The following is a 56,651-nucleotide window of genomic DNA, read 5'->3' on the forward strand; positions in this document are numbered from 1 at the left end:
ACCGTCAACCCGCCCACAATGGACCGCAGATGACCGGCGAAGACGTTGTGCACCCGCTCGGCCATGAACTTCTGCTGGTCCAGGAAACGCCGTGCGGCGTTGGCGATCGACACGAAGTCGTCGCCGACCTTGAAGATGACCACGCCGTGCACCTTGAGCGGGATGCCCTGCTGGGTGACGCAGTCCACGTTCAGCTCGGCCTCGTTGAGGTCGAGCGACAGCTTCCGCACCACCTGGACGCCGGGCATCACCAGCGTTCCGCGACCGGTGACGACGCGGAACCCCATCCCCTCCCCGACCCCGTCCGCACGGTGCTTGGAACCCGAGATGACCAGGGCCTCGTTCGGCTCGGCAACCCGCCACATGAGCCGGAACAGCACGATCACCACAATGATTGCGACGAGCACCGCGCCCGCCGCGACGCCGATCACCATCGGCACACGCCCCCTTACGATTGGCCCCGAGCGGGGCCGCGTACGGGAGTGTGCGCCTGCGCAAGTCACGCCGAAAGATCCTGGCGGATCCTTGTCGCATTCTTGATACGAAGCCGCCCTGACCCGTCCCCGTCTCGTCCCCGGCCCCGTCAGCCGTAGGCGGGCGCGACGTACACGGTCCGTGGCGGCAGATACTCCACGACCACCACGACCGTGCCCTTCCCGATGCTCTCCCCCTCGGTCGCCGGATACGCGAGGAAGGCCTCCGCACCCCCGCGGACCTGCACGATCACCTCGCCGACCAGCCCCGGGCCCACGGCCCCGGTCACCCTCCCCTGGAGCCCGACCACCCCGTCCACCCCCGTACTTCAGGAACTCACCGTGCCCGGCGCCGGCGGCGCCCGCCGCCCGTGGGGACAGTGTCCCTCCCGGAGCGGTCCGCCGACACCACCAGCGCGGCCAGCGCGGTCGTCAGCGGCACGGCCACCACCAGCCCGATGCTGCCGACCAGGGTCCGGACGATCTCCTCCGCCACCAACTCGCTGCCCGCCACCGCCAGCACGCCGCGCTGCGCGATGGAGAACAGCAGCAGCAGGGGCAGCGCGGCGCCCGCGTACGCCAGCACAAGGGTGTTGACGACCGAGGCGATGTGGTCGCGCCCGATGCGCATCGCCGCCCGGTACAACTTGTGCCAACTGGCGCCCGGATCGGCGTCCCGGAGCTCCCACACGGCCGAGGTCTGGGTGACCGTCACGTCGTCCAGCACACCGAGCGATCCGATCACGATCCCCGCCAGCAGCAGGCCGTGGATCTCGATGCCCGGGTAGAGGTCGTGGATCAGCCCGGTCTCGTCCGAGGTGTTGCCGCTGAGCACCGCCCAGTCGATGAACACCGAGCCCAGCAGCGCGATCAGCAGCAGCGAGCAGAGCGTGCCGAGGACGGCCACCGAGGTACGGGCGTTGAGGCCGTGGCACATGTAGAGCGCGATCAGCATGATCGCGCTGCCGCCGATGACCGCCACCAGCAGCGGGTCGCTGCCGTGCAGGATCGCCGGGAGGATGAACAGCGTCAGCACCGCGAAGCTGACGATCAGCGCCGCCAGCGCCAGGAACCCGCGCAGCCGCCCGACCACGACCACCGCCGCCGCGAAGAGCCCGGCCAGCAGCCACAGCGGCAGCGCCCGGTCCACATCGGTGACCGAGTACTGCAACTCCTTCGGCGCGCCGGGCGCGTAGGACAGCAGGACCTTCTGCCCCTCGGTGTAGTGCCGGGTCTGGGTCGGCTGCACGATCTCGGTGAAGGTACGGCCGGTGTCCTTGCCCGAGGTGACGCGGATGGTCGCCCGCTCGCAGATCGACGGGGTCTTCGGCGGGGCCGCGCCGGGGCCGCCGGTGTTCGGCTCCGCGTTCACGTCCGCGCACTTGACGTTCTCCACCCGCACCACCCGGCCCGACTGCGTCTGCTGGTCGAACCCGACGCCCGAGCGCTTGTGGGCCGGCACCCCGTTCGGCCAGAGCACCACCAGCCCGACCACCACCGCGGCGACGAACGGGATCAGCACCGCGGCGATCACCTTCCGCAGATGCCGGGAGACCGGCGGCACCGGACCGTGGCCATGGCCGTGACTGTGGCCGTGACTGTGCCCGTGACCGGGGCCGTGGGCGTGGCCGTTGCCGGGGCCGGGGGGCTGCGCATGAGGGGAGTCCACGCGCCGATCATCCCAAGGCCCACTGGTGCGCGCCGGAGAAGACCCGCTAGCGTGGTCGCACCTTTGCACACCGCGGGAGCTCGGAGCACCGGGCTGAGAGGGCGCTGACCGGCCGAGGGCCACCAGCTGCGCCGACCGCTGAACCTGTTACCGGGTAATGCCGGCGTAGGGAGTGGGTCTCATGACCATGCAGGATGCACGCGCGCGCGAAATCGGCTGGCACAAGGGCTACGTGACCGGGTCCCGCCCGGACATCGAGGTACCTGTCCGCCGGGTGCACCTGACCAACGGCCAGGACGTGACGCTGTACGACACGTCCGGCCCGTACACCGACCCGAACGTGACCACCGACGTCCGCCGCGGCCTTTCGCCGCTGCGGGAGAACTGGATCGTCGCCCGCGGCGACACCGAGGAGTACCCCGGCCGCCCCGTCCGCCCCGAGGACGACGGCCTCAAGCACACGTCACCCCGCGGCGGGCTGCGCAACCTGGACGCCGTCTTCCCCGGCCGCCCGCGTCTGCCGCGGCGCGGACGCGGCGGGCAGCCGGTCACCCAGCTCGCGTACGCCCGGCGCGGCGAGATCACCCCGGAGATGGAGTTCGCCGCGATCCGCGAGAACGTCGCCCCCGAGGTCGTCCGCGAGGAGATCGCGGCGGGCCGGGCGGTGCTGCCGGCGAACGTCAACCACCCGGAGATCGAGCCGATGGTCATCGGCAAGCGGTTCCTGGTCAAGGTCAACGCCAACATCGGCAACTCCGCGGTGACCTCCTCCATCGAGGAGGAGGTGGAGAAGATGACCTGGGCGACCCGCTGGGGCGCCGACACGGTCATGGACCTGTCCACCGGCCGCAACATCCACACCACCCGCGAATGGGTGCTCCGCAACTCCCCCGTCCCCATCGGCACCGTTCCCCTCTACCAGGCCCTGGAGAAGGTCGACGGCAAGGCCGAGGAGCTGACCTGGGAGATCTACAAGGACACGGTCGTCGAGCAGGCCGAACAGGGCGTCGACTACATGACCGTCCACGCGGGCGTCCTGCTGCGGTACGTCCCGCTCACCGCCCGCCGCAAGACCGGCATCGTCTCCCGCGGCGGCTCGATCATGGCGGCCTGGTGCCTCGCCCACCACAAGGAGAGCTTCCTCTACGAGCACTTCGAGGAGCTCTGCGAGATCCTCGCCGCCTACGACGTCACCTACTCCCTGGGCGACGGCCTGCGCCCCGGCTCCATCGCGGACGCCAACGACGAGGCGCAGTTCGCGGAGCTGCGCACGCTCGGCGAGCTCAACTCCGTCGCCAAGCGGCACGGCGTGCAGACCATGATCGAGGGGCCGGGGCACGTCCCGATGCACAAGATCAAGGAGAATATCGACCTCCAGCAGGAGATCTGCGAGGAGGCGCCGTTCTACACCCTCGGCCCGCTGACCACCGACATCGCGCCCGCCTACGACCACATCACCTCCGGCATCGGCGCCGCGATGATCGCCTGGTGGGGCACGGCGATGCTCTGCTACGTCACGCCCAAGGAGCACCTGGGCCTGCCCGACCGCGACGACGTCAAGACCGGCGTCATCACGTACAAGATCGCCGCCCACGCGGCCGACCTCGCCAAGGGCCACCCCGGCGCCCAGGACTGGGACGACGCCCTGTCCGACGCCCGCTTCGAGTTCCGCTGGGAGGACCAGTTCAACCTGGCCCTCGACCCGGACACGGCACGGGCCTTCCACGACGAGACCCTGCCGGCGGAGCCGGCGAAGACGGCGCACTTCTGCTCGATGTGCGGCCCGAAATTCTGCTCCATGAAGATCTCCCAGGACATCCGGCGGCAGCACGGCGGCACGGCCGAGGAGATCGAGGCCGGCATGGCGGAGAAGTCGGCAGAGTTCGCCGCGGCGGGCAACCGGGTGTACCTGCCGCTCGCGGAGACGGGCGGCAGTTCGGCCGGCTGACCGGGCCGCCTCAGCGGAGAGGGGCCGACCAGGCCACCAGTCCTGGCCGGCCCGCCTCCTTGAAACCCACCGCGAACGGCTTGTCGCCGTCGTCCGTCACCAGGTGGATGCTGCACTCCGTCACGCTGCCGCCCGGCGGGATCGTCCGGGCGACCCAGTCGGACGGACAACCCGGGATCTTCGTGTCGAGGACGAGGGGGGTCTTCCCCGGGATCTGCCGACCGCTCTCGGTGAGCAGGCGGACGTCGCCGGCCTGGTCGGTGTAGAGGTCTTTCGACCCGGTGTTGGTGTAGGTGACCGACGCGTAGTACGGGATGCCGCGCCGCTCGTTCTCGTTGAGGTCGAGGTCCAGGTGCGCGAGATCGGCCGGTCTGCCCCGGCGTACGGACACCAGCGTGGCGGGCAGTTCGAGGACGCCGTCCTCGTCGGCGTCCCACCGGACGGGGATGATGTCGCCCGGCTCCGCCAGCCCGGCGGACGCCGCCTCGAGGCCGCCCTCGACGGGCCACGTGGCGACCGCGCCACCCTCGTCGAGGTAGCCGTCGGCGTTGTGCGTCAGCGACAGCACGCCGACGCCCTCGGGCAGCGCATAGGTCACGCAGGTGGTGTACGAGTCGCCGGGTGCCAATGTCTTCGGGGCGGTGTCCGCGCAGGGCAGGTCGATCCCGCCCGGCCTGCCGCCGCTGATCCAGACCTTCTCCCCGCGCGCCCAGTCGGTGCCGTTCAGGGCGAAGTGGCTGTACACCATGGAGGCGGCGGGGATCGTCCTCCGGCCGGTGTTGGTGACCTCGAAGGTGAGGTAGTGGGGGACCCGGTCCTCCAGCCCCTCGTCCACGCGCGCGCCCCGCATGTCCTTCTCCGAGCCCCGGACCAGGCTCTTGACCGTGATCCTGACCTCGTACGACCGGTGCTTGGTGTCCGTGTGGACGACGTCCCGCGCGCCGGTCCGCACCGGCAGGTCCGTCCAGGAGGCGGGCCGCCCCTCGGCTCGCTCCACGGCCCCGCCCGCGTCCTGTTCCCCCGTGCACCCGGCGAGGAGGGGTATCGCCGCCGCGCCCATGGCGGCCTTTCTGACGTAGCTGGACAGGCGCATGGATTCCCCTTGCCGCACGATGGTCCGGATCCGCCGGAGGACTGACGCATCGTAGGACGTCACAGCGGAGGCAGGTGCCGGGCCTGGGGCGTGACGCTCCGCACGGAAGCGCACGGTACGGCCCCCGCCCCCGCGGTGACGCGGGGGCGGGGGCCGGGGGCGGTCAGTTGGGGGCGTGGTCGGGGCCGCCGTAGTCCGGACTGGAGTAGTCGGGGCTGGAGAAGTCGGGACTGGTGAACCGGTGCCCGGGTTCCGGGGAGGACTCGGGGCCGGGGCTGGAGAAGTCGGGGCGGGAGTAACCCAGGCGCGGCATGCGGTGGTTGCCGTTGCCGCTCTGGCGGTCCGGCGGGGGCGGGGCGGAGCCCGCGGCCTTGGCCAGGGCGGCGTCGATGAAGGGCTGGAGGCCGCGTTCCAGCAGGGCCCGGCGCCAGACCTCGCGGGCCGCGGCGATCTCGGGCGGTTCGTCGGGTGGGCGGTCGGCCTGGTCGGTGGAACTGTTGCGCAGGGCCGTGAGGAGCAGCCCGATCATGCCGACGACGATGCCGCACGCGGCGACCGCCGCGAAGAGCCAGCCGGCCTGGCGCAGGGGGGCGGCGATGTCCGGCTCGGAGTGGCCGAGCGCCAGGGCGTAGCCCAGGACCAGGAAGATCACGGCGGCGGTGCCGGCGAGGACGGGTGTGAGGACGGCGACGATCGCGAACAGCCCGGCGCCCGAACCGTCGGCGACGCCCGGTGCGGCCGCGGCGTAGCCGATGCCGGAGACGGCGGCGACCTGCTGTTCGCGGCGTTGCTCGGACAGCGCCTCGCGGGCCTTGACGTAACTCTCGTACTCCGGTGCCGCGCAGGCGGATATGGGCGCGGCGGCGCTGAGCGCCATGGTGCGCAACTGCTCGGTGTTGAGCGCGTTCCGGGCGGCCGCGAGGGCGGCCCGGGTGCCTTCCGAGTGCAGTGCCGCGTCGAGGACGCGCTCGAACTCCGGGCGGTCCTCGGTGAGCAGATGTGGAGCGCTGTTCATGTGCATCCCCCGATGCTCCGTCTCCGGTGCCGCCCCGAAGTCCGCGCTGGAGTTCCGGACCGGCTGGGCGGAAGCGGAGGAGAAGCTGCCTACGGATAACCCGATGGTAGAGCGCGGAGGTGACGGGGTGACAGAGTGTTTCCGGAAAATGGGGGTTTCGGGGGCTACAACGGCAGGCGCGCGACCAGGAGTTTGCCCTCCATCGTCACTCCGCCGTCCATGGCCACCGCGAGGTCGTCGGCGTAGACGTGCGGTCCTTCGACGACGGCGGTCCGGTCGGGGGAGTCCGCCGCGTGCTCGCCGCCGGGCTCGCCGAGCAGGTACGGGATGGGGCTGTGGCCGTGCACGACCCGGCGGCCGCCGTAGGTGCCGAGCAGTTCCCGGGCCGCCTGCGCCCCGTCCTCGCCGCGGAAGGCGAAGCGGCGGGTGAACTTGCGGAAGAGCTCCCAGCACTCGTCGGCGTCGCCGCGCTGGAGGATGCCGGTGACCGCGTCGTTCATGGCGTCGATGGTCTCGCCGTACTCCAGATAGGCGGTGGTGTCGGAGTGCAGCAGGAGGTGGTCGTCGGCGAGGGCGGCCGCGTCCAGCCGGGACATCCAGGCGATGTGGTGGTCCTCCAGCCGCTCCATGTCGCTGGTCTGGCCGCCGTTGAGGCGCCAGGCGGCCAGGAAGGTGGCGGTGCCGGCGGCGGAGTTGACCGGGGTGTCGCCGAAGCGGTGGGCGCCGTAGAGCAGCAGCTCGTGGTTGCCCATGAGGGCGCGGGTGTAGCCGCCGGCCGCTGCCGCCTCCGCGGACAGCTGCATGACCAGGTCGATGACGCCGACGCCGTCCGGGCCGCGGTCGGTGAAGTCGCCGAGGAACCACAGGCGGGCGTTGCCTGCCGCCCAGTGGCCTTCGGCGTCGATCAGCCCGATCGCGTAGAGGGCCTCGCAGAGCTCGCCGAGGTAGCCGTGGACGTCTCCGACGACGTAGAGCGGGCCGAGCGGCGGTTCGTCGGACGCGCCGATGACCGGGAGGTCGCGCTGGGTGGGCGTGTACTCCTCGGGGAGCGGCACCTCCTCCACGAGCGTGGGCTCGTAGCCGGACTGCGGGCCGGGAGGCGCCGGTGGCGCGCTCTGGGCCGCGGCCTCCGCGCCGTGCGGACGCCCGCCGGACCCCGTGCCGAGCACGGGTCCCTGACCTGCCCCCTGAGTCATCGAACCCTCCACCGTCGCGCCACCATCCGCCCATCATAGGAATGACGATGTCGCGGCGTGACACACCTGGTGATAGCGATTTCATCTGGTCCGGACAAATCCCCCCGGGGCGGGCTCATCGCGCCCCGGAGGATACGGCTCCGCCCGGACGGGCTCCGGGGTCCGCCACCGCGTTCCCGACCCCTCCGCCTCCCGCACCGCTCATCCCTGGGAGGGCCCGCGCGGCGGGTTCACCGTGGTGCGGGGGGAGCGCCGCTGGGAGGAGGTGCGGACGATGAGGTCGGTCGGCATGACCTGCTGGACGGGCCGGCCGCCGTCCACGCCCTCGATGGCGTCGATGAGCAGTTGGACGACGGCGGTGCCGATGCGCCCGGGTTTGAGGGAGAGCGTGGTGATGGGCGGCTCGGTGGCCGCGTAGACCATGCTCTCGCTGCAGCACACCAGCAGCAGGTCCTCCGGGACGCGCAGTCCGTAGCGGCGGGCGGCGGCCAGCAGGTCGGTGCCGTTGGGGTCGAAGAGGCCGTAGACCGCGTCGGGCCGGTCGGGGCGGGCGAGCAGCCGGTCGGCGGCGACGGCCCCGGCGCAGGGGTCGTGGGCCGGGTAGGACTCGACCACCGGTTCCTGCCCGACGCGCTTGCACCAGCTCAAGTAGGCGCTGGTGGACAGCCGGGTGTAGGTGTCTGTGCTGGTGCCGGTGAGGAGGCCGATCCGGCGGGCGCCGGCGTCCGCGAGGTGCTCCAGGATGCCGAGCACGGCGGCCTCGTGGTCGTTGTCGACCCAGGCCTGGACGGGCAGGCTGCCGGCCGGACGGCCGTCGCTGACCACGGGGATGCCCTGCCGGACCAGTTCGGTGACCATCGGGTCGTGGTCGGAGGGGTCGATCACGACGGTGCCGTCGAGCGCCACGTTGCTCCACACGTCGTGGCGGGAGGAGGCGGGCAGGATGACGAGGGCGTAGCCGCGGGCGAGCGCGGCGGAGGTGGCGGCCCTGGCCATCTCGGCGAAGTAGGCGAACTCGGTGAAGGTGAAAGGTTCTTCCCCGTAGGTCGTCACGGTCAGCCCGATGAGCCCCGACCGGCCGGTCCGCAGCGTGCGGGCGGCGGCCGAGGGGCGGTAGCCCAGCCGGTCGGCGACCTCGCGGACATGTGCGCGGGTGGCGTCGGGCAGCCGGCCCTTGCCGTTGAGCGCGTCGGAGACAGTGGTGATCGAGACACCGGCCGCGGCGGCCACGTCCCTGATGCCCGCCCGCTCCAGCCGGCGTCCGACGGGCCGGTTCGCCTGGTGGTTCCCTGCTGCTGTCATGGCGTGGTGATAGTAGGGCTCGGGTGGTCCGTTCGCGGGGGGCCCGCGTGGCGCATTGACAGAGACGTTTCTGCGTTCCGAGGTCCGGCGCAGGGCCTTGAATGCGCAGGTCGCATCAGGTTTCGACCCGCGGATGCCCGACCGGCCGGCGGGATCGCGGGGGCATTGCCCCCTGGTCCGAAGCGGCATCAACTCACCCCTACGAGGGATGCGCGCCACCGCGCGCGCTACCGGCGCGCATCCGCTTCGCCCAGCACGCCATCGGGGCCGGGCGCCCCTTGTTTCTCGCGTGCATCAGGGCCTCCCCAGAGCGCTGGGCCGCTCGTATGGTGTGGGCATGAACCCCCGACTGCGCCGCGAACTGGACGGTATCCCCACCTACAAGCCGGGTCGACCCCCGGCGGTGGAGGACGGCGTGACGGCTTACAAGCTGTCCTCCAACGAGAACCCCTACCCGCCGCTGCCCGGTGTCCTCGAGGCGGTCACGGCCGCCGCGGGGAGTTTCAACCGCTATCCCGACATGGCCTGCACCGCGCTCCAGACCGAGCTGGCGGCCCGTTTCGGCGTTCCCGTGGAGCACATCGCGACCGGTACCGGATCGGTCGGCGTGGCCCAGCAGTTGCTGCAGATCACCTCCGGCCCCGGCGACGAGGTCGTCTACGCCTGGCGGTCCTTCGAGGCCTATCCGATCATCACGCAGATCAGCGGGGCCTCCGCGGTGCCGGTCCCGCTGGACGCCGAGGAGCGGCACGACCTGGACGCGATGGCGGACGCGATCACCGACCGCACGCGGCTGATCTTCGTCTGCAACCCCAACAACCCCACCGGCACCGTGGTCCACCGTGCCGCGCTGGAGCGCTTCCTGGACCGCGTCCCCTCCGATGTGCTGGTCGTCCTGGACGAGGCGTACAAGGAGTTCATCCGCGACCCTGAGGTGCCCGACGGCGTCGAGGTCTACCGGGACCGCCCCAATGTCGCCGTGCTGCGCACCTTCTCCAAGGCCTACGGCCTGGCCGGCCTGCGGGTCGGCTTCGCGATCGCGCAGGAGCCGGTGGCGGAGGCGCTGCGCAAGACCGCCGTCCCGTTCGGTGTCAGCCAGCTCGCCCAGGACGCGGCGGTGGCCTCGCTGCGGGCCGAGGAGGCGCTGCTGGACCGGGTGGAAGCGCTGGTCGCCGAGCGGGCCCGGGTGTACGAGGGGCTGACCGCCCAGGGCTGGACGGTCCCGGCGACGCAGGCCAACTTCGTCTGGCTGCGGCTGGCGGAGCACACGGCGGACTTCGCGGCCCGGTGCGAGAGCGCGGGGGTCACGGTGCGGCCGTTCGCCGGTGAGGGTGTGCGGATCACGATCGGTGAGACCGGTGCCAACGACGTGCTGCTCCGTACGGCCGAGGCCTTCCGCAAGGAGCTGTAGCGGACCGCTGACGGCCGTCACCGTGCCGGGGTTCGTCCCGCGGCCCTGACCTGGTGCTTCTTCCCTTTTGCCCCCTCACACCCCCCGGTGTGAGGGGGCAAAAGTGTGTAGGTCATACTGAGCTTGTGAATGCGTTCACTTTCACAAGCGCACCAGAACAGGAGGCGTGACGTGGAGCTGGCACTCGACTCCGTGGCCGTCGCGCGATGGCAATTCGGCATCACCACCGTCTACCACTACCTCTTCGTCCCCCTGACGATCTCCCTCGCGGCCCTGACCGCCGGCCTGCAGACGGCATGGGTCCGCACCGGCAAGGAGAAGTACCTGGGAGCGACCAAGTTCTGGGGCAAGCTCTTCCTGATCAACATCGCCATGGGCGTGGCCACCGGCCTCGTCCAGGAGTTCCAGTTCGGCATGAACTGGTCGGACTACTCCCGCTTCGTCGGCGACGTCTTCGGCGCCCCGCTCGCCTTCGAGTCGCTGATCGCCTTCTTCTTCGAGTCCACCTTCATCGGCCTGTGGATCTTCGGCTGGGACAAGCTCCCGCAGAAGCTCCACCTGGCCTGCATCTGGCTGGTCTCGCTCGGCACGATCCTGTCGGCGTACTTCATCCTCGCCGCCAACTCCTGGATGCAGCACCCGGTCGGCTACCGCTACAACAAGGCCACCGGCCGCGCCGAACTCACCGACTTCTGGGCCGTGCTCAGCCAGAACACCACCGTCGTGGTGGTCCTCCACACGCTGACCGCGGCCTTCCTGACCGGTGCCGCGTTCATGATCGGCATATCGGCCTACCACCTGGCCCGCAAGAAGCACGTCGCCGTCATGCGGACCTCGCTGCGCCTCGCCCTGGTCACCGCCGTCGTCGCCGGGCTGCTCACGGCCCTCAGCGGGGACCGGCTGGGCAAGGTGATGTACCAGCAGCAGCCCATGAAGATGGCCGCCGCCGAGGCCCTGTGGGACGGGCAGTTCCCGGCCCCCTTCTCGATCTTCGCCTACGGCGACGTGGAGAAGGGCCACAACACCGTGGCCGTCGAGGTCCCGGGCGTGCTGTCCTTCCTCGCCCATGACGACTTCGACTCGTACGTGCCCGGCATCAACGACGTCAACAAGGCCGAACAGCAGAAGTACGGCCCCGGCGACTACCGCCCCAACATCCCCGTCGCCTACTGGGGCTTCCGCTGGATGATCGGCTTCGGCATGACGTCCTTCGCGGTCGGCCTCGCGGGACTCTGGCTCACCCGCCGCAGGTTCTGGCTCGCCGAGGACCGGCGCACCGCCGACGACGAGCCTCCGCACCTGATGCTCACCAGGAACACCGCCCTCTCCCCGAAGCTGTCGCGCTGGTACTGGCGGATCGGGCTGCTCACCATGGGCTTCCCCCTGATCGCCAACTCCTGGGGCTGGATCTTCACCGAGAACGGCCGCCAGCCGTGGGTGGTCTACGGACTGCTGCGCACGAAGGACGCGGTCTCCCCCGGCGTCTCCACCGCCGAGATGCTCACCTCACTGATCGTGCTCACGTCGCTCTACGCCGTCCTCGCCGTCGTCGAGATCAGGCTCCTGGTCAAGTACGCCAAGGCCGGACCCCCCGAGCTCACCGAGACGGACCTGAATCCCCCCACGAAGATCGGCGGCGACACCGACGCCGACCGCCCGATGGCCTTCTCGTACTAGGGAGAGACGGCATGCACCTCCACGACGTCTGGTTCGTCATCATCGCCGTCCTGTGGACCGGCTACTTCTTCCTCGAGGGCTTCGACTTCGGCATCGGCGTCCTCACCCGGCTGCTCGCCCGCGACCGCCCCGAGCGGCGCGTGCTGATCAACACCATCGGCCCGGTCTGGGACGGCAACGAGGTGTGGCTGATCACCGCCGCCGGCGCCACCTTCGCCGCCTTCCCCGAGTGGTACGCCACCCTCTTCTCCGGCTTCTACCTGCCGCTGCTGGCGATCCTGCTCTGCCTGATCATCCGCGTCGTCGCCTTCGAGTACCGCGCCAAGCGGACCGGCGAACGCTGGCAGAGCAGCTGGGAGTGGGCCATCTTCTGGACCTCCCTCGTCCCCGCGTTCCTGTGGGGCGTGGCGTTCGCCAACATCGCGCACGGGGTGGCCATCGACCGGTCCGGTGAGTACACCGGGCAGGTCTGGGACCTGCTCGGCCCGTACCCGCTGCTCGGCGGCCTGGTCACGCTCAGCCTCTTCACCTTCCACGGCGCGGTCTTCGCGGCGCTCAAGACCCTCGGCGACATCCGCACGCGGGCCCGCCGCTTCGCCACCGGGGCCGGTGCGCTCACCGCGGTTCTCGCCGCGGCGTTCCTGGCCTGGACGCAGGGCCACGGGGGAGACACCGCGAGCCTGGCCACCGTGATCGTCGCGGTGCTCGCGCTGCTCGGGGCACTCGGGGCCAACCTGCGCGGCCGGGAGGGCTGGGCGTTCGCGCTGTCCGGCGTCACGGTCGTCGCCGTCGTGGCGACCCTCTTCCTGACGCTCTTCCCGGACGTCATGCCCTCCACGCTGGACCCGGCGTGGAGCCTGACGGTCGAGAACGCGTCCTCGACCCCGTACACCCTGAAGATCATGACCTGGTGCGCCGGGATCGCGGCACCGCTGGTCATGCTCTACCAGGGCTGGACGTACTGGGTGTTCCGCAAGCGGATCGGCACCCAGCACATAGCCGAAGCGCACTGAGCGACCCGAGGGGCTGTTTCACGTGAAACCCGTCGACCCGCGGCTGCTGCGGTACGCCCGTGCCACCCGCGTCTTCCTCGCCGTCTCCGTCCTGTTGGGCCTCGCCGGCGCGGGACTGGTCATCGCCCAGGCGATGCTGCTCGCGAAGATCGTGGTCGGCGGGTTCCAGGACGGCCTCGGCACCGGCGAGTTGCGCACTCCGCTGCTGCTGCTCGCCGCGGTCGCCGTCGGCCGCGCCCTGGTCTCCTGGCTCACCGAACTGTGCGCCCACCGGGCCGCGGCGGACGTGAAGTCCACCCTGCGCAACCGGCTGATCGACCACGCCACCCTGCTCGGCCCGGCCCAGCTCACCGACCGCAGGACCGGCGAACTCACCACCCTCGCCACCCGCGGAATCGACGCCCTGGACGGCTACTTCGCCCGCTACCTGCCGCAACTCGGGCTCGCCGTCGTCGTTCCGGCCGCCGTGCTCGCCCGGATCGTCACCGAGGACTGGGTGTCGGCGTTCATCATCGCCCTCACCCTGCCCCTCGTCCCGCTCTTCATGGCCCTCATCGGCTGGGCCACCCAGGCCCACATGGACCGCCAATGGCGGCTGCTCGCGCGGCTGTCCGGCCACTTCCTCGACGTCGTCGCCGGCCTGCCCACGCTCAAGGTCTTCGGCCGCGCCAAGGCGCAGGCCGAGTCCATCCGCGCCGTCACCGCCGACTACCGGCGCGCCACGATGCGGACGCTGCGCATCTCCTTCCTCTCCTCCTTCGCCCTCGAACTGCTCTCCACCCTCTCCGTGGCCCTTGTCGCGGTGGGCGTCGGGATGCGCCTCGTCCACGGCGAACTCGACCTCTACACCGGGCTGGTCATCCTCGTCCTCGCCCCCGAGGCCTATCTGCCGCTGCGGCAGGTCGGCACCCACTACCACGCGGCCGCCGAAGGACTGTCGGCCGCGGACGAGGTCTTCGCGCTCCTGGAGACCCCCGCCCCGCCCCGCGGCGACGCCGCCGCCCCCGACCCGCGCACCGCGGCCGTCGAGGCCGAGGACCTGGCCGTCGCCGGCCGCCTCGCCCCGGTGTCCCTGCGGGTCTCCCCCGGCGAGACGGTCGCGATCACCGGGGCCAGTGGGGCCGGCAAGTCCACCCTGCTGAGCGTGCTCCTCGGCTTCACCCGGCCGACCGCCGGGCGCGTCCTGGTCGGCGGCACCGCCCTGGACGACCTCGAACTCGCCGACTGGCACCGGCACATCGCCTGGGTCCCCCAGCGGCCCCACCTCTTCGCCGGCACCCTCGCCGACAACGTCCGGCTCGCCCGGCCGGACGCCGACGACGCGACGGTGCGCGCCGCCCTCCGCGAGGCGGGCGCACCGGAACTCGACCCCGCCCGCCGGGTCGGCGAGGCAGGCGCCGGGCTCTCCGCGGGACAGCGCCAACGCGTCGCGCTCGCCCGCGCGTTCCTCGCCGACCGGCCCGTCCTGCTGCTGGACGAGCCCACGGCGGCACTGGACGGGGACACGGAGGCCGCCGTGGTCGACGCGGTCCGGCGGCTCGCCGTCGGCCGCACTGTCGTCCTGGTCGTCCACCGCCCCGCGCTGCTGGCGATCGCGGACCGCGAGATCCGGCTCGGCGACGGCCCGGTACGCGCGGACGTGCGCCCTCCGGTGCCGGCCGCCGCGCTCCCCACCCGTACGCCGGTGACCGCCGAACCCGCCGAACCCGCCGAACTTGCTGAGCCTGTCCACACCGCCGCGACCCAGCCGGGGGAGGCCGGCGCGGCACGGCGGGTGCGGGCCGCGGCCTCCCCGCTGCGGCCGCGCTTCGCGCTCGCCGTGGTGCTGGCGGCGCTCGCGCTGCTGAGCGCGGTGGGCCTGATGGCGACCTCCGCGTGGCTGATCGCCCGGGCCTCCCAACAGCCGCCGGTGCTCTACCTGATGGTCGCGGTGACGGCGACCCGCGCGTTCGGCATCGGACGGGCCGCGTTCCGGTACGCGGAGCGCCTGGTCTCGCACGACGCCACGTTCCGCGCGCTCGCCGACCTGAGGGTGGCCGTCTACCGCCGGCTGGAACGCCTCGCGCCGGCCGGGCTGCGGGACGTCCGCCGCGGGGACCTGCTCTCCCGCCTCGTCGCGGACGTGGACTCCCTCCAGGACTACTTCCTGCGCTGGCTGCTGCCCGCCTCCGCGGCCGCGGTCACCGGCGCCGTGGCGGCCGGGCTCACGGCCTGGCTGCTGCCGGAGGCCGGCGCCGCCCTCGCCGTGGGGCTGCTCGCGGCCGGCGCCGCCGTACCGGCGCTGTCCGCCGCCCTGTCGCGGCGGGCGGAGCGCGCCCTGGCCCCGGCACGCGGCGAACTGGCCGTCCGGGTCGTCGACGTGCTCACCGGCACGGCCGAGTCGACCGTCGCCGGGGCCCTGCCCGCACAGCGCGCGAAGGCCGCCGACGCGGACCGCGCGCTGACCCGGATCGCGGCCCGCTCGGCCGCCGGGGCGGCGCTCGGCACGGGCCTGGGCACCCTGCTGACCGGGCTGACCGTCGTCGCCTGCGCGGTCGCCGGGGTGCAGGCGGCCGCCGCCGGCCGGCTCGGCGGCCTCGCGCTCGCGGTGGTCGTACTCACCCCCCTCGCCGCGTTCGAGGCGGTCACGAGCCTGCCCGCCGCCGCCCAGCACCGCCGCCGCAGCCTGCGCGCCGCACAGCGCGTCCACGACGTCCTCGACACCCCCGAGCCGGTCCGCGAGCCGGAGCACCCGGCCCGGCCGCCGCGGACGCCGCACCCCGTGGTGCTGCGCGCCCTGACCGCCCGGCACCCCGGGCAGGCGGCACCCGCCCTCGACGGCGTGGACCTGGAGCTGACCCCCGGCCGCCGCGTCGCCGTCGTGGGCCCCTCCGGCGCGGGCAAGACGACCCTGGCCCACGTCCTGCTCCGCTTCCTGGACCCCGAGTCCGGCTCCTACACCCTCGCCGGGACCGACGCGACGACCCTGGACGGCGACGCCGTCCGCCGCATGGTCGGGCTGTGCGCGCAGGACGCGCACGCCTTCGACAGCACGGTCCGGGAGAACTTGCGGATGGCCCGCCCCGGGGCCCCGGACGCCGAGCTGACCGGCGCCCTGGCCGCCGCCCGGCTGGACCTCGGCCTCGACACCCCCGTGGGTGAGCACGGCACCCGCCTGTCCGGCGGCCAGCGCCAGCGCCTCGGCCTGGCCCGCGCCCTGCTCGCCGGCTTCCCCGTCCTCGTCCTCGACGAGCCCGCCGAACACCTCGACCTGGCCACCGCCGACGCCCTCACCGCCGATCTGCTGGCCGCGACTGCCGGGCGGACGACCGTCCTGATCACGCACCGCCTCACCGGACTGGCCGACGTCGACGAGATCGTCGTCCTCGACCGCGGCCGGGTCGTGCAGCGCGGCACGTACGACGAGCTGGCCGTCGCCGAGGGCCCCTTCCGCCGCACCCTGGAGCGCGAACGCGCAGCTGACGGGCGGACCGCGGCGCTTCCCGCACCGGCGTGAGGGCCGCTCGCGGCCTACGCTCGCGGTATGGCAGAACGACTCGCCAAGCTGCTCGACGCGGTCGGCGCCGTCACCACGGCACTGCTCGGCAACCCGGGGGCCGGGGCGCTCGACGTCGTCGCCGAGCAGGCCCGTGCGCTGGTGGAGGCCGACGCGGGTCTCGTTCTGCTGCCGACCGCCGAGGGCGGCCTGGAGGTCGTCGCGGCCTCGGCCGACCACCCGGCCGGCCTGGTCGGCACCGTCCTGGAGGCCGACAGCCCGGCCGCCGCGCCCCTGCTGGCGGGGGAGCCGGTCCACATCGAGGACGCGGCGACCGACGACCGCATGGGCGCGACCATCACCCCCCGCTTCGGGCCCAGCATGATGCTGCCGCTGCTGAGCAGCGGCCACGTGATGGGGGCGCTGGCCCTGCCGCGGGTCCGCGGTGCCCCGGCCTTCACCGAGGACGACCACGTCTTCGCCGCCCAGTTCGCCGCGCAGGCCGCGCTCGCGCTGCTGCTCGCCGAGGCCCAGCGGGACCGCAACCGGCTGGCGGTGTACGAGGAGCGCGACCGCATCGCCCGCGACCTGCACGACCTGGTCATCCAGCGGCTCTTCGCCACCGGGCTGATGCTGCAGGGGGCCATCCGCAAGTCGGTGCCGCCCGAGGCCGAGGCGAGCATCGCGCACGCCGTCGACGAGCTGGACGCCACCATCCAGGAGGTGCGCACCGCGATCTTCGCCCTCCAGCAGGAACCCGGCGACGACGCCCCGGCGGGGCTGCGCGCCCAGGTGCTGCGCGAGACCTCCGTGGTCGCCCGGGGCCTGGGGTTCCAGCCCTCCGTGCGCTTCGTGGGGCCCGTCGACTCGCGGGTCGGCGCGCTCAGCGCTCGCAACCTGATCGCCGCGCTCCGGGAGGCGCTGTCCAACGTGCTGCGGCACGCCGGGGCCACCCGGGTCGAGGTGATCGTGGACGCCACCGCCGTGCTCGGCGAGGGCCTGGAGGGCGTCCGGCTCATCGTCTCCGACGACGGGGTCGGCATCCCGGAGACCGGGCGGCGCAGCGGCCTGCGCAACCTGGCGCGGCGCGCGGAGTCGCTGGGCGGCGAGTCGACCTTCGGGCCGGGCCCCGACGGCAAGGGCACCGTCCTGGCGTGGGAGGCGCCCCTGTGACGGTGCCCGGCCCGGCCGTCAGCGGGCGGCGAGGATCCGCTCGATGACCCGCGCGACGCCGTCGTCCTCGTTGGCCGTGGTGCGGTGCGTGGTGGCCGCCAGCACGTCCGGGTGGGCGTTGGCGACGGCGTAGGAGGTGCCCGCCCACGACAGCATCCCCAGGTCGTTGGGCATGTCGCCGAACGCGACCACCTCGTCGGCGCCGATTCCGAGCTGGGCGCAGCAGCGGGCCAGCGTGGTCGCCTTGCTGACCCCGGTGCCGCTGATCTCCAGCAGCGCCGAGGCGCTGGAGCGGGTGATCTCCGCGTACTGCCCGGCCGCGGCCAGCGCCGTGCGCAGGAAGACGTCCGGGTCCATCGAGGGGTGCTTGGCCAGCAGCTTCAGCACCGGCTGGCCGCCGCCGGCCGCCCCGAGCAGCTCCTCCACGGGTGCCACGAGCGCGTCGGGCACCGGCGAGTACGGCGGGTACTCCGGCTCGTACGCGAAGCCGCCGGTCAGCTCCACCGCGAAGGTCGTCCCCGGCACGGTGGTGCGCAGGGCCGCGACGACGGAGAGCGCGTCGCGCGCGTCGAGCGGATAGCACGCGAGCAGCCGCCCCCGGTGCAGGTCGTAGACGGCGGCGCCGTTGGCGCAGATGGCCATGCCGTGCCCGGCGGTGTGCTCGGCGACGACGTCCATCCAGCGGGCCGGGCGGCCGGTGACGAAGAAGACCTCGACACCCGCCGCCTCCGCGTCCGCGAGGGCGGCGATCGTCCGCGCGGAGACGGTCTTGTCGTCGCGCAGCAGCGTGCCGTCCAGATCGGTGGCGATCAGCCGCGGTGCGGGGACCGCGCGGAGGGCGTCCGGGGACATGGGATGCTGGGTGGCTGAGGTCACCGCCCCATGGTCGCTCATCCGGCTCGCGATGGCTGCAGCCGGGGGGCGGGTGCGATCACCGCCACATTCCGTGCCGCGGCATTGTCAGTGGCGGCTGCCACCATCGCGGCATGGCACTCATGACGCGTTGTGAGGAACAGCCCGACCGGGAGCCGGTGCTCCTGGCCGATGCCGTGGCGACCGTCCTGGACGGGATCGGCTTCGCCTCCCGCGGGGACATACCCGCCCCCGTCCCCGACCCGGCGGCCGGCACCGCCACGACCTGCGCCCGGTGCGGCCGCGCCGCCCTGTGGCACCGTACGACCGGCGGCCGCTGGATCATGATCGAGCCCGGCGAGCGGCTCACCGCCGCCGTCCCGGCGGGCCGCCGCTGGCGCGTCGCCGGCGACGGCACCGCGGTCGACCTGCGGTCCGCCGTGCCCTCCGACACCTGCCGGATCAGCCACTTCGACGTCTGCCCGGCCGGTCCCCCGCCGGTCGCGTCACCGGTGGTGCCCGCCCAGTGGCGGCGGCGGGGGACCGGGCTCAGCCTCAGCTGAGCTGCGCGGGGGCCTCGGTGGCGATGCGCTCGAAGATCTTCTCGTCGGCCGCGTAGACCGAGTCCGGCACCGGCCAGTGCAGGACGATCTCGGTGATGCCGATCTCCGCGTACCGCCCGGCGAAGTCCACGAAGGCGTCCAGGGACTCCAGCGGGCGCTCCGCCGTCGACCCGGTGAGCAGCACCCGCTCCAGCTCGCCCGGATCGCGGTCGATCTCCGCGCACGCGATCTCCAGCTTGTCGAACTGCCGGGAGACCACGGCCGGGCAGTCCTCCACCGGCACGTCCGCCGGACCCTTGGGGTCGCCGTAGGTCACCCAGGCCTGTCCGTAGCGCGCCGTCAGCTGCATTCCGCGCGGCCCCGTGGCCGCCACGGCGAAGGGGATCCGCGGCCGCTGCACGCAGCCGGGGATGTTCCGCACCTCGCGCGCCGAGTAGAACTCCCCCTCGTGGTCCACGACCGGCTCGGTCAGCAGCCGGTCCAGCACCGGCACGAACTCCCCGAAGCGGTCCGCCCGCTCCCGCGGCGTCCACGCCTCCTGCCCCAGCGCTGTCGCGTCGAAGCCGGTCCCGCCGGCGCCGATGCCCAGCGTGAGGCGGCCGTCGCTGATGTCGTCCACGGTGATGAGTTCCTTCGCCAGTGTCACCGGGTGCCGGAAGTTGGGCGAGGTCACCAGCGTTCCCAGCCGCATCCGCTCCGTCGCCGCGGCCGCTGCCGTCAGCGTCGGCACCGCCCCGTACCAGGGCAGGTCCCGGAAGCTCCGCCACGACAGGTGGTCGTAGGTCCAGCCGGTGTGGAAGCCGAGTTGCTCGGCCCGCCGCCACACCTCCCGCCCCTCCGCGGTCCAACGGTAGATCGGCAGAATCACAGTGCTCAGACGCATAGGACGACCATACGGCCCGGGCGTCAGACGTCTCCTCGCAACCAGCTTTCGAACGGCGGCAGAGGGGCGAGCGCGGGCGCGACGGCCGCAATGGCGGTCGCGACGTCAGTGGCGAGCCGGACGCAGTCGTCCATCAGCTCGTCGGCTGCGCGCACCTCGACATCCGGTCGCGGCACCCAGGACGTCCGTGACACGCAACCGATGCGCACCCGCTCGCCGTCGGGCCGGAACGTCAAGGTGCGCTCCACGCCCTGCGGATAGAGGTCCAACTCCGTCTCCCGGCCCGCGCGCAGGCCGTCGATCAGCCCGGGCAGCTCCTCGACGAAGGCCGACATGTCGTAGCCCACATCGAAGTGCCAGTCGTCCCAGCCGAATCCGCCGATGTGGAAGGCGGCGTCCGTCCGGGCCAGGACCCCGCATCCGACCATGGCCAGGTAGCAGTAGTCATCAAGGTCTTCGAGGGGTTCCTGCGGCGTCGCGCGAACGCGTGCGACCGCGGGCGCCGAGGGGGCTGTGAAGGAGAAGCGGAAGGGCACGGCGGCCAACCTACCCGCCGCCTGGAAGGGCCTGCCGGGCTTCGCCATGACGGGTGGTTCTCCACGCCGACGGCACGTGGCGCGGGTCGTGCGGGACCCCGTCACCGCGTCCCGCCCCAAGCGGGCCACGGGGACTACCGGGAAATAACACCGGCCTCCGGAGCCCGCAACTCGGGAGATTGTCAGGTGAGCGGGCCTCCGAACGGGCTCGATGGGGCCCCGCTTGGGCCACCCGGGTGGTGTTGATCCGAATATCGCCACTCCCGAGGTGCGCTTCCGGGCATTTCGTGCTCACTTCCGCATCATCGGACTAGTCGCTCCCCGACTCACGAGGAAGTGAGAGGTCAATGGCTGCAAACAATCACGCCAAGGCGTTCTGGAACGCCTTCGTCACGCTCCTGCTCAAGGTGATCGCCGGTCTCGGCTTCGCCGTCCCGGCCCGCCGTAGCACCGCCGCCGTCGCCCCGCGACCGGAGGCCGCCCCGCTCTCCCTGGTGGAGGCGCTGCTCGCCGAGACCGGCAGGGAGGTGAAGGCACCACCCACGGGCGCGGCAGCCGAACGCCGCGAACCCGTGCGGCCGCCCCGCGCCCGGTCCGCGAGTCATCTCGTTCCCGCCGCCAGGCCGCGGCCCCGGCCTGACCGCACGACACGGCAGGCCACGGCACATCGCGCTGCCCTCGCCCACCGTGCCGCGATGGCATCGGCGCCGACACCGGCAGGCGCGTCGCCCGGGTCCACGTCGTCGCCCGAATCGTCGGACGCACACCTCCTCGCCCCCCGTATCGCCGACTGCCTGCGCGAACTGTCGCTGCCGCCGACGATGAAGCAGCGCATCCGCGCCGAGGCCCACGGCGCCTCCCCGGTGCCGCGCAGTGGTTCGCGCAGGGTCCGTGAGGGCGCTTCCGTCCAAGCGGTCACGGCAGGTGCCGACGAGACCTCGGCCAGGACCGCGGCCGAGGCGCACGCCCGTACGGCCGACCGCCGCGGCGACTTGGCGCTGTGCGCGTGAGCGCCACGGACGCGCACGTGCTGCCACGGACCGCGGGACCGGATCTCATGTCCGGACCCGGCAGCCCCGGCAGCCCCGACGGGTACGGCAGGGCAAGCCGGTCAGGCCGGCCGACGTGCCACCGCCCGCTGGTAGAGCGCCATGCGGTAGATGCCGGAAGCGGTCGCGGAGAGCAGACCCGTCGCGAGGAACAGTGCGACGACGCAGCCTGCCGCGGCGACCAGGACCGTCACGCTGTCCGTTTCGACCGCGAGGATGAGGGCGATGATCGCGATGATCACCACCAGGACGGTTGTCAGGGCCAGACGTATCCCGCCGGCCACCCAGTTGCCCAGCTCCGCCCGGCCCAGTGTCATTGAGCGGCGCAGGCCGGTGAAGAGGCCGGTGCCCTCGACGACGATCACGGGCAGCACGAAGAAGGTCCACAACGACCAGGACGTCCCGGCCAGTTCGAAGATCCAGGACACTCCCGCGGTCGACTCCAGGACCCGCAGCACCATCCCGAGACTGCTGCCGAGCAGGCACCATGCCAGCAGCGTCGGCAGTCGCCGCAGCGCCGCCCGCAGCGAGACGCGCACGGCGGGGCGCAGGTCCTGCCCCAGCGCGTGGACGGAGTGCAGCAATGCCGCGGTGAAGTACGTACTGGTGCCGGACAGCAGGAAGAACAACACCAGGAGCGCCATGAACTGCCCCGTGGTGGGCGCCTGGTCGAGCCGCGCGCGCTCCCAGATGCCCCGCAGCGGCTGAAGCCACGCGATGAGCAGGAGGACCGCGAGGACCACCGCGTTCAGCGCCGGAAAGCACAACAGCGCCGGTCTGCGGCGCAGCACGTGCAGGACCGTCCCGACGATGCCCCGTTGCCCGCTCCCCGAACCCCGTGAGCGCCGCGTACTCCCCGGGCCCCGCGAGCCCGCAGGACCGCCCGTGTTCTCCGGGTTCCCCATGATTTCCCGCTTCTCCCCGTTCCCCACGTTCCCGACGCTCTCCACGCCCGTTCACGCCCCTCCCGCACGAGATGCCCGCCGGCCGCAATGTAGTCGGTGATCGCCCGTCCCCTACGGGAACATCCGTCCCAAGGACTAGGGACGACTACCCCCGAGGCTGACGACGGGTGTGGTTCGCACCACTAGGTTCGTGGTGTGACTGTGATCGCTGCTGAAAGCCTGACGAAGCGGTACCCGAGGGTGACCGCTCTGGACCGGCTCACCGTGGACATCGAACCCGGGGTGACCGGGTTGGTGGGTGCGAACGGGGCCGGCAAGTCGACCCTGATCAAGATCCTGCTCGGGTTGTCGCCGGCCACCGAGGGCCGCGCCGCGGTGCTGGGCATGGACGTGGCGACCCAGGGTGCGGACATCCGTGCCGCCGTGGGGTACATGCCGGAGCACGACTGCCTGCCGCCGGACGTCTCCGCGACGGAGTTCGTCGTGCACATGGCCCGTATGTCCGGGCTGCCGCCGACGGCCGCGCGTGAGCGGACCGCCGACACGCTGCGCCATGTCGGGCTGTACGAGGAGCGCTACCGCCCCATGGGCGGCTATTCGACGGGCATGAAGCAGCGCGTGAAGCTGGCCCAGGCCCTGGTGCACGATCCGCGACTGGTGCTGCTCGACGAGCCGACGAACGGGCTGGACCCCGTCGGCCGCGACGACATGCTCGGGCTGATCCGGCGTGTCCACACCGAGTTCGGCATCTCCGTCCTCGTCACCTCGCACCTGCTCGGCGAGCTGGAGCGCACCAGCGACCACATCGTCGTGATCGACGGCGGACAGCTGCTGCGCGCCTCCTCCACCAGTGACTTCACGCAGGCCACCGCCTCCCTCGCGGTCGAGGTGACCGACCACGAGGAGGAGCTGCTGCAGAAGCTCACCGCCGCGGGGCTGAACGCCCACGCCGAAGGCCATCTGCTGCATGTCGACATCGACGGCGACGAGACCTACGACACCGTGCGCGACGCCGTCGCCGAACTGGGCTCCGGCCTGGTCCGGATGGAGCAGCGCCGCCACCGCATCGCCGAGATCTTCCGGGGAGGGGACGACCGTGACGCAGCTTGAGGGACGCGGGCCGGCTGCCGGCGGCGCCCAGGACGTCATTCACGACATCGGGTACCGGCACTACGACGGGCCGCGGCTGGGCCGCGCGTACGCCAGGCGCTCGCTGTACACGCAGAGCCTGCGCGGTGCCTACGGACTGGGCCGGTCTGTGAAGTCCAAGGTGCTGCCGATGATGCTGTTCGCGGTGATGTGCGCGCCCGCCGCGATCATCGTGGCCGTCGCGATCGGCACGAAGATGACCGAACTGCCGATCGAGTACACGCGGTACGCGATCATCATGCAGGCGGTGATCGGCCTCTTCCTGGCGGCGCAGGCCCCCCAGGCGGTCTCGCTGGACCTGCGCTTCAAGGTGACGCCGCTGTACTTCTCCCGCCCGATCGAGGCGGTCGACTACGTCGCGGCGAAGTTCACTGCGCTCACCACGGCGATCTTCATCCTCACCGCGACCCCCGTGCTGATCCTCTACATCGGCGCGCTGCTGGGGAAGTTCGACTTCTTCGACCAGACCTCGGGCTTCGCCAAGGCCCTGCTGGCCGAGCTGCTGCTGTCGATGCTCTACGCGGGCGTCGGCCTGGTGATCGCGGCGCTCACCCCGCGCCGGGGCTTCGGTGTCGCGGCGATCATCGCCGCGTTCACGCTCCCGTACGGCGCCGTCACCAGTGTCCAGGCGGTCGCCTCCGTGCAGGGCGACAAGGACGTGATCGGCTGGCTGGGGCTGTTCTCGCCGATCACGCTGATCGACGGGGCGCAGACCTGGGTGCTGGGTGCCTCGTCCTCCTTCGTCGACGCCGCGGGTCCGCCGAACGCGGTGGCCGGCGTGGCCTACGTGGTTGTCCTGCTCGCCGCGATCGCCGGCTCCTTCGGCCTGCTGATGCGCCGCTACCGAAAGGCCGTCCTGTCGTGACCACCTTGTCCATCGACCATGTGTCCCGCTGGTTCGGCAACGTCGTCGCCGTCAACGACGTGACGATGACGATCGGCCCCGGCGTCACCGGTCTGCTCGGCCCCAACGGCGCGGGCAAGTCCACCCTGATCAACATGATGGGCGGCTTCCTGGCCCCCTCGGTCGGCAGCGTGACCCTCGACGGCACGGTGATCTGGCGCAACGAGCAGGTCTACCGGCACATCGGCGTCGTGCCCGAGCGGGAGGCGATGTACGACTTCCTCACCGCGCGGGAGTTCGTCGTCGCCAACGCGGAACTGCACGGCCTGCCCGACCCGGGCGCCGCGGCCGCGCGGGCGCTGGCCACCGTCGAGATGGAGTTCGCCCAGGACCGCAAGATCGCCACGTACAGCAAGGGCATGCGGCAGCGGGCGAAGATGGCCTCCGCGCTGGTGCACGACCCGTCGGTGCTGCTGCTGGACGAGCCGTTCAACGGCATGGACCCGCGGCAGCGGCTGCAGTTGATGGAGCTGCTGCGGCGGATGGGCGACGAGGGCCGCACGGTGCTGTTCTCCTCGCACATTTTGGAGGAGGTCGAGCAGTTGGCCAGCCACATCGAGGTGGTCGTCGCCGGCCGGCACGCCGCCTCCGGCGACTTCCGCAAGATCCGCCGGCTGATGACGGACCGGCCGCACCGCTACCTGGTGCGGTCCAGCGACGACCGGGCGCTGGCCGCCGCGCTGATCGCGGACGGTTCCACGGCCGCCATCGAGCTGGACTGGAAGGAGCGGGCGCTGCGGATCCAGGCGATCGACTTCGCCGGTTTCACCGAACTTCTCCCGCGGGTCGCCCGCGAGCGCGGCATCCGGCTCTTCACGGTCTCGCCCTCCGACGAGTCCCTGGAGAGCGTGTTCTCCTATCTGGTCACGGCATAGGACGAGGAGCTTCCTGTGTTCCCACTGTTCAATCCCACCGTGGCCCGGCTGACCTACCGGGGTCTGCTCGGCCGGCGCCGGGCCCTGGTCCTGTTCGCCCTTCCCGCGCTGCTGATCCTCATCTCGGCGGCGGTGCGCGGGCTGACCGGCGCCGACGACTCCACCGCCACGTCGGTCCTGGGGGGTTTCGCCCTGGCGACGATGGTGCCGCTGGTCGGCGTCTTCGCCGGCACGGGCGCCGTCGGGCCGGAGATCGACGACGGGTCGATCGTCTACCTGCTGGCCAAGCCCGTCCCGCGGCCGACGATCATCGTCACCAAGCTGCTGGTCGCGATCGGTGTCTCGGTGGTCTTCTCCGCCGTGCCGACGCTGATCGCCGGATTCATCCTCAACGGCAACAGCCAGGGCATCGCGGTGGCCTTCACCGTGGCCGCGGCCGTCGCCTCGGTGACCTACGCGGCGCTCTTCCTGCTGCTGGGGGTCGTGACCCGGCAGGCCGTGGTCTTCGGCCTGGTGTACGCGCTGATCTGGGAGTCGCTGATCGGCTCGCTGGTGCCGGGCGCGCGCACGCTGAGCGTGCAGCAGTGGGCGCTGGCGCTGGCCCAGCGGATCGCGGGCGAGGGGCAGATCACGTCGGACGTGGGGCTGCCGCTGGCGGTGGTGCTGCTGATCGGCGTCACCGTGCTGGCCACCGGCTACGCGGCGCAGCGGATGCGCGCCCTGACGCTGGCCGGCGAGGAGTAGCCCCGCCGTGCCGCGAACTGGGCCGCCCGGGTGGTTCTCACCGCCCGGGCGGCCTTGTTTCCTCGCGTCGCCGCACATCGGATTGTCTGATGTGCTGAGTGACGTCCGAGAGTCCGCTGCTCTGTGCTGTCGGTGTGTTCCTGGTCGCACTGGGGCTGCTCGTCGCCCTCTTCCGCCCGGAGCTCGCCCGGCGCATCGACCTGCGCCTCGCCGCCCGTGCCCGGCGCCGGAGGCGGTTCCTGGTGTTCCCTCGAAAGTGGGCTCCGTCACACTCCTCCTTGAGAATTCAAGGGAATGGCGCTACGGTGCAAGAGGTTGAAACATAAACCAACCACCCCCGACGAGGAGTAAGCCATCATGGGCCTGTTCAGCCGCAAGACCGACGCCGAGACCACGGGCACCGCGAACGCCGTGGCCACCGCCGACCTGGCGAACCTGACCGGCGAGTACACGATCGACCCGACCCACAGCGAGATCGGGTTCTCCGTCCGCCACGCCATGGTGACCACCGTGCGCGGCCAGTTCACGGAGTACGAGGGCTCGCTGAAGCTCGACGGCACCAAGCCGGCCAACTCCTCCGCCGAGCTGAAGATCAAGGTCGTCAGCATCGACACCAACCAGGCCCAGCGCGACGAGCACCTGCGCACCGGCGACTTCTTCGACGCCGCCGCCCACCCGGAGATCACCTTCCGCAGCAGCTCCGCCGAGCAGGTCGACGCCGAGACCTACCGCATGCACGGTGACCTCACCATCAAGGACACCACCAAGCCGGTCTCCATCGACTTCACCTTCAACGGCTCGGCCACCGACCCGTACGGCAACCTGCGCGTCGGCTTCGAGGGTGCGACCACCGTCAACCGCGCCGACTGGGGCCTGACCTACAACGCGGCCCTCGAGGGCGGCGGCGTCCTGATCAGCGACAAGGTCAAGCTCACCTTCGACGTCTCGGCGATCAAGGCGGCCTGAACCGGCTGAGTGCCTCGGCCGTCCCTGCCCCAAGATGGTGGGGATGGCATCGAACGAGCCGGCGCACGACGCCGGCGGCAGGCGACGCCGTGTCGCTCCGGGCGACACGGCGCGCCTGCTGTTCGCGCAGGCCCGCGCCTGGGTGCGCGCCACCCCCGGCACCCACACCTGGCTGCTCGTCCTGGCGGTGACCAGCGGCGTCCTCGCGGCGGTCCCGCCGCACCTCCGCGGTTTCCTGCTGCACCACAACAGCACCAACCTGGAAGAGCTGGGCAGCCACCCGGTCCGCGTACTGATCGTCAGCGCGCTGTGGATCGAGTCCCCGCCGGCCTTCCTGGTGTACTTCCTCTTCTACGAGATCGTGCACGCCCCCGCCGAGCGCCGGCTCGGCACCCGCCGCTGGCTCGCCGTCGTCGCCGTCGCCCACGTCGGCGCGACCCTCATCAGCCAGCAGGCCGTCTTCCTCGGCATCCACGCCGACCGGCTGTCCCCGTCGCTGGCGCACACCGTCGACATCGGGGTGAGCTACGGGCTCGCCGGGGTGGCGGGCGTGCTCACGTACCTGCTGCCTCCCCCGTGGCGCTGGGCGTACCTCGCGGCCGTCGCGGGCGGCCTCGTCTACCCGCTGCTGCAACCCGGACGGACGTACACCGACCTCGGGCACGTCACCGCGCTGCTGATCGGACTCGCCTGCCGCGGGCTCACGCAGCCGGGAAGAGCCGCTCCAGAACCACCGCGATGCCGTCCTCGGCGTTGGAGGCCGTGACCTCGTCGGCGACGGACTTCAGCGACGCGTGGGCGTTGCCCATGGCGACGCCGTACCCGGCCCATTCGAGCATCGGCAGGTCGTTGGGCATGTCGCCGAAGGCGATGGTGTCCGGGGCGGTCAGGCCCAGCCGACGGGCGGCCAGCGACAGGCCTCTGGCCTTGGACAGCCCCAGCGGCAGCAGTTCGACGATGCCGGCGCCCGACATCACGACCCCGACCAGGCCGCCGGCGGCCGCGGTGGCCGCCTCGGCGAGTTCGTCGTCGCTCAGCTGCGGGTGCTGGATGTACAGCTTGCTGATCGGCGCCGTCCACAGCTCGTCCAGCACGTCGACCTGGCCCACCGGCAGCTCCGACTCGAAGAGCTCGTAGCCGGGACCGAGGACGATGTCGCCGTCCATGCCGTCGAGGGCGGCGGCCACGGCCAGCCGGCCGGTCGCCGCCTCGATCTTCTCCAGCGCCTGCCGCGCCGTCTGCCGGTCCAGGGTGACCGAGGTCAGCAGCCGCCGCTCGCCCGCGTGGTACACCTGCGCGCCCTGCATGCACACCGCGAGGCCCTCGTAGCCCAGCGACTCCAGCACGTGCCGGGTGCGGGCGACCGGGCGCCCGGTGACGACGACGTGCGCGGCACCCGCCGCGGCGGCCGCGGCCAGCGCCCGGCGCGAGCGCTCGGAGACGGTGTGGTCGGGGCCGAGCAGCGTGCCGTCGAGATCGGTCGCGACCAGGCCGTAGGGGAGCGGGGGAGTCACTTGGCCACCGGCTCCAGCACCTCACGGCCGCCCAGGTACGGGCGGAGCACCTCGGGGACCCGGATCGAGCCGTCGGCCTGCTGGTGGTTCTCCAGGATGGCGACGATCGTGCGCGGGATGGCGCACAGGGTGCCGTTGAGGGTGGCCAGGGCGCGCGTGCCGTTCTCGTCGCGCATCCGGACGGACAGCCGGCGGGCCTGGAACTCGGTGGTGTTCGAGGTCGAGGTCAGCTCGCGGTACTTGCCCTGGGTCGGGATCCACGCCTCGCAGTCGAACTTCCGCGCCGCGGAGGAGCCGAGGTCGCCCGAGGCCAGCTCGATCACCCGGAACGGCAGCTCCAGCGAGGTCAGCCACTGCTTCTCCCACTCCAGCAGGCGCTCGTGCTCGGCCTCGGCGTCCTCGGGGCGGGTGAAGACGAACATCTCCACCTTGTCGAACTGGTGCACCCGGATGATGCCGCGGGTGTCCTTGCCGTACGAGCCGGCCTCGCGCCGGTAGCAGGGGGAGAAGCCGGCGTAGCGCAGCGGCAGCTTGGCCGCGTCGATGATCTCGTCCATGTGGTACGCGGCGAGCGGGACCTCGGAGGTGCCGACCAGGTACAGGCCGTCCTTCTCCAGGTAGTACACGTCGTCCTCGACCTGGCCGAGGTAGCCGGTGCCGGCCATGGCCTCGGGCTTGACCAGCGTCGGGGTCAGCATCGGGGTGAAGCCGGCCGCGGTCGCCTGGGCGATGGCCGCGTTGACCAGGGCCAGTTCCAGCAGGGCGCCGACGCCGGTCAGGTAGTAGAAGCGCGAGCCGGACACTTTGGCGCCGCGGTCGACGTCGATGGCGCCGAGCAGTTCGCCGAGGTCGATGTGGTCCTTGGGTTCGAAGCCCTCGGCGGCGAAGTCGCGCGGGGTGCCGAGCACCTCCTTGACGACGAAGTCCTCCTCGCCGCCGATCGGGGCGTCGGGGTGGACGATGTTGCCCAGCTGGAGCAGCAGGCGCTGCGCCTCCTCGGCGGCCTCGTGCTGCTCGCCGTCGGCGGTCCTGACCGCGGCCTTCAGCTGCTCGGCCCGCTTGAGGAGCTCGGCCCGCTCGTCCCCCTGCGCCTTGGGGACCAGCTTGCCGAGCGTCTTCTGCTCGGCGCGCAGTTCGTCGAAGCGGGTACTGGACGACCTGCGCCGCTCGTCGGCGGAGAGCAGGGCGTCGACGATGCCGACGTCCTCTCCACGGGCGCGCTGGGAGGCGCGCACACGGTCGGGGTCCTCACGAAGCAGGCGAAGGTCAATCACGGGGACAGGCTACCGGTGCGACGGGCCCGAACGCGACAAGTTAAGTGCTTTATGTAGCGTTATGTCCGATTTGAAAGACGGGGCCCCGGAAATGCACCGCAGCCGAAAATGACGTTGAAGTGTCCGTCAACCGAATTCCGCACGTCCCTCCCCCGAGGGCATGTGCCCTGTGGACAACGGTAGTTGGAGCAGGTCCGGCGGGACGGGTTATCCACAGGGGGCCGGGTATTCCACCGGCTTGTCCACAGCGGGTGTGGATGAACTGTGGATGGTGGAGTCGATCATTCCGACGGTCGGTCGCGGGCCCATGGATTCCCCGGCCAAACCCTACTCACACTCCCTTTCGAGTGAGAATTCTTCCCCCTATCGAGTTGTTCGAAGGTATTGGGCTGACGAATGCCGACCCGGGGGCCTGTGTGCCGTGATGGCGCCCCTGTGCCGATTTGTCGATCTGGTCCCTACTCGCCATCACGGACGTGTCGACTTATCCCCAGGTTGCTCCCAAGGCCTGTGGATAACGCGGTGGACAACCGAAGGGCCCACCGGTTGTTCACCGGAGGGCCCCTGGGAGGTGCGGCCGCGCGCCCTACGCCTCCAGCAGCCGCTGCCCCACGTATTCACCGGGGCCCGCGCCGCCCGGCACCGCGAACAGCCCGCTCGCCTCGTGCCGCAGGAAGCGGGAGAGCCCGTCGCCGCGGTCGAGCTTGCGCTGCACGGGGACGAAGCCCGTCAGCGGATCGGACTGCCAGGCCACGAAGAGCAGCCCGGCGTCCGGGGCACCGTCCTCGCGGAAACCGTCGTGGTAGGAGAAGCCGCGCCGCAGCATCGCGGCGCCGCCGTTGGACTCCGGGGCGGCGACCCGCACGTGGGCGTCGGCGGCGATGGCGAAGGTCCGGCCGTCGGCCTCGATCCTGTTCAGGTCCGGCTTTGCGGCCTCGCCGCCCCCGGACAGCGGGGCGCCGTCGGACTTGCGGCGCCCGATGACCCGTTCCTGCCGCTCCACGGAGAGGTGGTCCCAGGAGTCCAGCAGCATCCGGATCCGGCGGACCACCGCGTACGAGCCGCCGGCCATCCACTCCGGCGCGCCGGAGGAGGGCACGAAGACCCGCTGCCCGAAGTCGGGGTCGGACGGCTTGGGGTTGTTGGTGCCGTCGATCTGGCCCATCAGATTGCGCGTCGTGCGGGGGACGACGGTGGCGCCGGGCGCGCGGTTGAAGCCGGTCATCTGCCAGCGCAGTGCCGCCGTTCCCGCGGCCTGCTTCTGCAGCACGCGCAGCGCGTGGAAGGCGACCAGCGGGTCGTCCGCCCCGATCTGGATCCACAGGTCGCCCTCGCCGCGCCGCGGATCGAGCGCGTCGGCGGAGAACGGCGGCAGCGGGGCCAGCGCCTCGGGCTGTTTCGACCGCAGGCCCGTCCGGTCGAAGAAGGAGCGGCCGAAGCCGAAGGTGACGGTCAGCGCAGCCGGTCCGGCGTCCAGGGCGATCTGGTCGTCGCCGGCGGGCGCCCGGCCCGCCGTCATCGCCTCGGCCGCGGCCGACCAGCGGCGCAGCAGCGCGGCGGCGCCCGCGCGCCCGGCGTCCGCGGTCAGGTCGAAGGCGGCGAGGTGGCCGTGCGCCTGGGCCGCGGTGACGATGCCGGCCTGGTGGACGCCGTGGAAGGGCACGCGTGCGGCGCCCACCGAGGCGAGCGCCGCCGGTTCGTCGCGGGCCGCGTTCGCCGCGACGGCGGAGCCGCCGCCCACGACCAGCCCCGCGGCGCCGGCCGCGCCGGCGGTGCCCAGCAGGCGGCGCCGCGAGATCGGCCGGCGGATCGGGTCGTTCGTCAATTGATCTTCACTGTCTCGGTGCGGGTGACCTGGTCGATGTCCGAGGTCCGTACGGTGACCGCGAGCGTCCACTGCCCGGCGATCGGGATCTGGACGTTCTCCGCGCTCCAGTGGCCGGTGTCGACCTTGCCCAGGGTGACCGGGATCGGGCCGATCTTCTGGGCCGGGAGCGTGAAGGAGACCTTCACCTCGGGGACGTCGCGGGCCTGGCCGTCGGGGGCGGTGATCAGCAGGTGCAGCTCGTTCTCGGCGGTGCTGCCGGGGTCGAGCGTCACCTCCGCCTCGCCCTTGCCGTTCGGGCCGCCCGTGTCGAACGGGATCCGCACGTCCAGCGGTTCGGGGACCGAGGTCACCGGGGCGGTCGCCCCCGCCGCCGCGCTGCTCTCCTCGGCGGCCCGGCCCGGCTGCGTCCCGGTCAGCAGGGTGGTGACGCCCAGGATCACGACCGCGACCGTGGCCTCGGCCAGCACGGACTTGCGCAGGCCCGTACGTTCCGGGTCGGCGTCGCGTGCCTTGCGCTCCCGCTCCTTGGCCAGCGCCGCCTCCTGCCGGGCCAGCTGCGCGGTACGGACGGCGGGGTCGCCGCCCCGCCCCGCGGCCACCGGCTGGGCGACGGCGGCCGCGGCCCTGGAGGCCTTCGCGCTCCGTACCGGCTGCACGGCCTTCGCCTTCTCGGCGAGCCGCCCGGTCCAGCGCCGGGAGAGCCAGGCCAGCTCCAGCAGCAGCACGACCAGGCCGATCTTGACCAGCAGCAATTGCCCGTACCCGGTGGAGACCAGGGCGTCCCAGGAGCCGAGCTGGCGCCACGACTGGTAGACGCCGGTGGCGACCAGGGCCGCCACGGCCCAGAAGGCGATGCGCGAGAACCGTTGTACCGCCGACCGCTCCACCGGCAGCCCGCGCCACAGCGCGACGAGGAGCGTGGCCAGGCCGCCCAGCCAGACCGCCATGGCCAGCAGGTGCACGATGTCGACCGGCATGGCCACCGAGGACTGGATGCCGACCGAGGCGTGCTCGGCCATGGCCCATGTCGCGGCGAGGCCCACGGCCACGACCCCGCCGCCGATCGACAGACCCCAGGCGAGGTCCTGGCGCTCGACCGGGTCCTCCCGCTTGGCGTAGCTGCCGAAGAGCACGGCGATGAAGACCGCGGACGCGGCGAGCAGCAGCAGCCGCGACAGCAGCGCGGCGCCCGGCCGGGTGTCCAGGACGTCGCTCACGGCGCCGAGGTCGAGGACGTCGCCGAGGGAGCCGCCGCCCGCGTACGGGGCGCGCAGCAGCAGCAGCGCTATCGTCGCGCCGACCATGCCCGCCCAGCCGCCGGCGACCAGCCGGCGCAGCGGCCGGAGCTGCGCGCCGCCGGGCCAGCACACGCCCAGGAAGAAGGCGGAGCCGACCATCAGGGCGAACCCGAGATAGGCGGCGTAGCGTCCGGCGTCGTACAGCGCCCCGACCGCACCGCCGCCCGCCTCCTGCGCGGGCAGGCTGACCGTGGTCTTCGAGGGCGCGCCGATGGAGAAGACGAAGGCCCCCGCCACCGGGTGGCTGTCGGCGGAGACCGCCTTCCAGGCCACGGTGTACGTGCCGTTGCCCAGCCCCGGCCGCAGCGCGACGACCGCCGTGTTGCTGCCCTCGCCGCCGTTGCTCGCGGCGCCGGTGTCGGCCCTGCGGCCGTCCGGCCCGAGGACGCGGACGGCGTCGGAGGCCAGCAGCACACCCTCGGAGAAGGTCAGCCGCACCTGCTGCGGCGCGATCTTGACCACCGAGCCCTCCGCCGGGTCGGTCCTCACCAGCGCTGCGTGCGCGGAGGCGGGCGCGGCGCCGCCGAGCAGCAGGCCGAGCACGGTCAGCGGGACGGCCAGCAGTCGCAGCCCGGCCCGTGCCAGCTCTTTCATGTCCTTCATGGCGCCCTCCTCAGTCCCCCGGGCGATAGCCCGCCGGCTTGACCGGGACCCGTACGTCGATGGCGTCGGCGTCGTCGAAGTGCAGTTCCACGGACACCTCCTCACCGGCCACGGGCTTGTGCGTGAGCTTCTCCAGCATCAGGTGGTTCCCGCCGAGCCCGAGGGTCAGCCGTCCGCCGGCCGGGACGGTGAACGCGTCGACCCGGCGCATGGCGTTGCCCGCGGTGGAGTGCAGCGTCACCTCGCCGGCCAGGTCGCTGGTGACCGAGGTCAGCCGGGCGTCCTGATCACCGCTGTTGGTCACGGTGAAGTAGCCGGCCGCCATGTCCCCGAGCGCGGGCTGCGGTATGTAGGCGCCGCTGACCTCGAGTTCGGGCCCGTCCGGTGCGGAGCCGCAGGCCGCGGCGCCGAGCGCCAGGGCCAGCAGGGCCGCGACCGCGGCCGCCGGCATCACCGGGCGCCTCACGGGGTCCGGCCCTGGATGATCTTCGGCAGGTCGGCGGCGAACTGCTGCGAGGTGGTGCCCGACATGTAGAGCGCGTGCGCCTTGTCGTCCTTCGGCGAGTACGCCACGACCTCGGCGCCGTGCGTCACGGTGATGCTGCCGTCCTTCTCCTTGACGGGCTTCTCCACCGCGATGCCGAGCGAGCGGGCGCCCGCCTGGATCGTGGCGAAGTCGCCGGTCAGGCCGACGAAGGACGGGTCCATGGCGTTCAGCCAGGCACCCAGCCGCGACGGGGTGTCGCGCTCGGGGTCGGTGCTGACGAAGACCACGGTGAGCGCGGCCTGTTCGGCCTTGGGCAGCTTGGACTTGGCGATGGCGATGTCGCTCATCGTCGTCGGGCAGACGTCGGGGCAGTGGGTGTAGCCGAAGAAGAGCAGCGTGGGCCTGCCCGCGGTCTTCTCGACCAGGTCGTACTTCTTGCCGTGCGTGTCCGTGAGGACCATGTCCGGCTTGTCGAAGGGCGTGTCCAGGACGGTCGCGGCCTTCTGTGTGGCGTCGGTGGACACCAGGGGGGCGTCGGCGGCGTCCGACGGGCCGTCCGAGCCGCCGCAGGCGGCCAGGGTGAGGGCGAGCGCGGCGACGGCGGCCGCGGCGGCGATCGCCCGGGTGGTGGTACGCATCAGGGTTCCCCAGGAAGTTCGGTACGACGCCGGGTGGCCGCCGCGCACGGCGGTCACCCGGCGATACTGCGTCAGACGGCGGGGGTGCCGCCACCGGCGCCGCGGCGGCGCCCGGCGAGCACGCCGAAGCCGACGCCCAGCACACCGACGACGATGCCGACGACACCCAGCACACGGGCCGTGGTGTCGCTCGTGCCGGCCGACGCGGCCTGCTCGCCGGCAGTGCCCTTGCCTTCGCCGCCACCGGCCTTGGTGTCGGCGGCGGGAGAGGCGGACGCGGCGGCGCCGTGGCCGTGGCCGTCCGACGCGCCCTCGGAGTCGTCCGACAGCGTCAGCACGGGCGCCGGGTGCTCCGGCTCCTCCTGGCCCTCCTGCTGCTCCTCGATCCAGCGGACGACGTCCTTGTTGTCGTACGTCTGGATCGCCTTGAAGACCAGCTGGTCGGCGTCGTCCGGAAGCGGGCCGAGCGAGACCGGGAACTGCTGGAACTCACCCGGGGCGATCTTCCCGCCGGTCCAGGTGATCTTGGTGACGGCCTCGGTGATGCTGCCGTCGTCGCTCGTGATCGGCTTGGCGAGCTTGCTCTTGACGACCTGTGCCGTCCAGCCGGGGACGGGCTGGAGGGAGACCGACGCGATCGGGTGGTCGGCCGGCAGGTTGACCTCGACCTTGATGGTCGACGCCTTGTCCTCCTCGTTGGGGACCTTGAAGGACACCGTGCTGTAGCCGCCCTTGACGGCGGAGTTCGGCTGGACGGAGACGTGCGCGAAGGCGGGCACGGCGGCGGCGAGGACGGCCGCTCCACTGAGTCCGGCGACGGCGACGGCGCGACGCACGGCGGTGCTCTTGGAGTTCAGGGCGTTCATGGGTGCAGACACTCCACGGGTGAAGGTGTGAGGGTGACGGATGGCACGCGTGCGGCACGCGACTCCGTCTCCCTACGTCCGTGGAGCGGGTCGCGTTCAGACCGCGAGGGCGTACGCCGGAGGTCCGCGACGGGCGAGGCTGTGCCGGAGCAGAACGGTGTGCGGCGGCACGGAGTCGGCGACGCGGCGGCGCGGGCCGGCCGCGGCGGACGGCGCGTCGGGCGCCCCGGCGACCAGGGCGCGCACCAGCGCGACGGCGTGCCGCAGGGCGGCGCCGGTGAGTTCGGCGAGACCCCGTGCGCCGAGGGCGATCATCCGCCACAGCGCGGCCTCGCCGCGGCGCAGCAGCCAGCCCGCGGCGAGCGCGGCGAGCAGGTGGCCGAGCAGCATCGGCTGGCTGTAGGCGAGCATCGTGCTCTCGGTGTGAGCGTGCGTCATGCCGCCCATGCCGGCCATACCGCTCATGTGGCTCATGCCGCCCATACCGGAGAGCGGCTGGGCCCGCTGGCCGCAGATCAGCCGACCGGCGATCTCCAGGATCCCGCCGGTCCGGGGGGCGCCGCCCGGGGCGCACACCCCGCCCGCGTTGAACAGCACGTGCAGGGAGAGCTGTCCGCCGGCCAGGCCCGCGGAGATCCCCGGGAGCGAGCGCTCCCGTCCCGCGAGCGGCGCCGCCACGGCGAAGACCGCCACCCAGCCGGCCGCCAGCGACCAGCCGGGCACCGCATGGCCCGAGGCGAGGGAGTGCGCGACCGCGGACAGCGTGACGCAGACCGCGGTGAACACCGCGGCCCGCAGCAGTCGCAGATCGGCGCCGACGCGCACAGGAGAGGCCATGACGGGCGTCATCATCTCACCGTACCCCCCGTTCGTATGCAGGGGGTCTCGCATCTCGGCGGGGTGTGCTATGAGCTCCGGCCGCCCGCGTACACCCGTGTGCCGGGGCCGGGCATCGGCCGTATGGGCGTCATCACGTCAACACCACGCTTACCGACCGTGTTTCGGGGCAATACGTATCGGTATGTCGAGCCGCAGCCAGGAGGCTGAGCATGAGCATCTGGTGGTCCCTCCATTTGCGGCGCGAGGCTGCGAGCGTTCCGCTCGCCCGTCGGCTCCTGCTGGGGACGATGGAGACCGCCGGGGTGGACCCCGACATCTCGTACGACTTGTCCGTGGCCCTCAGCGAGGCCTGTGCCAACGCTGTTGAGCACGCGAGTCACGGCGAGTACCGGGTGACGGCCCGTATCGAGGGCGACCGCTGCCGCATCGAGGTGGCGGACTCCGGACCGGGCTTCGCCCCGGACCTGCGCCGCACGCACCATGCCGTACGACCGCTGTCGAAGAAGGACCAGCACGCCGAGCACGGCCGCGGGCTGTTCCTGATCGAGGCGCTGGTGGACCATGTCCACTTCCACAACCGGCCCGGTCACGGGGCGGTGGTCAGTTTCGACAAGATCCTCAAGTGGCGGGACGACGCCCTGCTCAGGGTGTCCTGAGCCGGTCCGTCCCGGTACGGCGTCAACCGCCCGTCCGCGGGCGGTCCTTGCGCCGGTGCGGGCGGCCCCCCGTCCCGTCGGGACGGAACGGGGGCACCGTCCGCGTGCCGTGGCTCAGCCGCGCAGGCCGGCCATCCAGCGCTCGACCTCGTCGGAGCTGCGCGGCAGGCCCGCGCTGAGGTTCCGGTTGCCGTCGGCGGTGACGAGGATGTCGTCCTCGATGCGCACGCCGATCCCCCGGTACTCCTCCGGGACCGTCAGGTCGTCGGCCTGGAAGTACAGACCGGGCTCGACGGTGAGGACCACACCGGGCTCCAGCGTGCCGTCGACATAGGTCTCGGTGCGGGCCGAAGCGCAGTCGTGCACGTCGAGGCCGAGCATGTGACCGGTGCCGTGCAGGGTCCAGCGGCGCTGGAGGCCGAGCTCCAGGACGCGGTCGACGGGACCCTCGACCAGGCCCCACTCGACGAGCCTCTCCGTCAGCACGCGCTGCGCGGCGTCGTGGAAGTCACGGTACGCGGCGCCGGGGCGGACGGCTGCGATGCCGGCCTCCTGGGCGTCGTACACGGCGTCGTAGACCTTGCGCTGGATGTCGCTGTACGTGCCGTTCACCGGCAGCGTGCGGGTGACGTCGGCGGTGTAGAGGGAGTGCGTCTCCACACCGGCGTCCAGCAGCAGCAGGTCGCCCGAGCGCACCGGGCCGTCGTTGCGGACCCAGTGCAGCGTGCAGGCGTGCGGGCCGGCGGCGCAGATGGAGCCGTAGCCGATGTCGTTGCCCTCGACGCGGGCGCGCAGGAAGAACGTTCCCTCGATGTAGCGCTCGGACGTCGCCTCGGCCTTGTCCAGGACGCGGACGACGTCCTCGAAGCCGCGGGCGGTGGAGTCGCAGGCCTTCTGCAGCTCGCCGATCTCCCACTCGTCCTTGACCAGCCGCAGCTCGGACAGGAACTCCTTCAGCTCGGCATCGCGCTCCGCGGTGACCTTGTCGGTCAGCGCGGCCTCGATGCCGGCGTCGTAGCCGCGCACGACCCGCACCGGGCCGGTCGCCTCGCGCAGCGCGTCGGCGGCCTTGCGCACGTCGGCGCACGGCACCCCGAGCAGCACCTGGGCCTCCGCCAGGCTGTGCCGGCGGCCGGTCCACAGCTCGCCCTGGCCGTCGAGCCAGAACTCGCCGTTCTCCCGGGAGGACCGGGGCAGCAGGTAGGCGGTCGCATCGTGACCTGCGTCACCGTTGGGCTCCATGACCAGGACGGCGTCCTGCGTCTGGTCGCCGGTCAGGTGCACGTACTCGGTGCCGGCACGGAAGGGGTACTCCGTGTCGTTCGCGCGGGTCCGCAGGTTGCCGGCGGGGACGACCAGCCGCTCGCCCGGGAAGCGGGCGGACAGGGCGGCCCGCCGCTTGGCGGCGTACGCGGCCTGCTCCATGGGCTGCAGGTCACGCAGTTCCGTGTCGGCCCAGCCCGACTTCATCACCTGGGTGAGCTCGTCGGAGACGGCCGGGTACAGGCCGTTCTTCCGCTGCTTGATGGGCTCGTCGCCTTCCGGGTTCTCCGGAGCGCGGTCCTCGGCCACGTCATGCCTCCTCGCTGTAGACCCACCCATCGTAAGTGGGTCAGTCGAAGCGGGCGGCCAGCAGGACGAGGTCCTCGCTGCTGTCCTCGGCACCGCGGCCGTCGGGCAGCAGTGTGCGCAGGACGTGGTCGGCCAGCAGGGCCGGGTCCTCCCGTACGGCGCGCGGGGCGCCCGAGGCCGCGGCGTGCAGCCGTGCGACGGCCCGGTCGGTGGCGTCGCCGGTGCGGTGCAGCAGCCCGTCGGTGTAGAGCAGCAGCGTCTCGCCGGGCAGTGCCCGCAGCTCGGCGCCGGGCGCCTCCCAGCAGCTGAGCATGCCCAGCGGCGCCGACAGCGAGGTCTCCACGAACTCCACCCGGCGCTCGCCGACGACCAGCGGCGGGCAGTGCCCGGCCCCGGCCAGCGCGATCCGGCGGGCGGCGGGGTCGACGTAGGCGTACAGCGCGGTCGCCGAGCGCGCGGGCTCGGTCAGCCGCAGCAGCAGCTCCAGGTCGGACAGCACCGCGACCGGGTCCTCGCCCTCCATCACCGCGTACGCCCGCAGGGCCGCCCGCAGCCGTCCCATCGCGCCCACCGTGCCTGTGCCGGAGCCGGTGACCCCGCCGACGGACAGCCCGAGGGCGCCCTCCGGCAGTGCCATCGCGTCGTACCAGTCGCCCCCGCCATGGGGCGCCGCGACGTGGGTGACGGCCAGCCGGACCCCGGGGATCCGGGGCAGGCGGGTGGGCAGCAGTTGCGCGCGCAGGGCGGCCGTGGTGGCCCTCAGGTGGTCCAGCTCGACCAGCCGGGCCAGGTGCTCGGTGGCGTGGCGGCAGTACAGGCCGATGAGGCGGCGCAGCCGCTCGCCCGGTTCGGCGGGCTCGTCGTAGAACCACACCGCCGACCCGAGCCGCCCGGCGCTGTCCGTGGCCAGCCGCACCGCGTAGCTGGCGCCGAGGCCGAGCCGTACGGCGACCTCGCGGTGGCGCGGGTCCAGGCCCGGCTCGTGGCAGAGGTCGGGGTGGATCTCCTCGGCCGGCACGGTCCCGGGGGAGGCGGGCAGCGGGACGGTCTCCAGCGCGCCAAGCTCCGCGGGGCAGAGCCCGAGCCCGGTGACGGTGGCCGGGCCCACGGCGGCCAGCCCGCGCCGGGCGCCGGTCAAGGTGCCGCCCGCGTGCAGCACTTCGCGCAGCGCGTCCTCGACGCAGGAGGTGCGGGCGAGGCGTTCGGACAGCTCGTGCAGCGTCGTCAGGTCCTCGGCCCACGACGCCAAGCCGTCCTGCGGCGAGCCGGGTTGACCGGCCGGTTCGTCCGTCCCGGCCTGCTCGGGCAGCTGGTCCGGGTGGGATTGCTGTTCGACCGCGGGCGCGGCAGTGTGCGCGGATGTCGGAATGGGTGGGTTGATTCCGGCCACTTTCGGAAGGCCCGCCGCACTCATGGTCGCCGGCTTTCGCGACCTTTGACGCGATACGGCGGCGGCTCCGCAGAGCAGCGCATTTGTGTCAATAGCATCGCAAACCCCCAAGTCGTTCTGCGCCGCTATCAATGCATTACCTTCTACCGCCTCCTCAGGGGCGTGTCCAGGATTGCCCAGGTAGGTGCGGTGGTGTCGATGCGCCGTAAGGGTTGCACGACTATGGCTGGAAAAGGGCGCCCCGTGCCACAATTAGTTGTCGACTGGAGGGGTTCGACAGTGCGTCATATCCACAGCAGTGGGTACGTACGGGATGGGAGTTGGCGGCCTCAGGAACCCGGCGCCCGGCCCGAGCGTCTTAGACGGCGACGGCCGACCCTCCCCCCACGGCGGGGTGTTGCACAGCCAGCGGGACCGCACGCGGAGCACCACCGAAACCACGGAATCGCAGTACGCAGCACACCCTGGACGAACAAGCGCCATGTGTGCGCCACCCCCCGCCACGTTCCACGCTCGGCTCGAGACGTGATGCGCTGCCTCGTAAGCGGTGTGTTCCAGATTACGTTGTGTCATGGGCAGATCCCTGAGCGCCAACGGAAAGGAACGAGCGCGGATGCGTGAGATCCTCGGAAAGCGACGCAAGAGCAGTCCGGAGCTGCTGCGCGCGGCGCTCACCTGCGCCGAGCAGTGGCAATGGCCCGTGGTGCCCGGAGCCGGGACGGACGGGCGGGGCGGCTGCGCCTGCCTGCGCCCCGACTGCCCGGTGCCCGGCGCCCATCCGCACGACCCCGGACTCCTGGCGGCCACCCGCGACCCGCGGATGGTGCGCTGGTGGTGGTCGAACCACCCCGGTCAGCCTGTCGTCCTCGCCACCGGCGGGTCCGTCTCCGCGGTCAGCCTGCCGGCCGTCGCGGGGGCGCGGGCGCTCGGCGTGCTCGCCAAGCGGGGGGTGCGCACCGGTCCGGTGGTGGCCACCCCGACCCGCGTCGTGGTCCTGGTGGAGCCGTACTCCCTGGAGGAACTGGGGGAGTTGCTCGACCGGCACGAGTGGGTGCCGACCTCGCTGCGCTTCCACGGCCAGGGCGGCTACACGGTGCTGCCGCCGTCGCCCGTCGCGGCCGGCGGGGCGCGCTGGGAGCGGCGGCCGGTCGTGGACCCGGGGCAGCGGGCGCCGTGGCTGCCGCAGGTGCGGGTGATTGTCGACACGCTGGTGCAGGCGGGACGCACGGCACCGGACGGCAGCCGGCTCTCGTACTGAGACCCCTGCGCGATCACTCTTTCGGGTAGGAGCCGGGCCACGGGGCGGCCAACTGCCCGTGGCCCGGGGTATAGCGCCCTTTTCTCCCGCTATGTTCGGCGCATGATGCGCGCGTCGAACCTTCGGATGCTGGCCCTCGTCTGTGTCGTCGCGGCGGCCGCACTGGTCGTCCCGGCCGCCGCCGGCACGGGCTCCTTCGTCCCTGTCGAACCGGTGTCCGCCGATACCGAGGGCGGGTTGCTGTCCAGCGGTTCCGAACTGCTGGGCGGGCTCTCCAAGTCGGCCGAAACCGAACGCCAGACCGCATCCTGCGGTCCGAAGTCGGTGTCCCCGCAGGGGCTGCGGGCGCAGACCTGCACCGTCGTCGCCGAGGGCGACACATGGGCGCGCACGTACTGGGACAACACCACGGGCAAGCGGCTGGACGGCGTGCTGACCCTGCTGCTCCCCGACGGCCGTTCCGTGCAGGCACGCTGTGCCATCGACGCGGCGCTGGGCAGCGGGAGTTGCGAGACGCCGCGGGAGCGGACGGTGCCGGTGCCGGAGGGCGCGGAGCCGTACATGGCGGTGGCGGAGATCGCCGTGGAGAACGCGGAACGTCCGCTGCTGCGCAGCGGGTCCGCACAATGAAACGTCCGGTCGCTGGCGACGGGGGATGCACCAGCGACCGGACTGTTCAAACGGTAACAAGACTTCGCCCGAACGCAAATCCGGGTGCGCGGGTTCCGGCCCCTGTTTCACCCCTGAACGGGGTGGCTGTGACCAGGATCACCACGACGATCTTCACACTGTCACACTGCTGTCACTGAGTGTCAACTCAGCGTGATCTGCCGGTTCGTGAGGCCGCTGCGCGCCCGGCGCTCGTCCGCGGACAGCGGGGTGTCCAGCTCCAGCACCTCGGCCAGCCGCTCGCCGAAAGCCGCCGCCGGCTTCTCCACTTCCTCCGCGGACACGCCCACCGGCAGGTCCCACACCGGGACGACCAGACCGTGCGCCCGGAACGAGCCGACCAGCCGCGTGCCCTCGCCCAGCGACGAGACACCGGCCGCGTGCAGCCGCGCGAGCGCGTCCAGCAGCCGCTCCTCCGGGTGCGGCATGACCCAGCGAAGGTGGTTCTTCTCCGGGGTCTGGCACCAGTACGCGGCGTCCACGCCGGTCAGCCGCACGGTCGGGATCACGGCCGCGTTCGCCCGCTCCAGCGAGGCGGCGACCTCGCCGGTGGCGGCGTCCGCGTTCTCCAGCCAGAACTCGAACCCGGTGTGCACCACCGGCTCGAACGGCGCGTCCAGGTCCAGCACGTCCTGAAGCCGCGGACCGGACGGCGCCGGCCGGATCCCGTCCACCGGGTGGCCCGGCTCCGCCGTCAGCGCGCGCAGCAGCGTCTCCGCGAGGTCGCGGCTGATGTCCCCGGAGGCCGTCTCGTTCTGCAGGCCCAGCAGCACCTGGCCGGTGTCCCGGCGCAACCCGGGCCAGGCCATGGGCAGTACGGTCGCCAGCGTCACCATGGGCACGCCCTCGGGCAGCCCGTCCTTCAGCTTCAGCTCCGCCGTCGCCGCGGGCACCAGCTCGCGCAGCGCCACCCAGTCGCACTCGCCCGGCAGCCCCTCGAACGGCCGCCGCACCAGCTCCGCCACCGCGTGCGACGCCTCCCGTCCGTGGCAGGCCTTGTAGCGCCGCCCGGAACCGCAGGGGCAGGGCTCCCGGGCACCGACGACGGGGATCTCCCCGTCGGCGAGCTGCGCGGGGCGGGCGGGGGCCTTCGTCTTCGTCGGGCGCTTGTTCGCCATGGCTCGATCTCTCCCGGTAACGGCGGTGTTCCGGCCGTGAGCCTAGCGCCACGTGCCCTTCCGTCAGCGGAGGTCGCGACCGGGGCGGGGCCCGGTGCCGTGCGGCCGGAGGCCGCGGCGGGGTCGGGCCGTCGTCAGGGAAGGTCCTCGAAGGCGTCCGCGAATCCGACCGGGATGTCGATCTGCGGCGCCAGGCCGTCGCGCCGCGCGTGCCGGCTGCGCACCGCGAGCATCGCCCAGACCGTGACCTCGCCGGGCGCGTCCCGCACCCCCCAGCGCAGCGACAGACTGCGGACGATGCCCAGTCCCCGGCCGCCGCGCGCGGTGAGCGAGGGACTGGCCGGAAGCGGGCGGGTCGGACCGCCGCCGTCGGTCACCTCGACCGTCAGCAGCCCGTCCTCGTCGATGCGCCACGCGGCGCGGATACCGCTGCCGCCGGCCGCCGAGGACTCGTCCTCGCCCAGCGGACGGGCGTGCCGGCAGGAGTTGCTGAGCAACTCCGAGAGGATCAGCACCGCGTCGTCGACGACCGGCTCCGGAACCTCGTACGCACACAGTTCCTTGCGCAGCCTGCGCCGCGCCTCAGCGACACCCGTCGGACCATGCGGCAGGGCCATGGTCGAGGACGTCGGCACCTCCTGGGCCACCACCAACGCCACCCCCGAGACCTCCTTCACCCCACGCCACCGGATGGATGCCCTCTCGTTTCACGCCGGAAACCGGCCAACAGCGATCTCTTGGTGCACAGACAGCGATCGAACGGGCACCGAACGCGCCGGTGCGCGCCGAGTTCCGGAACCCGTGAGGACCCGAACGGAGCGGTGCGCTCCACCGCCCTTGCCTAGCGGCCGAGTTGGGCCAGCACCTGCTTGGGGCGATTGGTGATGACGGCCTCGACGCCGAGCCGCGCGCACAGTTCGACGTCCTCCGGCTCGTTGACCGTCCACACGTGCACGCGGTGCCCGGCCCGGTGCAGCCGCTCCACGTATCCCGGATGCGACCGCAGGATGCGGATGCTCGGCCCGGCGATCCCCACCCCCGCCGGCAGCCGGCCGTCGCGGTGCCGGGGCAGTACGTACTGCATGAGGAAGACGGTCGGCAGCTCGGGCGCGGCCAGCCGGACCCGGCGCAGCGAACGCGAGGAGAAGCTCATCACCCGCACGCGCGGCGGCTCGTCCGCCGGCGGGCGCAGCATGCCGAAACGGTCCAGCAGGTGCAGCAGCCGGTCCTCGACCTGGCCCGCCCAGCGGGTCGGGTGCTTGGTCTCCACCGCGAGCTCGATCCGCCGGCCGGTGTCCGCGATCAGCTCCAGCAGCCGCTCCAGGGTCAGCACCCGGCTCGCCTCGTCCTGGTCGGCGTCGAAGCGGTCCGGCACCTCGGCGTCGGTGTGCTGCCCCTTCCACGACCCGAAGTCCAGCGCCCGCAGATCGGCGAGCTCCATGGCCGAAACGGCGCCCCGGCCATTGGAGGTGCGGTTCACCCGGCGGTCGTGGACGCAGACCAGCACGCCGTCGGCGGTGAGACGCACATCGCACTCCAGGGCGTCCGCGCCGTCCTCGATCGCCTTCCGGTACGCGGCGAGTGTGTGCTCCGGGACGTCCTCGGAGGCACCGCGGTGGGCGACGACCTGGATCGCGCGGTCTTGGGTCACCGGGCTATCGTGCCATCCGCCCGGTCGTACCACGGACGCCGCTCGCGACTGTTTACGGTGGTCTGACAACCGGTGGGCAAAGCTGGCCCCATCCTGTCGGCCGTCGTACGTCTCCGTGACCGCAACCGTACGCACGGCATACAACGCATATCCCGGAGGAGATACAGCCGTGAGCACCGAGAACGAGGTCGGTCCGGTCCCGGCAACGCAGCCGGCGCAGCCGCCCGTCGACGCTGAGCCCGCCGCTCCCGCTGCACCTCCCGCGCCGCCGCAGGCCGCGCCCGCGGCGCCTGCCGTGGCCGAGGCGCCCGACGCTCCTCCCGCCGACGCGGCGCCGACCCCGGCGCCGACCCCGGCTGCGGCCCCGGCCCCGGACGCGAAGCCCGCCGACGCGGCTCCGGCCGAGGCCGCCGCGCCCCCCGTGCAGCCCCCGGCGCCGCAGCCTGCGGCCGCGCCGCACGTAGCCCCGCACCACGCGGCCCCGCATGCCCCGGCGCCGCACCACCACGCCGCCCCGCCGCACGCCGCCGCGCACCACGCGGCTCCGCACGCCGGTCCGTACGCCGCGCACCCGGCCGCGCCGCCCGCGGTTCCGCCGACCCAGCCCTTCGGCGCGCCCGCGGGTCCGGGCGGCCCCGGCGGCCCGGTCTGGGGCGCGCCCGTGCCGGCAGCCCCCGAGACGCCGCGCAAGCGCGGCAACGGCGGGCTGATCGCGGCCGTCCTCGTCGCCGCGCTGGTCGCCGGCGGCATCGGCGGCGGCATCGGCTTCTGGGCCGCCGACCGCAACGACAGCGGGTCCACCACGATCTCCGTCGCGGGCAACCCCAAGGACCTCAGCCGGGCCGCCGACTCCGTCGCCGGCATCGCCCGGCAGTCCCTTCCCAGCGTCGTCACCATCGAGGCCTCCGGCAGCCAGGAGAGCGGCACCGGCACCGGCTTCGTGTACGACAAGGAAGGCCACATCCTCACCAACAACCACGTGGTCGCCCCCGCGGCCGACGGCGGCAAGCTCACCGCCACGTTCTCCAACGGCAAGAAGTACGACGCCGAGGTCGTCGGCCGCGCCCAGGGCTACGACGTCGCCGTCATCAAGCTCACGGGGGTCAGCCCCGACCAGCTCACCCCGCTCGCCGTCGGCGACTCCGAGAAGGTCGCGGTCGGCGACTCCACCATCGCCATCGGCGCCCCGTTCGGCCTCTCCGGCACCGTCACCACCGGCATCGTCAGCGCGCTGCACCGCCCCATCGCCTCCAGCGACGGCGAAGGCTCCAACGCGTCCTACATGAGCGCCATACAGACCGACGCCTCCATCAACCCCGGCAACTCCGGCGGCCCCCTCCTCAACTCCGAGGGCGCCGTCATCGGCATCAACTCCGCGATCCAGTCGACCGGCAGCAGCGACGGCACCTCCCAGGCGGGCAGCGTCGGCCTCGGCTTCGCGATCCCGATCGACCAGGCCCGCCGCGTCGCCGAGGACCTGATCAAGACCGGCCAGCCGATCTACCCGGTCATCGGCGTGAGCGTCGACTCCAGCTACAACGGCGAGGGCGCCAAGATCGCCACCGGCCCCAGCGCGGTCACCGCGGGCGGCCCCGCCGAGAAGGCCGGGCTGCGCTCCGGCGACATCATCACCAAGTTCGACGACACGGTGGTCGACTCCTCCCCCACCCTCATCGGCGAGATCTGGCAGCACCAGCCGGGCGAGAAGGTCGACGTCACCTACACCCGCGACGGCCAGACCCGCACCGCCACCCTCACCCTCGGCGAGCGCAAGGGCGACAGCACCAGCTGACCCGACCCGTTAGGCTGTCCCCGCGCCAACGCCCCCTCCGGGGCACGCGGCGCGGGGAGAGTTGCCCGAGCGGCCTAAGGGAACGGTCTTGAAAACCGTCGTGGCAGCGATGTCACCGTGGGTTCAAATCCCACACTCTCCGCCCAGGTCAGCGTAGGTGCTGGTCAGAGGGGGTGTCTCCGGTTTGGAGACACCCCTTCTGGCGTTCACCCTGTCTCACCGCGAGTCGCCGGATTCCCGCCGTGGATCAGCCCGTGTGGGCCATGCGTGGGCCAGGATCAGCCCTCATCGTCGGTGCTCAGACCCTTGTCGATCAGCCTGTTCGCATGCGACTGACCACCACGCAGGATCTTCGCGTAGAAGCGGAACAGCACAGTGAGACTGTGGCCCGCGCGCCGCGCCACCTCGACCGGATCAACGCCGGAATTGATCCAGAGGGAGACGCCGGCATGCCGCAACGAGTAGGGCACGGCGGCCAGGGGTGAGCCCTCCTCTTCCTTGGTGAGCGCCTGCTCGCGTGCGATGTCCCATAGATCGCAGTACTCCGTGGATCGCACGCGACCACCGCGGGCCGCCCGGAACAGGTGCCCGTCCTCAGTCGTGCCGAATGCCTCGATGTGGTCGCGCAGCATTGCGGTGAGCACGGGCGGGATGGGCACAGGGCGCGTCGCCTTGCGGGCCCGACGCTTCAACCCGCGCTGCTCGTACGAGGCACCATCGTCGGTCCAGCCGGAGCCGACTTCTGGTCGGCTGCCGGCGAGGATCAGTTCCCCCCATCCCGATTCGGGCAGGTGGCAGTCCGCCTTGCGCAACGCAGCGGCTTCCGACGGGCGCATGGCCGCGTAGTAGAGGCACCCGAAGAATGGGGCGAGGTGAGCGCCCCTCGTGCCTTGCTGACGCACGGCAGAGATGAGCGCGGCCGTCTGCTTCGGGTTGGGTACGTAACGGAAGTCCACCTCGTCATCCCTGGCAGGTGGGGTCCAGTCGATCCGCAGCAGGGGATTGGTCGCCAGGGTGCCCCGCTCCACGGCGTACCGCATGGCGTTGCTGAGAACCATTCGCTTGCGGGCTGCGGTGTTGTCCGCTGCGGGTTGCCCGTTCATCTTGAGCGACAGGGCATCCAGGCCGGCCCGCATACGTTCGGGCTTGGCGGCCTCAGTGACCTTGAGTGAGTGTTTGGCGATCCAAGCGAGAGCCTCCGCTACGTCAGGCGGGGGAGTCTCTGCATCTGCGCGGGAGACGACCCCAGTCTCCGCCGTCAGCGTTGCGCGGAAAGCCCAGCCGTACAGAGCCTCACGGAGCAACGCCCGATCCGGCATGCCACGCGATGACGATACGAACGCCGGAGTGACGACGGCGAGGGCTTCCGCGATGCTGGCTCGGTGCTTGGCCGCTACCTTCGGCCACTTCATGAGGGCATAGGCCTTGGCGTGCTCGTACCAGGTAGGCGTGTTGAGCGCGTCCAGTTCGTCCGCGGGCAGTCCACTGTCCTCATCGAACTGTTGCCCATTGCGGAGGGCCGTCATCAGTTCGGAACGCCGGCCGTCTGCCTGCGCCTTGAGCTTGTAGCTTTTCGAGTGCGGGCGAGGTCCCACGCGCCATCGCAACTCGAACGGCTTGGGGCGGTCCTTGCGGGTCCGGATCGACCAGATCTGCACGTCGTACGTCAGCATGTCTCTCCATGCCGGAGGGGCCCGCCTTGCCAGGCGGGCCCCTCCGGGCGGTCGCGGGTGGATTAGGCGGCGTACTGCTCGCAGGACTCCAGCCAGGAATCGAGGTCCTGGCGGCGCACGCGAAGTTGACCGTTGGGGAGCTTGATCAGGCGGGGACCCTGGCCGCGGGCCCGCATTCGGTAGAAGGCGGCTCGGCTCATGCCGACCTCGGTCAGCACCTCGGGGAGTTTGAGCATCTGGGGGCGCGCCATCCTGCGACTCCTGTCGAAGTTGGGTTCTGCCTTGCTTCCAGGGATCCGCCACGTCCGCCACGCCGCCACATCGCAGGTCAGAGCCTTGATCATGTGGCGGATAGCGGTTTTGTGGCGGATAGGTGCCGCCACATCGAGCAGGTGTGGCGGCACCTACAGGGCCGGGTCGGTCAGCCGGCGACGGTGGGCTGTGTGGCGGTTTCTGCGGGCGTGTGGCGGATGCCGGGGGCGGTATCCGCCACGGATTCACCCCTCATGACCTGGGGTGTGGCGGCGTGGCGGACGTGGCGGATTCTCCGAGGGAGGGAGGGCAGTACCGCGTCCAGGCGTCCGTGAGGTCTTCCGCGTAGTAGCCCTTGGGGAAGCCGGACGGGGTGCGGATGCCGCGCGGCTTGATCGGCTTGTTGGCGGGGGTGACGTACTGACCGAGCAGCCGGGCCAGGGTGCGGGCGTTGATCGGCTTGTCGTCCAGGTCTCCCCATGGCGCGTCGTCCATGCGGAGCAGGCATTCGATGACCGCGGAGGTCGGCATCCGGTCGATGCCGCAGAACACCTTGTCGCGCAGGTCGATGAGGAGCCGGACACCGAGGGAGGCTTCGTCGTTGTCGTGGGCTGCGCTGATCAGTTCGAGGCAAGCTTCCCGGGCCCGCTTGGGCCAGTGACCGCCGACCGCATCCGCAACGGCGAGCAGGGGTTCCCACACGTCGGCGGGTCGGTCGGTGACGCCGTCAGGCATGTCGGGCCAGGCGCCGGCGACCCGGTCTCGGACGGAGTCGGCCCACTTGGCGAGGCGGTCGCGCAGGGCGTGGCCCTGCTTCTCGTGGACGCGCTGCCGGTAGGGCTCGACCTTCTCGTTCGGGGCGCGCTTGCGCATGCGGATGATGACGGAGCGGGTCAGCACCGTGTCGGGCAACGAGCCGAGTCCGGCCATGGCGACCGCGCAGTACGAGTTGAAGACCTGCGCGTTCTGGTTGGAGCCCTCTCCGACACAGCGCAGGGCGCCACCGATGCGCCGGTATCCGGCGTTGAGGAAGCCCCGCAGGGCCTCATCGGCGCCCGCTTTGGGGCCGAAGATGGTGTCCACCTCATCGAACAGCACGGTCGGCAGACCCGCGGCGGAGTCGACCAGCCGGTACAGGGCGTTCGCGGAGGCGGACACCGTGGCGACGGGGCGGGGCGTGAGGAGTTCCACGATCTCTAGCGCGCGGGACTTCCCGGATCCCGGTTCGGGGGACAGGAACGCGATCCGGGGCGTGGTCTCGAAGCAGTCGATGAGGTGGGCGTGGGCGTCCCACAGGGCGACCGCGACGTATGCGGCCTCGGTGGGGAAGACGTTGAAGCGTCGGTGGAAGGCTTCCACCTCGTTGAGCAGGGCCGCGCCGTCGGTCATGGGGAGGGTCCTCCGGTCGGATTGCTGCTGCGGGTCAGGGAGAAGGGCTGACAGGACGCCTTCGGCGGCGACTTTCGGCGCGCTACTCGCCGCGGGCGCGTGGGCCGGTGTGGCGGGGCCGGGGCCGTCGGTGGCGGGGATGCTCTTCAGTGGGGGGCGGGTGGGGGTGGTCATGCCGTGTCCCGGCGTCGCGGGTTGTGGGCGACGGACCAGTTGAGGGCGCTGCGCAGGGTGGAGCGGCACTGTGACGCCGGCAGTCCGGCCGCCTCGCCCGCTTCCTGAAGAGCCTGCTCAACCAGATGCCGGGGGAGGTCGCCCCATGCGACGAACCGCCCTACGGCGCGGGCGGCGCGGAACAACGCCGCTTCACGTGTGCCGTGTTGGGCCGTGGCGACGTTCCGCGTCTCGTTGGCGAGCGCAATGTCAGCGTATCGACGGGATTGCCCCGCTACGGCCACCGAGGGGGCCTGTACGGGCTTGGGGGCCGGTTCCAGGATGCTTTGCAGCCACCAGGACAGAGGGACGGCCACAGGGCCGCCTACGGCTTCGTAGCCGCCCGTGGGGGTGAGGGAGCCAGCGGCGACGACGTATCCGCCCCATGCGCGGGTGTCGACCAACGGCCCCACCGTGCCCGCGGTGTTGGTCAGGTGGATGCCGGGCGGGACGGTGAAGTACAGGTGCTGTCCGCCGCTTGCAGTCCGCGTCCTGTAGGTGTCGGGGACGGCCTTGCCGGCGCGCTCGCAGAGCGCCCCGAAGGTCGCCGCGCCGCAAGGCGCGTCCGCACTGCTGTTGTCCTTGGGCATGTCGAGGTCGACCACCAGCAGCCCCGACGGGCCCGTGGCGATACCGACGTTGAACGGGCCCTGCGACCAGGTCGCGCGAATACGGTCAGGGTCGGTGGTGGCGCGCTGCTCCCACTTCCGGTGCCCCGTCGCGCAGGGCCCGGTGCCGGGGCAGGTCGCTTCCCCGTGCAGCGCCGGCCGCTTGCTGCCGGGACGGAGCGGGAACACCGCCCACCCTTGCTCAGCCGCGGCCAGAGCCGCGTTCATCAGTACCTCGTTCACGCCGCCACCCCCGGGGCAACGGAGGCGAGGTAGGCGCGGCCGATCCAATCGGTGTAGGCGGGCGGAATGGCCTCGGTCAGTTCCTCGCGGACGTCGGTCCACGTGATGCCCATGGCTTCCTGCATCTCCGGCACGGTGGCCTTGCCTCCGCCGGAGCCGTACGGGGCGACGTAGGGGCCATCCCGGTACACGCCGTGGCGGTAGCCGCGGACGTAGCCGCGGTGCCGCGGATGTGCTGGCCGCGTCACGCTCCATTGGCCGAGTTCGAAGTTCCGGTGGCGCAGGACTCCGAGTTGGAACATCTCGCCGCACAGGGAGAGGTCTTTGCGGATCGCGGCGCGGCCGTTGGGCTGCTCGATCACGTACGGCAGGCCCGTTGCGTCCAACAGTTCCCGAGTCGGCGCGACCAGGTCGACGTGCGATCCACCCCAGCCTTGTGAGGCGTTCGTGCCGACGGTCAGGGCGCATCCGGCTTGGCAGGGCGGTGAGGCGTGGACGAACGCGTATCGCTCGATCTCCCCGGAGGCGATGAGCGCGGCGAGCCGCTCCAACGCGTCGCCCCGGTGGTAGCCGAAGGGGTAGTTCGGGCGGTGGGCGATGTCGACGCCGTCCACGTCGAACCCTGCGCGGTGGTAGCCCATGGCGGCTCCGCCGGCGCAGGAGAACAGGTCCAGCAGGCGCGGCCGGTGGCCTAACGCTCGCCGGATGTTTGTGGGTTGGGTCATTCTGGATGTCTCCAGCTCTGTGATGGGGCGGAGACCGGGGCGGCCGTGACTTTGGCGAGAGACGGCCGCCCCGACCTGTGTCAGTCGTCGGGGTCGACGGGGACCAGGCCACCGCTGATGAGGGCTGCGGCGGTGTCGGTGTCGAACCCTTGGGCTTCCAGGGCCAGCCGGGTACGGCGGGCTTGGGCCCGTTGGCGCTGCCGGTTCGTGATGGCTTTGGCGGCCTTGGCGCGGCGGCGCTGCTCGGTGGGGCGTTCGGCCCATGCGCTGTAGCAGTCGGGGTGTGCGGGCCATCCCTGCGCGCCGTGGGAGCGGTGCGTGGTGGGCTTCCCGCAGTGCTGACAGGGCTGCTCGCGCCGGGTGGGGCAGTGGGCCTGATGGCTTCCGTGTTCGGCCACCAGCCGGGACACGGCCAGGTGGCCGGAGGCGGTGCGGTGCAGTCCGCACCGGCACCACCATTCGCCCTGCGCAGGTTCTGCGGGCCGCACCCAGTTGGCGGTGCTGGCCGGGGCCGACACCCACAGTCCGGGCCGCTCGGGGGTGGGGCGGAGGCTGCTCACCGGGGCCCCTGCCCGTCACCCGTGGAAGTGGTTGCGCTTGAAGACGGCCTTGCGGATGTTGACCGTGGTCCGGTGGTCGCCCTTGTCGCTGCGGAGGACCTGGGCGGCGATGAAGCCGCCGAAGATGACCGCGGCCAGGATGATGAGCTGATGGACCAGGGCTGCGAGTGCGGCGATGAACGTCGTCAGCAGCACCAGCCCTCCGCACACCGCGGCGAACCCGACACCGCCCAGCGCGATGTTCACCGCGGTCCGGGAGACGGCCGGCTGAGCCTCGCTGGATGCCGGTAGCGGGGCGGGGGTGAGGGTGTAGCCGGTGACGACACGGCCGTCGGGCAGGACGACGCTCGCCACGGTGGTGTTCGGCTGTAGGGGCACGAGCGGGGCCGCATACGGCTGCACGGCAGCGAGCGGTACTGGCTGGTGGATGGTGACGGCCTGCTCGGTGGCCGCAACGGGGTTGCTGTCGGGGAACATGCGGAATCCCTTCTCGGCATGGCGCAGGGAGGCTGAGGCACCCCCTGTCGGGGTGCCCCTGGAGGGGGTGTTGGGGGTGCTGACCTGGGGTCCTCCCTGACTCCCTGGTGGATCATTCGTCCTGGTCAGGGGCAGGGAGGCGGGTCAGGGAGGGGTTCAGGGAGTTCTCCCTGCCTCCCTGACCCGCCGAGGGTGCGGCTCCCTCTACTTGCCGGTGGAAGCGGAACCGTCGGTGTCGCGGTTGGCGAGGGCGCGGGCGAGGCGGTCGCGGCCGATGACCATGCGGCCGTCGGACTTGTACGGCTCGGCTCCGGTGCCGTCCAGGACGCGCTTGAGGTCGATGAACGACCACCCGCCGTAGGCGCTGGCGTTCAAGGTCGCCAGCCGCTTCAGCACGTCCTGCGTGAGCACCCGCGACGCGTCCCCGACCACGGCGGCGATGTCGGCGAGCGGGTCGTGGTCCTCCCCGGTCTCGATGACCCGCAGCGTGGTCACCCCGTCCCGCAGGGCCTTGGCCCGGTCGGCGATCTCGGCTGCGGTGTCGGTGTCGATGTAGTGGGTTCGGACCGTGAGGGAAGCCTGGCCTGCCGGGATGGCGATTCCGTCGGAGGCGACGACGACGGTGCCCTTGTCCAGTCCGGGGCGGAGCAGGTTGGGGGCGGCGCCGCCGTCGACGGCCTTGTCCCCGAGCGCCATGCGGGCTTGCGACTCTGTACCGAGCGCGAGCGAGGCGCGGGTGTGGGCGCCCTCGCGGACGAGCTTGGGGAGGTTCTGGTCGGTGGGGTCCTGGGTGCCCTGCCACAGCAGCACGTTGACCGCACGGCCCTGGTTGTGGATCTTCCGGGCCGCCATGAAGTACCGACTGGTTGCCTTCGAGCCGCCATACGGCCGCTTGTCCTCGTCCACGACCGGGCACATGAACGCGACCTGCGCCTCGTCCACCAGGACGATGAGCGGCGGGAAGACGCTGCCCGGCGGGGCGGTCAGCCGGCGTTCCATCTCGGTGACGCCGCTTTCGACCATCTCCGTTGCCTGGATGACGTGGTCATCGGTCGGCCCCTGGATCAGGACCGTGGCGAGGCCGTCGAACATGGCCCAGTCGCCGGCGCCCTTGAGGTCCGCGACGCGGAACTCCACCGACTTGTCGAGCGCGAGCCACAGGGCGAGGGCGCGCAGGGCTGCGGTCTTGCCCTGGTTCGACAGGCCCGTGATGAGCAGGTGCCGCTGATACAGGCTCAAGCCCGCGGCGTCGCCGCGGAGATCCTGGCCCCACGGGGCCCGGCCCTTGGCGTAGTCGGCCCGAAGCGTCTCGTCCGTCGTGAGCGGGGACGGGCCGATCGGCTCGTCCAGAGCCCCGGAGTCGGCGACCCACAGCCGGACCGTGCGGGCCGCGGTCGGGATGGTGATGAACACCTCGTGCTCGTGCCGGGACAGGTTCTCCGCCAGCTTGCGGCGCCGGTTCTGCACCTCGATCGTGGACACCCCCGACGGGAGGGTGACGTCGACCTCGACACCGCAGCCGGCGATCCGGATCGGACCCAGCATCGATGCCCCGGCGTCGCCCATCTCCTTGATGGCCCCTCGCAGTGCGGGAACCCCGAGATCCCGCAGGGCCTTGACCACGATCGACGGGGTGATCGGCTCCCCCTCACCCGACCGGACGTTGGCGGGCATGACCCACTGGGGTGCAGCCTGTTGCTTGCTGCCAACAGCCCACAGGGCGAGCAGCAGCAGGAACGGGCCGATGTGGACCAGCGGACCCCAGACCACAGTGACGATGGTGATCATCAACTGGATGAAGTTGACCACGGCCATGACCGGGGTGACGACCTCGGTGACGTCCTTGGTGGCGATGGCCATCACGATCCCGAGGGCGATCAGGCCACCGATGCCGACCCCGGTCCCGACCAGGACGCCCTTGGCGGCGACGACGGGCGAGCGCAGCAGGTCCATGCGCCGGCGGTGCCGCGCCTCCCGGAAGCGCTGCCCGCGCTCCTCCCACTCCGCCGCGACCTCGTAATTCCCGGCCGCCTCCGCGGCCCGCAGCAGCCGCTCGTAGCGGGCCGTGGTCCGTGAATCCCAGGTGCGACGGACCACGATCCGCGTCCCGCCCAGCACATACATGCCGTGCCGGATCACCGCGCGGGCCACGGTCTTGGTCCGCTCGTGCGTCGCGGCCGTCTTCACGGCGTGGCCGGTGCGGACCCAACGCTGGGTCACGCGCGGGCGGTCGACGGCCTGTATGGGCTTGGGGTCGACCGCCGGCGGCGCGGTGTCGGCGGGGGGTTGCTTGAACAGTCGAACGACGTTGTCACTCATGCTTGGGGTCTCCAGACTGCCCCGCTCCCGGGGCGCGCAAAAGGGGTGCTCGATCGGTGCTCCGGGTCATGCGGCAGTGCGGATGAGCTGGGCGGCGAGGTGTTCGGCGGCGTACGCCTCGTCTTCCTCGTCACGCGTCTTGCGGGAGTGCTCGCGACTCGCCCACCAGCTGGACGGCTCGATGCCGAACGCGTCCCGCAGGTGCCGGACGTGCCGTTCGCGGACGCCGCGCCGGCTGTACTGCATGGCGTGCGTCAGCTCGTGCACGAGCGTGAGCGCCACGTGCTCCGTCGTGCGGTGCGTGTCGGCGTTGACCAGCAGCAACACCCCGCCGTCCGGGGTCGCTATCGCGCGGCCGGCCGCGTCACGGGCCTGCCGGTTCGTCTGCTTCAGGTGCTTGTCGCGGGTGCGCTGGTCGACGTAGCCGGCCAGCGCGATATCCGCGTCGGTGGCCAGCTCAGCCATGCCGCGGGCGTTGGTGACGACGACCTGTATGCGCGGCATCCGCCCCGGCACCTCCCGGCCGACCAACTTCACGGCGGCCGGGGCCAGACGCTTGGTGTCGCGGATGATGTCGCGGTGTCCGAACAACTTGAACGTGCTGATCGTGGGCTTCACGTCTCTCCGTTCATCACCGCAGCTCAGGCGGCCGACTCGGTGGGGTACGCGCAGGGCACACACATGCCGAGTGAGGCGGGGATGACGTAGCCCGCATCCGATCGGCAGGAAGGACAGGTACGACGGGCCGCCATCGCCTTGGCGAGCGCGGCCCGCTTCCCGGGGGTCATCGGCCGCACGGGCTTGGCCCGGTCGACCCGGTAGAGGTAGGCGACCAGGACGCCGGACTTCCTCCGGCGCGCGTGCCGCATGAGCTGAGCCGCAACCGGTTGACCACCAGGGCGCAGGCCACGGGCCCGCAGTTGCCGACGGGTGGCGTAGCCCTCGGGGGCGAGGCGCCACGGGAACGTGGGTATCCCCCACGTGGCGCCGGACGGGTCGTAGCACTTCCCGAACGCCGGCGACATCAGGCAATCGCCTCAACGGCGTCGCCGGGGCCGTCGGTGCGCTCTGCTCGCAGCGTCTCCCGCAGTACGCGGGCCTTGGCGGGCGAGGTGCGTACGGCACGGCGGATGCCCTCCGCCGTCAGATCCTCGATCGCCCAACCGGCGGTCGCCTTGCGTGCCTCGATCAGCAGCTCATCGGCCGTCCGTACCGGTCGGGGCGTCCGGGCCAGGTCGGGGACCCGACCGGTCGCCGCACGGGGCCGGATCGACTCCGCCGCAGCCACAGCGACCGGGGCCGACTCGATCGACCGGACCGGCTCCACCACAACGGGCGCGGTCGGGGCGGGAAGCTCAGCCGCCACCGGTGCCGGAACAGGCTCCGGCGGGGTCGACTCTTCCAGGTCAGCCGTAGACCGATTCCTTGTGGTCTCAGTTGATTCCTCCGCATTTGTGTGCGGAGTCGACTGGTAATGCAGCACCTTGGCCACGAGATCCGAGCCGAAGTAGATCGACCCGACTGGCAGCGACGTTGCCAGCAGGACCAGGGCCCAGTTCGCCGGGTCCCAGTCGGCCAGCCGGCCCCAGTCGACCGACCCGCCGTGCAGCTCCGGCACCAAGCCGTGCACGTAGTTCAGCAGCAGCGAAGCGACCGTGTAGGTCGCCAGGACCCGCAGCGCGAACTTCCGGTCCCGATCGGTCAGCACCAGGGTGGCGATCAGGGCCAGGGCCATCAGGCCGTCGACCACGAACGGATACAGCGTCGCCGCCGTACTGTCGGCGCCGATCGTCTCGGCAACGTCGCGCAGCGCGTTCCAGGAGACGCGGAAGGCCATGCCGACGACGCCGACCAGGGCCAGCACCAG

General features: G+C 72.0%; 51 protein-coding genes, 1 tRNA gene, 2 pseudogenes and 1 riboswitch (2 of these 55 cut by a window edge). Of the genes and pseudogenes, 19 read left to right on the forward strand and 35 right to left on the reverse strand.

The window, feature by feature from the left end:
• The 3 genes from ACIP9H_RS16955 to ACIP9H_RS16965 form a co-directional block, all read right to left on the reverse strand.
• Positions 1–434, reverse strand: partial view of an SPFH domain-containing protein gene (locus ACIP9H_RS16955; protein WP_401595300.1) — the start only. It extends 1,024 nt beyond the left edge of the window; only the first 434 of its 1,458 coding nucleotides appear in the window; it begins with the start codon at positions 432–434; the stop codon falls past the left edge of the window.
• Positions 435–583: 149 nt separating this feature from the next.
• Entirely contained in the window at positions 584–784 is a 201-nt protein-coding gene (locus ACIP9H_RS16960; protein WP_360905116.1) for a hypothetical protein, read from the reverse strand.
• 26 nt (positions 785–810) lie between these two features.
• Positions 811–2,142: a YibE/F family protein gene (locus tag ACIP9H_RS16965; protein ID WP_401595302.1), complete on the reverse strand. Its 1,332-nt coding sequence runs from the start codon at positions 2,140–2,142 to the stop codon at positions 811–813.
• A gap of 62 nt (positions 2,143–2,204) precedes the next feature.
• Positions 2,205–2,332: riboswitch (TPP riboswitch) on the forward strand.
• Between ACIP9H_RS16965 and thiC the strand changes: the two genes are divergently transcribed.
• Complete coding sequence (gene thiC, locus ACIP9H_RS16970) at positions 2,324–4,090, forward strand: phosphomethylpyrimidine synthase ThiC (RefSeq protein WP_401595305.1); 1,767 nt, start codon at positions 2,324–2,326, stop codon at positions 4,088–4,090. (Overlaps the previous riboswitch by 9 nt.)
• A gap of 10 nt (positions 4,091–4,100) precedes the next feature.
• Here thiC and ACIP9H_RS16975 read toward each other — a convergent pair whose 3' ends face one another.
• From ACIP9H_RS16975 to ACIP9H_RS16990, 4 genes are all read right to left on the reverse strand, one after another.
• Positions 4,101–5,183 (reverse strand): hypothetical protein, encoded by a 1,083-nt coding sequence (locus tag ACIP9H_RS16975; RefSeq protein WP_401595308.1) that lies wholly within the window; start codon positions 5,181–5,183, stop codon positions 4,101–4,103.
• A gap of 163 nt (positions 5,184–5,346) precedes the next feature.
• A complete protein-coding gene (locus tag ACIP9H_RS16980; protein WP_401595310.1) occupies positions 5,347–6,204 on the reverse strand; it encodes a hypothetical protein in 858 nt (285 codons plus the stop codon).
• Between the two features lie 158 nt (positions 6,205–6,362).
• Positions 6,363–7,394: a metallophosphoesterase gene (locus ACIP9H_RS16985; RefSeq protein ID WP_401595313.1), complete on the reverse strand. Its 1,032-nt coding sequence runs from the start codon at positions 7,392–7,394 to the stop codon at positions 6,363–6,365.
• Between the two features lie 201 nt (positions 7,395–7,595).
• Positions 7,596–8,696 carry a LacI family DNA-binding transcriptional regulator gene (locus ACIP9H_RS16990; RefSeq protein WP_401595315.1) on the reverse strand — a complete coding sequence of 367 codons (1,101 nt, stop codon included), beginning with the start codon at positions 8,694–8,696 and terminating at the stop codon, positions 7,596–7,598.
• 337 nt (positions 8,697–9,033) lie between these two features.
• Between ACIP9H_RS16990 and hisC the strand changes: the two genes are divergently transcribed.
• The 5 genes and pseudogenes from hisC to ACIP9H_RS17015 all read left to right on the forward strand — a co-directional run.
• On the forward strand, positions 9,034–10,107 hold the full coding sequence (hisC, locus tag ACIP9H_RS16995) for a histidinol-phosphate transaminase (RefSeq protein ID WP_401595317.1): 1,074 nt from the start codon (positions 9,034–9,036) through the stop codon (positions 10,105–10,107).
• 171 nt (positions 10,108–10,278) lie between these two features.
• Positions 10,279–11,784, forward strand: a complete 1,506-nt coding sequence (locus ACIP9H_RS17000) for a cytochrome ubiquinol oxidase subunit I (RefSeq protein ID WP_401595319.1) — start codon at positions 10,279–10,281, stop codon at positions 11,782–11,784.
• Positions 11,785–11,795: 11 nt separating this feature from the next.
• Complete coding sequence (cydB, locus tag ACIP9H_RS17005; protein WP_401595321.1) at positions 11,796–12,797, forward strand: cytochrome d ubiquinol oxidase subunit II; 1,002 nt, start codon at positions 11,796–11,798, stop codon at positions 12,795–12,797.
• A 22-nt stretch (positions 12,798–12,819) separates the two neighbouring features.
• Positions 12,820–16,293, forward strand: coding sequence for a thiol reductant ABC exporter subunit CydD (gene cydD, locus ACIP9H_RS17010; protein WP_401595323.1), 3,474 nt, complete (start codon positions 12,820–12,822; stop codon positions 16,291–16,293).
• Between the two features lie 51 nt (positions 16,294–16,344).
• A pseudogene (locus ACIP9H_RS17015) lies at positions 16,345–17,445 on the forward strand (GAF domain-containing sensor histidine kinase); the annotation flags it as partial.
• A gap of 18 nt (positions 17,446–17,463) precedes the next feature.
• Here the strand turns inward: ACIP9H_RS17015 and ACIP9H_RS17020 are convergent.
• The gene (locus ACIP9H_RS17020; RefSeq protein ID WP_401595326.1) at positions 17,464–18,321 is read right to left on the reverse strand and encodes an HAD family hydrolase; all 858 of its coding nucleotides are present in this window, start codon (positions 18,319–18,321) and stop codon (positions 17,464–17,466) included.
• A 110-nt stretch (positions 18,322–18,431) separates the two neighbouring features.
• Here ACIP9H_RS17020 and ACIP9H_RS17025 point away from each other — a divergent pair, with 110 nt between their 5' ends.
• On the forward strand, positions 18,432–18,860 hold the full coding sequence (locus ACIP9H_RS17025) for a DUF6083 domain-containing protein (RefSeq protein WP_401595328.1): 429 nt from the start codon (positions 18,432–18,434) through the stop codon (positions 18,858–18,860).
• On the opposite strand, the gene ACIP9H_RS17030 is transcribed toward ACIP9H_RS17025, so the two are convergent.
• Both ACIP9H_RS17030 and ACIP9H_RS17035 read right to left on the reverse strand, forming a co-directional pair.
• Positions 18,853–19,743, reverse strand: coding sequence for an LLM class flavin-dependent oxidoreductase (locus tag ACIP9H_RS17030; protein WP_401595331.1), 891 nt, complete (start codon positions 19,741–19,743; stop codon positions 18,853–18,855). The genes ACIP9H_RS17025 and ACIP9H_RS17030 overlap by 8 nt on opposite strands.
• A gap of 23 nt (positions 19,744–19,766) precedes the next feature.
• Positions 19,767–20,327: a hypothetical protein gene (locus tag ACIP9H_RS17035; protein ID WP_401595333.1), complete on the reverse strand. Its 561-nt coding sequence runs from the start codon at positions 20,325–20,327 to the stop codon at positions 19,767–19,769.
• A gap of 299 nt (positions 20,328–20,626) precedes the next feature.
• Here ACIP9H_RS17035 and ACIP9H_RS17040 point away from each other — a divergent pair, with 299 nt between their 5' ends.
• Entirely contained in the window at positions 20,627–21,289 is a 663-nt protein-coding gene (locus ACIP9H_RS17040) for a DUF6344 domain-containing protein (protein WP_401595336.1), read from the forward strand.
• Between the two features lie 101 nt (positions 21,290–21,390).
• Here the strand turns inward: ACIP9H_RS17040 and ACIP9H_RS17045 are convergent, their stop codons facing one another.
• Positions 21,391–22,119 (reverse strand): DUF6159 family protein, encoded by a 729-nt coding sequence (locus ACIP9H_RS17045; RefSeq protein ID WP_401595338.1) that lies wholly within the window; start codon positions 22,117–22,119, stop codon positions 21,391–21,393.
• 309 nt (positions 22,120–22,428) lie between these two features.
• Here ACIP9H_RS17045 and ACIP9H_RS17050 point away from each other — a divergent pair, with 309 nt between their 5' ends.
• The 6 genes from ACIP9H_RS17050 (at position 22,429) to ACIP9H_RS17075 (ending at position 27,637) form a co-directional block, all read left to right on the forward strand.
• On the forward strand, positions 22,429–23,343 hold the full coding sequence (locus ACIP9H_RS17050) for an ABC transporter ATP-binding protein (RefSeq protein WP_401595341.1): 915 nt from the start codon (positions 22,429–22,431) through the stop codon (positions 23,341–23,343).
• Positions 23,330–24,247, forward strand: a complete 918-nt coding sequence (locus ACIP9H_RS17055) for an ABC transporter permease (protein WP_401595343.1) — start codon at positions 23,330–23,332, stop codon at positions 24,245–24,247. The genes ACIP9H_RS17050 and ACIP9H_RS17055 overlap by 14 nt, the downstream gene beginning before the upstream one ends.
• A complete protein-coding gene (locus ACIP9H_RS17060; protein ID WP_401595346.1) occupies positions 24,244–25,161 on the forward strand; it encodes an ABC transporter ATP-binding protein in 918 nt (305 codons plus the stop codon). The genes ACIP9H_RS17055 and ACIP9H_RS17060 overlap by 4 nt, the downstream gene beginning before the upstream one ends.
• A gap of 24 nt (positions 25,162–25,185) precedes the next feature.
• Complete coding sequence (locus ACIP9H_RS17065) at positions 25,186–25,905, forward strand: ABC transporter permease subunit (RefSeq protein WP_401595432.1); 720 nt, start codon at positions 25,186–25,188, stop codon at positions 25,903–25,905.
• Between the two features lie 357 nt (positions 25,906–26,262).
• Positions 26,263–26,871, forward strand: a complete 609-nt coding sequence (locus ACIP9H_RS17070; protein ID WP_360904338.1) for a YceI family protein — start codon at positions 26,263–26,265, stop codon at positions 26,869–26,871.
• Between the two features lie 43 nt (positions 26,872–26,914).
• Entirely contained in the window at positions 26,915–27,637 is a 723-nt protein-coding gene (locus tag ACIP9H_RS17075) for a rhomboid-like protein (protein ID WP_401595349.1), read from the forward strand.
• On the opposite strand, the gene ACIP9H_RS17080 is transcribed toward ACIP9H_RS17075, so the two are convergent.
• The 8 genes from ACIP9H_RS17080 to ACIP9H_RS17115 all read right to left on the reverse strand — a co-directional run bounded on the left by ACIP9H_RS17080 (position 27,573) and on the right by ACIP9H_RS17115 (position 36,228).
• On the reverse strand, positions 27,573–28,385 hold the full coding sequence (locus ACIP9H_RS17080) for an HAD family hydrolase (protein WP_401595351.1): 813 nt from the start codon (positions 28,383–28,385) through the stop codon (positions 27,573–27,575). The genes ACIP9H_RS17075 and ACIP9H_RS17080 overlap by 65 nt on opposite strands.
• On the reverse strand, positions 28,382–29,659 hold the full coding sequence (gene serS, locus ACIP9H_RS17085) for a serine--tRNA ligase (protein WP_401595354.1): 1,278 nt from the start codon (positions 29,657–29,659) through the stop codon (positions 28,382–28,384). The genes ACIP9H_RS17080 and serS overlap by 4 nt, the downstream gene beginning before the upstream one ends.
• A 586-nt stretch (positions 29,660–30,245) precedes the next feature.
• Positions 30,246–31,484: an iron uptake transporter deferrochelatase/peroxidase subunit gene (efeB, locus tag ACIP9H_RS17090; protein WP_401595356.1), complete on the reverse strand. Its 1,239-nt coding sequence runs from the start codon at positions 31,482–31,484 to the stop codon at positions 30,246–30,248.
• The gene (locus ACIP9H_RS17095; RefSeq protein ID WP_401595433.1) at positions 31,481–33,379 is read right to left on the reverse strand and encodes a copper resistance CopC/CopD family protein; all 1,899 of its coding nucleotides are present in this window, start codon (positions 33,377–33,379) and stop codon (positions 31,481–31,483) included. Before ACIP9H_RS17095 ends, efeB begins: the two co-directional genes overlap by 4 nt.
• 19 nt (positions 33,380–33,398) lie before the next feature.
• Complete coding sequence (locus tag ACIP9H_RS17100) at positions 33,399–33,839, reverse strand: copper chaperone PCu(A)C (protein WP_401595359.1); 441 nt, start codon at positions 33,837–33,839, stop codon at positions 33,399–33,401.
• Positions 33,840–33,850: 11 nt separating this feature from the next.
• Positions 33,851–34,513 (reverse strand): SCO family protein, encoded by a 663-nt coding sequence (locus ACIP9H_RS17105; protein ID WP_401595362.1) that lies wholly within the window; start codon positions 34,511–34,513, stop codon positions 33,851–33,853.
• 71 nt (positions 34,514–34,584) lie between these two features.
• Positions 34,585–35,379: a YcnI family protein gene (locus tag ACIP9H_RS17110; RefSeq protein ID WP_401595365.1), complete on the reverse strand. Its 795-nt coding sequence runs from the start codon at positions 35,377–35,379 to the stop codon at positions 34,585–34,587.
• 96 nt (positions 35,380–35,475) lie between these two features.
• Positions 35,476–36,228, reverse strand: a complete 753-nt coding sequence (locus ACIP9H_RS17115; protein WP_401959615.1) for a hypothetical protein — start codon at positions 36,226–36,228, stop codon at positions 35,476–35,478.
• 200 nt (positions 36,229–36,428) lie between these two features.
• On the opposite strand from ACIP9H_RS17115, the gene ACIP9H_RS17120 reads away from it, so the two are divergent.
• Positions 36,429–36,875, forward strand: a complete 447-nt coding sequence (locus ACIP9H_RS17120) for an ATP-binding protein (RefSeq protein ID WP_319663428.1) — start codon at positions 36,429–36,431, stop codon at positions 36,873–36,875.
• A 114-nt stretch (positions 36,876–36,989) separates the two neighbouring features.
• Here ACIP9H_RS17120 and ACIP9H_RS17125 read toward each other — a convergent pair whose 3' ends face one another.
• Both ACIP9H_RS17125 and ACIP9H_RS17130 read right to left on the reverse strand, forming a co-directional pair.
• Entirely contained in the window at positions 36,990–38,447 is a 1,458-nt protein-coding gene (locus ACIP9H_RS17125; protein WP_401595371.1) for an aminopeptidase P family protein, read from the reverse strand.
• Positions 38,448–38,487: 40 nt separating this feature from the next.
• The gene (locus ACIP9H_RS17130; protein WP_401595373.1) at positions 38,488–39,861 is read right to left on the reverse strand and encodes a PP2C family protein-serine/threonine phosphatase; all 1,374 of its coding nucleotides are present in this window, start codon (positions 39,859–39,861) and stop codon (positions 38,488–38,490) included.
• Between the two features lie 589 nt (positions 39,862–40,450).
• On the opposite strand from ACIP9H_RS17130, the gene ACIP9H_RS17135 reads away from it, so the two are divergent.
• Positions 40,451–41,095 (forward strand): bifunctional DNA primase/polymerase, encoded by a 645-nt coding sequence (locus tag ACIP9H_RS17135; protein ID WP_401595376.1) that lies wholly within the window; start codon positions 40,451–40,453, stop codon positions 41,093–41,095.
• Between the two features lie 102 nt (positions 41,096–41,197).
• Positions 41,198–41,725 (forward strand): hypothetical protein, encoded by a 528-nt coding sequence (locus ACIP9H_RS17140; RefSeq protein WP_401595379.1) that lies wholly within the window; start codon positions 41,198–41,200, stop codon positions 41,723–41,725.
• A gap of 182 nt (positions 41,726–41,907) precedes the next feature.
• Here the strand turns inward: ACIP9H_RS17140 and ACIP9H_RS17145 are convergent, their stop codons facing one another.
• The 3 genes from ACIP9H_RS17145 to ACIP9H_RS17155 form a co-directional block, all read right to left on the reverse strand.
• Positions 41,908–42,882 (reverse strand): DUF5926 family protein, encoded by a 975-nt coding sequence (locus ACIP9H_RS17145; protein WP_401595382.1) that lies wholly within the window; start codon positions 42,880–42,882, stop codon positions 41,908–41,910.
• 134 nt (positions 42,883–43,016) lie between these two features.
• Positions 43,017–43,541 carry an ATP-binding protein gene (locus ACIP9H_RS17150; protein ID WP_401595385.1) on the reverse strand — a complete coding sequence of 175 codons (525 nt, stop codon included), beginning with the start codon at positions 43,539–43,541 and terminating at the stop codon, positions 43,017–43,019.
• 182 nt (positions 43,542–43,723) lie between these two features.
• Positions 43,724–44,533, reverse strand: coding sequence for a glycerophosphodiester phosphodiesterase (locus ACIP9H_RS17155; protein WP_360904286.1), 810 nt, complete (start codon positions 44,531–44,533; stop codon positions 43,724–43,726).
• Between the two features lie 169 nt (positions 44,534–44,702).
• On the opposite strand from ACIP9H_RS17155, the gene ACIP9H_RS17160 reads away from it, so the two are divergent.
• Positions 44,703–46,325: a S1C family serine protease gene (locus ACIP9H_RS17160; protein WP_401595388.1), complete on the forward strand. Its 1,623-nt coding sequence runs from the start codon at positions 44,703–44,705 to the stop codon at positions 46,323–46,325.
• Between the two features lie 55 nt (positions 46,326–46,380).
• Positions 46,381–46,467: transfer RNA gene (locus tag ACIP9H_RS17165), tRNA-Ser, on the forward strand.
• Between the two features lie 136 nt (positions 46,468–46,603).
• On the opposite strand, the gene ACIP9H_RS17170 is transcribed toward ACIP9H_RS17165, so the two are convergent.
• From ACIP9H_RS17170 to ACIP9H_RS17220, 11 genes and pseudogenes are all read right to left on the reverse strand, one after another.
• The gene (locus ACIP9H_RS17170; RefSeq protein WP_401959618.1) at positions 46,604–47,998 is read right to left on the reverse strand and encodes a tyrosine-type recombinase/integrase; all 1,395 of its coding nucleotides are present in this window, start codon (positions 47,996–47,998) and stop codon (positions 46,604–46,606) included.
• A gap of 62 nt (positions 47,999–48,060) precedes the next feature.
• Complete coding sequence (locus ACIP9H_RS17175; protein ID WP_401595392.1) at positions 48,061–48,249, reverse strand: helix-turn-helix transcriptional regulator; 189 nt, start codon at positions 48,247–48,249, stop codon at positions 48,061–48,063.
• Between the two features lie 170 nt (positions 48,250–48,419).
• Positions 48,420–49,639, reverse strand: a pseudogene (locus ACIP9H_RS17180) (DUF3631 domain-containing protein).
• Between the two features lie 170 nt (positions 49,640–49,809).
• A complete protein-coding gene (locus tag ACIP9H_RS17185; protein WP_401959746.1) occupies positions 49,810–50,688 on the reverse strand; it encodes a bifunctional DNA primase/polymerase in 879 nt (292 codons plus the stop codon).
• 11 nt (positions 50,689–50,699) lie between these two features.
• Positions 50,700–51,428, reverse strand: a complete 729-nt coding sequence (locus ACIP9H_RS17190) for a DNA methylase (protein WP_401959620.1) — start codon at positions 51,426–51,428, stop codon at positions 50,700–50,702.
• Positions 51,429–51,508: 80 nt separating this feature from the next.
• Complete coding sequence (locus ACIP9H_RS17195) at positions 51,509–51,988, reverse strand: hypothetical protein (RefSeq protein WP_401959621.1); 480 nt, start codon at positions 51,986–51,988, stop codon at positions 51,509–51,511.
• A 15-nt stretch (positions 51,989–52,003) separates the two neighbouring features.
• Positions 52,004–52,465: a hypothetical protein gene (locus tag ACIP9H_RS17200; RefSeq protein ID WP_401959623.1), complete on the reverse strand. Its 462-nt coding sequence runs from the start codon at positions 52,463–52,465 to the stop codon at positions 52,004–52,006.
• Positions 52,466–52,669: 204 nt separating this feature from the next.
• On the reverse strand, positions 52,670–54,784 hold the full coding sequence (locus ACIP9H_RS17205) for an ATP-binding protein (protein WP_401959625.1): 2,115 nt from the start codon (positions 54,782–54,784) through the stop codon (positions 52,670–52,672).
• Positions 54,785–54,850: 66 nt separating this feature from the next.
• Positions 54,851–55,402, reverse strand: a complete 552-nt coding sequence (locus ACIP9H_RS17210; RefSeq protein WP_401959627.1) for a hypothetical protein — start codon at positions 55,400–55,402, stop codon at positions 54,851–54,853.
• Positions 55,403–55,425: 23 nt separating this feature from the next.
• Positions 55,426–55,809 (reverse strand): RRQRL motif-containing zinc-binding protein, encoded by a 384-nt coding sequence (locus tag ACIP9H_RS17215; RefSeq protein ID WP_401959629.1) that lies wholly within the window; start codon positions 55,807–55,809, stop codon positions 55,426–55,428.
• On the reverse strand, positions 55,809–56,651 hold the 3' portion of the coding sequence (locus tag ACIP9H_RS17220) for a DUF2637 domain-containing protein (protein ID WP_401959631.1). Its footprint extends 30 nt past the window's final position; only the last 843 of its 873 coding nucleotides appear in the window; its start codon lies beyond the right edge, outside the window; it ends in the stop codon at positions 55,809–55,811. The genes ACIP9H_RS17215 and ACIP9H_RS17220 overlap by 1 nt, the downstream gene beginning before the upstream one ends.

It is taken from the genome of Streptomyces sp. NPDC088732 (assembly GCF_044751205.1).
Taxonomy (GTDB): Bacteria; Actinomycetota; Actinomycetes; order Streptomycetales; family Streptomycetaceae; genus Actinacidiphila.

Excerpts from the sequence above, each read along its gene's own strand:
- ACIP9H_RS17215 (WP_401959629.1), bottom strand. The coding sequence starts at position 55,809 with ATGTCGCCGGCGTTCGGGAAGTGCTACGACCCGTCCGGCGCCACGTGG.
- ACIP9H_RS17120 (WP_319663428.1), top strand. The coding sequence starts at position 36,429 with ATGAGCATCTGGTGGTCCCTCCATTTGCGGCGCGAGGCTGCGAGCGTT.
- ACIP9H_RS16985 (WP_401595313.1), bottom strand. The coding sequence starts at position 7,394 with ATGACTCAGGGGGCAGGTCAGGGACCCGTGCTCGGCACGGGGTCCGGC.
- ACIP9H_RS17075 (WP_401595349.1), top strand. The coding sequence starts at position 26,915 with ATGGCATCGAACGAGCCGGCGCACGACGCCGGCGGCAGGCGACGCCGT.
- ACIP9H_RS17105 (WP_401595362.1), bottom strand. The coding sequence starts at position 34,513 with ATGCGTACCACCACCCGGGCGATCGCCGCCGCGGCCGCCGTCGCCGCG.
- ACIP9H_RS17035 (WP_401595333.1), bottom strand. The coding sequence starts at position 20,327 with ATGGCGAAGCCCGGCAGGCCCTTCCAGGCGGCGGGTAGGTTGGCCGCC.
- ACIP9H_RS17135 (WP_401595376.1), top strand. The coding sequence starts at position 40,451 with ATGCGTGAGATCCTCGGAAAGCGACGCAAGAGCAGTCCGGAGCTGCTG.
- ACIP9H_RS17140 (WP_401595379.1), top strand. The coding sequence starts at position 41,198 with ATGATGCGCGCGTCGAACCTTCGGATGCTGGCCCTCGTCTGTGTCGTC.
- ACIP9H_RS17190 (WP_401959620.1), bottom strand. The coding sequence starts at position 51,428 with ATGACCCAACCCACAAACATCCGGCGAGCGTTAGGCCACCGGCCGCGC.
- thiC (WP_401595305.1), top strand. The coding sequence starts at position 2,324 with ATGACCATGCAGGATGCACGCGCGCGCGAAATCGGCTGGCACAAGGGC.
- ACIP9H_RS17110 (WP_401595365.1), bottom strand. The coding sequence starts at position 35,379 with ATGAACGCCCTGAACTCCAAGAGCACCGCCGTGCGTCGCGCCGTCGCC.
- ACIP9H_RS17040 (WP_401595336.1), top strand. The coding sequence starts at position 20,627 with ATGGCTGCAAACAATCACGCCAAGGCGTTCTGGAACGCCTTCGTCACG.
- ACIP9H_RS17145 (WP_401595382.1), bottom strand. The coding sequence starts at position 42,882 with ATGGCGAACAAGCGCCCGACGAAGACGAAGGCCCCCGCCCGCCCCGCG.
- ACIP9H_RS17030 (WP_401595331.1), bottom strand. The coding sequence starts at position 19,743 with ATGCGTCTGAGCACTGTGATTCTGCCGATCTACCGTTGGACCGCGGAG.
- ACIP9H_RS17070 (WP_360904338.1), top strand. The coding sequence starts at position 26,263 with ATGGGCCTGTTCAGCCGCAAGACCGACGCCGAGACCACGGGCACCGCG.
- ACIP9H_RS16980 (WP_401595310.1), bottom strand. The coding sequence starts at position 6,204 with ATGCACATGAACAGCGCTCCACATCTGCTCACCGAGGACCGCCCGGAG.
- ACIP9H_RS17130 (WP_401595373.1), bottom strand. The coding sequence starts at position 39,861 with ATGAGTGCGGCGGGCCTTCCGAAAGTGGCCGGAATCAACCCACCCATT.
- ACIP9H_RS17115 (WP_401959615.1), bottom strand. The coding sequence starts at position 36,228 with ATGACGCCCGTCATGGCCTCTCCTGTGCGCGTCGGCGCCGATCTGCGA.
- ACIP9H_RS16990 (WP_401595315.1), bottom strand. The coding sequence starts at position 8,696 with ATGACAGCAGCAGGGAACCACCAGGCGAACCGGCCCGTCGGACGCCGG.
- ACIP9H_RS17185 (WP_401959746.1), bottom strand. The coding sequence starts at position 50,688 with ATGAACGCGGCTCTGGCCGCGGCTGAGCAAGGGTGGGCGGTGTTCCCG.
- ACIP9H_RS16975 (WP_401595308.1), bottom strand. The coding sequence starts at position 5,183 with ATGCGCCTGTCCAGCTACGTCAGAAAGGCCGCCATGGGCGCGGCGGCG.
- ACIP9H_RS17095 (WP_401595433.1), bottom strand. The coding sequence starts at position 33,379 with ATGAAAGAGCTGGCACGGGCCGGGCTGCGACTGCTGGCCGTCCCGCTG.
- ACIP9H_RS17205 (WP_401959625.1), bottom strand. The coding sequence starts at position 54,784 with ATGAGTGACAACGTCGTTCGACTGTTCAAGCAACCCCCCGCCGACACC.
- ACIP9H_RS17175 (WP_401595392.1), bottom strand. The coding sequence starts at position 48,249 with ATGGCGCGCCCCCAGATGCTCAAACTCCCCGAGGTGCTGACCGAGGTC.
- ACIP9H_RS17200 (WP_401959623.1), bottom strand. The coding sequence starts at position 52,465 with ATGTTCCCCGACAGCAACCCCGTTGCGGCCACCGAGCAGGCCGTCACC.
- ACIP9H_RS17170 (WP_401959618.1), bottom strand. The coding sequence starts at position 47,998 with ATGCTGACGTACGACGTGCAGATCTGGTCGATCCGGACCCGCAAGGAC.
- ACIP9H_RS17100 (WP_401595359.1), bottom strand. The coding sequence starts at position 33,839 with ATGCCGGCGGCCGCGGTCGCGGCCCTGCTGGCCCTGGCGCTCGGCGCC.
- cydB (WP_401595321.1), top strand. The coding sequence starts at position 11,796 with ATGCACCTCCACGACGTCTGGTTCGTCATCATCGCCGTCCTGTGGACC.
- ACIP9H_RS17025 (WP_401595328.1), top strand. The coding sequence starts at position 18,432 with ATGGCACTCATGACGCGTTGTGAGGAACAGCCCGACCGGGAGCCGGTG.
- hisC (WP_401595317.1), top strand. The coding sequence starts at position 9,034 with ATGAACCCCCGACTGCGCCGCGAACTGGACGGTATCCCCACCTACAAG.